Below are 49,506 nucleotides of genomic sequence, written 5' to 3'. Positions count from 1 at the left end.
AAAGTATGTACTGGAAAACTTATAAACCCGTGGCCAGTTTTACTTGACCACTACACTTCCTCAAGAAGGTTACGCTCCACGGCTACGCCAACACCCGCACTGACGAGTTTGTCGACATCGCCATCGAGAACTTCCTGAAAGAGTCTGGCGAACTGCGCCCGGAAGGCTTGCTGCCCAAACTGGCGTTCTTCGCCGCAACAGTTGAAGAGCTGACCGAAGAGCTGAAACCTGCTGTGGAGCGAGCGCTTCTCAAACACGGCATCCCGACCTCGCGTATTCTGATCAACGTGGGTGACAGCAAGATTACCACTAACGATGACATCCGCGAATTTAACCGGCTCGACACCGAAGGATCGGAAAAGCAGTTCATCCTGCTGGTCAACAAGGGCCGGGAAGGCTGGAACTGCCGCTCGCTGTTTGGCGTTGGACTATTTCGTTCGCCTAAATCGAAGGTATTCGTACTTCAAGCCACCATGCGCTGTCTAAGGGCTATCGGGCAGGCTCAGCACACTGGTAATGTCTTCCTCTCCGAGGACAACCTCAACACCCTGAACGACGAGCTGCAGCAGAACTTCCGCATCAGCGCGGACGAGCTGCAGAAAACCGGCAAGGACAAGGAGCGCGTGGAGGTGCGCGTGGTTGAGCCGCCGGTCAAGATCAAGCTAGTGCGTGTGCGAAAGCAATACGAGATACGCGAAAAGCAGTTGTTGACGGGGCAAGCGTTGATGCCCGAGCGAGCGGATGCGCAGAAGTGGGGCGAACTGGTCGAGAAATACCGTCTGATCGAAACTCAGCAGGATGGTTTGACCGCCGTCGACGCGGCACTCGCTTCCGGCAGCCGCACCTTTGATCTCACATCGCGCCGGAAGAAGCGAACCTTCTCACAACTATCGCTTGTGGCCGAGGTATCCCGCTATCTGAACCGGTGTCCGCTGGAGATCGAGGAACTGCTAGCCAAGACGAAAGAGGGTTCCGACGAGCTGGTGGCCATCACCAATGAGTTCAACGAGCTTCTCTACGACGAAATCATACCGCGCCTGTTCCGCCAGCTCTACGACTTGGACGAATCGCAGCAAACCGAGGAGCACGAGGTCGATCTGATTAAGCTGCCCCCGAACGGCTACTACGAGATGTCGGCGGCGAAGGATAAGATCGTTCGGATGCACGACGAGAAGATCAACGATGAAGAGCGCGCCAAGAGCTTCCACCTCGACACCTACTGCTTCGACTCCGGCTCGGAGAACTGGCTATTCTGGGATCTGCTACGCGAGAAGCGTGTCAAAAAGCTCTACTTCACCGGAATGCTGACACACGGCCAGTCCGATTTCTTCATACAGTACATCGACCCCGATTCACGGACTGTGCGCAGCTACTACCCTGACTTCATTTTTCAACGTGAAGAAGCAGATGGCAGCCTGAAGTACGTTATCGTCGAGGTGAAGGCCGACAACCAGATCGAGGACGCTGTTGTACAGGCCAAGAAGGACTTTGCCCAGCAAATCGCGGTGGCAAGCGGGATGGAGTACCGTATCCTGAAATCATCGGATGCCGACAAGAGGCAATTTAGAGTATTACTCTAGAAATTGAATATCAGAACTTGCGTAAACCTTTCCCTAGACTGGGGAGCCTCATAGCTCCCCCGCCAACGCAATTGCCCGAAACGTTACTATCATTACGCCTCTAGGCTTCCTTCAAGAGGCTTTCAGTATTCACCTCGTCCGCAAGATTTGTTACGGGTATCAGAGCAGGACGCTCAATATGGAGCGAGGCAAAGTCAAATAGACTAGTGTCGGCAAGCTGAGAGGGCTTAACCGTCTGAAGACTGCGGAAAATATTAACCACACGATCCGGGTCTTGTGCGTCCCACTCTTCCAACATTGTTTTGGCTGCTTGGCGCTTTAAGCCTTCTTGGGAACCACACAAATTGCAGGGTATTATCGGATAGGCTCGATCCCTAGCAACCTTTTCGATATCTTTTTCACGACAATATGCAAGAGGACGGATAATGATATTCCGCTTGTCGTCGCTCAACAATTTTGGCGGCATAGCTGATAATTTAGCCTGAAAAAACATATTGAGAAACATTGTCTCAACAATGTCGTCCATGTGATGACCCAGAGCAATTTTTGTTGCCCCGATCTCTTCCGAAAAACCGTAAAGGCTGCCCCTTCTCAGGCGACTACAGAGCGCACAAGTTGTCTTTCCCTCTGGAACTTTCGCTTTGACGATAGAATAGGTATCTTTTTCCAGAATAAAGTATGGGATATTGTTTTCTTCCAAATATCTTGGAAGCACATCCTCAGGGAAGCCTGGTTGTTTTTGATCCATATTTACAGCAACAACCTCAAATTTTACTTTTGCGACTCGCTGTAAGTGCAGCAGTGCATCTAGCATTAAAAATGAGTCTTTCCCCCCACTTATCGCCGCCATAATTTTATCGCCATCCTCTATCATTTGATAATCTGAAACGGCTCTCCCTACCAAACGATATATCTTTTTAAGGCGTTTTCCAGCGTTTGTCATACTTTCGGTCTCACATTAAGTTCTTCAGGTCTTTCCTTTACGAGATCTCGAAGGTCAAGATTCGGAATAGCGGTTGCGTTGGCAAAAATACGATCAATCATTCGTAATTGTTGGGCGTTCTTTTCTTCCAAATCGCGAACTTCCTTTTCGAGGCGTGCTATGCGCTCCTGGGCATTAATATCTGACCGAGTGATGCTAGCCACAACCTCAGGAGTAACGCCGCGAAGGTCGCTTTTTCGGTTCGAATAAGCAGTGTAAATTCCTCTATAGGTACAAAGCGTTTGGCGTGTTGTTTTGATCTCCAGTTCAAGCTCAATCGCCTTCGCAAGCAGTTTCCAAGTCAGTTTGCCTTTCCAGTTGGAAATCAGTCGCTCGATACGCCGCTGGTCTTGCGCTGAGATGCTGGGTAGCGCCATTTACTCTGTCTCCGCAAGGCTGTATTTGGCCATTAATTCCTTCAAATCTCTATTGGAGCGAGGCTCGTCTGTAGCCTTTTCTTGTCTTGCAAGAGCGTTCTGCAAATCCTTATGGGAATCCGTAAGCTTGGCCAAAACTTGTGTAAGTTTCTTGGACTTAGCATCGAGGAGATTGAACTGTCGAGCTTTTTCACTGAAAGAGATCACAGTGCCGACTGGCATATCTTTCATTAGCTGGACGAGCTGAGCTAGGACTTGTGTATTAAAGTTATGGAGAACGAACCACTCCTGCATTGCACGTGAGGCACCGAGGCGATTATCATTTTTAACCGCCTCCAGGCGCCGGTGCTGGAATTGACAGTCCTTTTCGAGTGTATCGATAGCGTCACCATCTCCAGCTACATGGCAGGCATTCGGACACATGAAGCAACTCGATACAAAATCGTTCAGGTATTCGCACGGAATCACAACCAGATTCTGAGTGCAAAGACCCGTCGAAGTAACACTTGCGGGCAAGTTAAATTCCCGCGCAATTTCGTTGCTTGAGACCCAGCGAATCGGTTGGGTGGTTTCGGTCGCCTTTTTCTGAACGCCCGCCACTCTTGAACTGCGCTCAGCATGGCTGGTATGAATGTACTCGTATGTTTGCTCGCGACTTTTGCGACCCGACCAAGCTGTCAAGACTTCGTTGGGAATACCGCTTTTGTCGGCAATGGTATTCGTATAGTGACGGAGTTGATGTAGATTCAGAAAGTAGTTAGAACTGAAACCGTGACGTAGGAAAATATCACCACTTTTACCAAGCCCCCAACTAGCCATCGTTGAAAGAGAGCGCGGGGTCAGTATATGGTAGTATCCCTGCTGGCCTGGCACGCCTCCCCTTTTTCTATTAGCGCCGTTCTTAAAGAACTGATGACCTAAAACACAGAAGAGTGCAACGTCCATTTTGACGCTATTCAAATCACCAGTAGAAAAACCTGCAGGGAAGCTGGGGAATGCCTCTCTCTGCAAATCACGCACTACTTTCTCAAGCTGTCCAATAGAAATTAAACGATTCTGATTTGGGTCAAACCTCGGAGCCTGAGAAAAACTAAAATTGACTCCCAACAAACGCTCAATACCGGGTCGTTTTGCCAATCTCATCGCGTTTGATGAAATTTCATCCTCTATCTGCAGTTCGAATATGTACTTGGACTTCCAGCAGCTCTTGCGTGTGGCTAGTTTTATCGGTCTGCTTCTTTCGTACGGTGCCCCCTGATCTTCAGCGTCATGAATAAATACATGAACTTCTGTATCAACGTCATAGAAACCTAATGCGTAACCTAAAGTGAAAAGATGAGGTTTACGATTCAGGTCTATACGCACTTTTCTTTCCGGGTCGATTGGAAACCCTTTTAGTAGCTGCCCAAGTGTTTGGTCTGGCCGAGAGTAATAGGAAGCTACGATTCGACCTGGCTGACAGGCTTTTGAGAAGTAGTTTATCCCTTTCTCAACATGACCGCTAAGTGCCGAAAGAATATGGGTTCGATTGTCTTGATAGCCTTTGCTACCCGGCCAATCAAGATAAAAAACATCTGCTCGACCATCCTCTGAATAACTTTGGAGCTTCTGATTGACAAGAAGTGGCACTTCAGCCCCGGCTCGATTCGGTGATGCGCAGCAAAGCAAAACAATAAATGTAGTCAATGCATCTCGAAAACAGCCTTGTCCGGCATTTCCTTGTTTGAGACTGGTGATTGTTTTTGCATATATGTTCCCAGCAGCTCTTATGACCTCCTCATTGGCCATTTTCTCTCTGCGGGTGGCTTCGACACTGTGACCCGTCCGATCACGTTTATCCCTGATATTACGACGAACCTGATCGGATGCACGAGGCATCAGCCCTTGTCGCTCACAGAACTCAAGGAATACCACCATCCGATCAAGCCTAGTCTCCCCGAAACATTCGATGATCGTTGATCCTGTTTGTGTATGGAGGTTACCCTGCATGTTTGTGAGTAAGTATCGCGCCGCTCCGATACGTGCCTGTATCTCCGAGGCGAAAACAGAGGCATTAAACGCCTCAATCACGAAAACCTTCAACAAGTCTCCGTATGGCTCTGGCAATGCGTATTTAGGGGCTGAACCTGCCGATCCAGATCCTCTTGTGCCGTGCCTTCCGGTTAAAATCCGAGTTCTCTTGCCATTGTTTGGATCAATGTAAAACCAGACAAGATTATCGAAAGTTGCCAATTGGCCATCTAGGTTTTGGAACTGCTTGAAGGGCGCTTCATCCTTGTACTTTTGAATTAGTGCATGAGTACGGACAAGGTACTTATTCAACGCCACGTCGTACCTCCAGCACTTGATTACACACGTCTATCGTTCGCTTGATCCACGCGACCTGTTTTGTAAGCTTCTCCACACTGAGCTTTTCGACGGGCGAAAGTAGCTTTTTGCTATTGGCTGCCAGCTTCTGTTCAGCCAGCTCAAGCACTCCGGCGTGATCAGCTTCCAGAATTGGTCGAAAGTTGTTGCACCCGTAGCAGCCAATCGGTCGCCCGGTAACAGCCGAGCAAGAGTTGCAACTTTGCTTATCTCTTATGCCGCCGACGCTGTTGAACTGATGATCGAGGACCTCCGCATCTTTGCCTGAGACTCTCTCCAGTGGATCGCTGAATACAGCAGCTAAAAACTCCGATCCATCATAGAGTTCGTCGATCATCCGACGCGATCGGTAGTCAAGGTCAATGTAATGCCGAGCCGCGGGCTCAGTAACTCCTGTGATCTTTGCTAACGTCGCTGCGGTGTAGCCCGCCTGTGCGCCCCGAGTCAGCACTGTATGCCGAATTCTGTTCGACGTCACTGTGCAATCCTTCGTCCGGCTGGATTCAGCTGCAACGTATCTCATGCTCATCGCTATTGCAGATTCGTTGACATGAAATCCACGAGACTCTTGAGTAAACAGCGACCTCAAGCTCTCAATCGAGCCAATATTTTCATTGAACAAGCCAGTTAACGGGAACATCGGCATATGAGGCAAAAAATCACGCGTCTCTTCATGGGTGACCGGACAACCGCTATTTTTCAGCCAGAGCTGGACACCATGCATATAGAGCCGTTTGTAACTGGCGATTAGCTCTGAGCTTTGCGCGTTGAGAGCAACCGGGAACCTCTCTGGTGCCGTCCTCCACGATCTGCCGCTAGCCTTTGCATGAAAAAACCTTATCTGGAGTTGGTCGATGCCAATATTTCCAACTTCCTGGGATGGGTCGATTCGTTGGTCTTCAAACCCACTGCCTACTGGAATCACATCTATCCATTTGAGCATCGACAATTGTATGGGGCGACGAACAGTGATTGCCGCTAGTTTATTACTAATGGAACGGCAAATTTGGCTGAAGGATTGTGATTGGAAAAATTCGAGCGAGCGGTCTGCATTCCAGTCAATCGACTGGAGGCGCAGGTTCAAAGCGGCGCAAAAGCTATCAAACTCTTGGTGACTTAGCGCACCTCTTTTCGAATCAAATGTGAGTGTTTTTTCCTTGTCCAAGTTGGCTTTCGTGAATCCGTGGTAATCGTTGTATTGCTTGTATCCAAGTTTGCAAAGCGTGCCAAAGAATTGGTTAAGCCCCTTCTTATGAGACACCGGAAGGCCGCTCCACAGCGACCTCAACTTAATCAACGGTGGGATTCCTGATGATAGGTATAGTTTGGTATTAGATACAATTGTTGAGGTCGTACCGGCAGCCTTCGACGTCGCGTAGTGCGAATAGACCGTTAGCATGTCGCTTCTGTCTTCATCCGAAATAGCCGTATTCCAGACCCAGCTCATATCAAACTTCCAACCTTTACTGGTCGTCGCGAGCAGCTGCCAAGAATCGGCGGTTACGTCAACTTTAAGGCCGCTTTGAGCGGTAATTGTGTTTGGCTCATGCGACCGCATTGCCTGTTGCAACAGGGCATTCATTTCGCACCATCCACACGATCTTGGTGGGACTGCATGATTTTCCGAACTTTCTGATAGGTTCTTCGATCGTTGTATATGTCCGACATTGCCGAGTTAGCGGACCACCCCATTGCGTACTTTCTGGCATCTTCAACCTGTTGTGATGTGAAGTTCTGATGATCGCTATTGTCATCAAAAAGGTCGTTCCACATGTGCCGCATCAAATGTGGGTGTACGCGGTAACCAAGCACCTTTGAAAGCGTGAAGAACACTTCATTGATTGATTTCGCAGCAAGAGGCTGTCCTTTTGTGCCCTTCGCATTGCTGTTACTTACAAAGACAAAGTCGTTCTCGGCTGATCCGCATATCAGTTTCCGGTCACTTTCTATGTAGAACAAAAGGGCATCCATGACCGTGGGGTTCAGCGCCGCGAGGTGAGCTTTGGTTTTTTGGTTCGGTCTTTCCAACCGTGGGTCCGATACGTCATCGCGCTCTGGATAAATCCAAAGCGCCGCACCGGAGCTGTCAGAGCGTAGATCCGATATCTTTAACTTTGCCAGTGCGCCTCGCCGAATACCCGTGTCGAGAAGTAATGTGACGACCAGGTAGTTCCGCAATCGGTTACGTTGGGTGAATGGGTTGTTAGGGGACGATGGTCGAATGATCTCAATTAACTTGCAAAAGACGTCTGGCGGAATCGCATCTTTAGTTGGGTGTCGATTCACATGCGCCTCAACGACATTCAATGAACGCTCATCTTGGAGCATCTTCATTGTTAATTTCTCGAAATTGCGTTCGAGCTTCTCACCGACGGAAAGTGGATCATGGAATTGCTCAAACAACCACGTTATATAGCTTCGAAGCCGGTTCAGTCGTCCACGCTGAGTCTCGCTGGAGACCTTGCTGGCGACAAAGTTGTTTGACGCCATGATATTCCTGAACGTTTTGCTCTCAGCGTGGGACAAGAGCGGAACCACCTTTGAGTCAAGGTCGATATCAGAGCTCAAGGCACACTGCGTATGAAAATCCGAATACTCAGCCATGCTAATCAGGTCGCCGGAGGCTATTCGGCCAGTCAGATCAATGCCCTTTCGATCAAAGTACTTGAGGATGAATAGCAGATCTCTGCCGTAACGGTGCTGTGTGCTATTTGCGTATGAACTGAGCGTATTGAGATATGCCGAAACGTACGGCTCGAACGGGCATGAATGTCCATTAACGATGGCGAAGAAGGTCTTCTTATTCCATTTGTAACGCTTCAAGGTCGCATCAAGCATTCTTGACAAATCGCACCGGGCAATAATTTTTATACGACTGTATGCTGAAGCTTACATTTTGTCAAAAATAATCAATCAACAGTGAGGGTCAACTACAAACGGAGAAAAGAGAAAAGAGAAAAACTAGGTAATACCAACAAGATTAGCATGTCGTGACAGATGCAATAACCCTAGCAGCACAGTTGGCAGCTCTCAGCCAATGTTTACAAGATATTTACCGGACATAATTTCCCACCTGACAGACAGACCATGACGCGATCGCCGTCTTCAATCATGCGATAGTCTTCAATCGCCTGACCGGTATGACGCCGCAGACGCTTTTGCAGCTTGTTGAATTCAAGCTTGGGCATTGCCTGATTGTCGGAAGCGGGAAACATATCGCCTAACTGCCTATCGTCGGGATTACGGAAGCGCCGCATTATATAGAGTTGACCAAATCTCAGCCAGCGACGGTAAAAAATCCGGCAAATCCTGCTGAAAGCGACGCCCTGACTGGTAATCCGGCGCCCAGCTGTCTATCATTAGCGCGCCAAAATCTGCTGGCATGAGGTGTTATCTACACGGCCAGACCCCGGCACGGGTGCATGCCGGATTGTGTAATCCACATCCGGTCGCACCCGCTCACAAAGGCTTACACCAAACAATCACCAGAAAGGGAACGCTCCATGAAACAACCCGTTCGTGTCACCGTTACCGGTGCAGCAGGCCAGATCGGCTACGCACTGCTTTTCCGCATCGCCTCAGGCGCCATGCTGGGCGACGACCAGCCCGTCATTCTGCAACTGCTGGACATTACTCCTGCTCTGGACGCGCTTGAAGGCGTCAAGATGGAACTTGAAGACTGTGCCTTCCCACTGCTGAGCGGCGTGGTATGCACTGACGACCCGAACGTCGGCTTCAAAGACGCCGATTACGCCCTGCTGGTTGGCGCGCGCCCCCGTGGTCCCGGCATGGAGCGTAAAGACTTGCTGGAAGCCAATGCGGCAATCTTCTCCGTTCAAGGTAAAGCCATTGACGAGAACGCCAGCAAAAACATCAAAGTCCTGGTCGTTGGCAACCCCGCTAACACTAACGCTCTGATCACTCAGCGCAACGCGCCGTCAATCAGCCCCCGCAACTTCACTGCGATGACTCGTCTGGACCACAACCGTGCCATGACACAAATCGCGCAGAAGACCGGCAAAACGGTTAACGACGTGACCAACATGACTATCTGGGGTAACCACTCAGCGACCCAGTACCCTGACCTGTTCAATGCCAAAGTCGACGGCAAAACAGCGTCAGACCTGGTTGACCAGGACTGGCTGGAAAATGACTTTATCCCGACCGTGCAACAGCGCGGCGCCGCCATCATTAAAGCCCGCGGCGCGTCTTCTGCCGCCTCTGCAGCCAACGCGGCGATCGACCATGTACGCAGCTGGGCGCTGGGCACTGACGGCGACGACTGGGTATCTATGGGCGTATACAGCGATGGCAGCTACGGCATTCAGGAAGGCCTGATCTACTCCTTCCCCTGCCGCTGCAAAGATGGCGAGTGGGAAATTGTGCAAGGCGTTGACGTTAACGACTTCAGCCGCTCCAAAATGGAAGCCACTGAGCAAGAACTGGCGGAAGAGCGCGACGGCGTTAAGCACCTGCTGCCGTAAGTACTATTTTTCGTACTATCTTGCTATAGCAAAAAGGCGACCTCAGGGTCGCCTTTTTTATTGCCCGTCTGTTGCGCGTGACAGCAAACCGTCAGTTGTTTTCCTCTGCAAACAAGGCCTGCGCACTCAAGCCGTTGCTTTCAAACATACCACGCAGACTTTTCAGTGCCTCGACCTGAATTTGCCTCACGCGCTCACGGGTAAGCCCGATCTCGCGCCCGACCTCTTCCAGCGTCGAGGGTTCGTGCCCGCGCAGACCAAAGCGCCGCAATACCACCTCGCACTGCTTCTCTGTCAGCTCATCCAGCCAATGGTCAATACAGTCAGAGATATCTTCGTTTTGAAGGATCTCGCTGGGATTCAGCGCCTGATTATCGGCAATGGTATCAAGCAAAACTTGATCAGAATCCTGAGCAAGGGGCACATCGACGGACCCTACCCGCTCTTTCAGGCTGCACAGACGCTTGGCCTCGGCTACAGGCCGGTCTAGCTCTCGAGCCATTTCCTCAGGAGAAGGCATGTGGTCGAGTTTCTGACTCAGCTCGCGCTCGGCGCGCAAATAACTGTTCAGCTCTTTGACCACATGTATCGGCAAACGAATGGTGCGGGTCTGATTCATAATTGCCCGCTCAATGGTCTGGCGAATCCACCACGTCGCATAGGTAGAAAAACGAAAGCCTCGCTCTGGATCAAATTTTTCAACCGCTCGAATCAGGCCGAGGTTCCCCTCTTCCACCAGATCCAACAGAGTCAGCCCGCGATTGAGATAGCGTCGGGCGATTTTCACCACCAAGCGCAAGTTGCTCTCAATCATACGCTTGCGTCCCGCCTCGTCACCCTTGCGCGCCAGACGAGCAAAGTGGACCTCTTCTTCAGCAGTTAATAGCGGAGAGTAGCCAATTTCGTTTAGGTACAGCTGGGTTACATCCAGCTCGGTTTGATGCCGACTGCGCTTCAGTCGACTGATTCCGGGTTCCACGCCTTCCTTTGCGTCGATATCTGTGCCCGCGAGAGGTTTTACGGAACGCTGTTTCTGCTTGTTCGATTGATCTAACCGCATCGTCGAATCCTTATCACTAGGTTTGTTATTTTTTTCGACTTTGGCGGGCCTGCCCTGCTTGCGCTCCGGCAATCAACGCCGAGGCAATAATTTAAGCGGGTCCACCGGTTTTCCGTTTACTCGAACTTCAAAATGTAATTTCGCCGAGTCAGTGCCGCTGTCGCCCAATTCGGCGATCGTCTGACCCGCTTTGACTTGCTCTCCCTCTTTGACCAATAAACGTCGATTATGCCCGTAGGCACTCAAGTAACGCTCGGAGTGTTTCAGTATCAGCAGATTGCCGTAGCCCACCAGCCCACTGCCTGCATACACCACCACTCCACTGCGCGATGCTTTTACAGGCTCACCCATTTTGCCTTTGATATCAATACCCTTGTGGGCCTGACCAGAGGCAACGAAACGCCTAACCAGCGGACCGTGTACTGGCCAGCGCCAGGATTCGCTACTGAAGGCGGGAGTGGTCGGCTTAGGCTTGGGTTTGGGCACAGTCGGAACGGGTGCCTTGGCAACATTGGCAGAAGGTTTTGCTGACGGAGTCGTCACAGCCTTTGCGAGCGACGCCGGTTTCGGCTTCGCAGCCACCGATGCCGAGCTCTCTTTCAGCTCAATGACCTGACCCGGAAAAATGGTATAGGGCGGTGCGATATTGTTAGCGTTCGCTAACCGCTTAACGTCGAAACCGTAGCGCCAAGCTATAGAAAACAGCGTATCGCCGCGGCTGACAACGTAGTATGGAGGCGCCTTCTCGGCAGGGTTATAACGGTCATAGACAGGCGCAGGACGATGAGGCCCGGCACAGCCAACCAAGGCAGCCAGGAGCACGAGGAGCCAGGCTCTGTGTCCGAACGGCTTCACGTGGTGCGCACCTGCACGCGTTAAAACTCCCTTTCTGGATGAATGGACGTCGCGGAGACTCCTTGCATCACGACGTAGGCCGAACTGTCACCGCTTATTGATTACTTTATGTACTTTACAGACTAACCGTTTAGATAAAAATAATCTTAAAAAATCAGCAAATATCGACTAATCACGACGGGCTACCGTCTCAATGAACAGTACCAGCACAAAGCCAACGACCATCAAGCCCAGACAAAACAGCCACTGTGGGTCAGCCTGAGCAGCGTAGTCTCCCGGCAGTACATTATGCCAATCAAGGCTGTGCTCATCGCCGAGCAACTGCCCGCTTCCGGTCAGCTTCCAAGGCCAGATAATGGACAACGACCCGAGCAGCACCCCGGTCAACACCGCCAACAAGGGGCCGCGATGTTGATGCATCAGGTAGCTGAGTAACCGAACAAAGGCCATCAGCCCTGTCGCACAACCCAGCATGAACAGCGCAATCATCCCCATATCCAGTGATTTAATCGCCTGAATGACCGGCTCGTACATGCCGAGCAGCAGCAGAATAAAACTGCCTGAAATACCCGGTAAAATCATCGCGCAAATTGCCAGCGCACCCGCGCCAAAAACGGTCAACGCATTGACGGGCATTTCACCCGGTCTGACGACGGAAATCAGCAAGGCAAAGCCCACTCCTGCGAGCAAATACAGCCAGGCCCCTCGCGCATGAGGAATCTGCCGGTAAACCAGCAGCGCCGACGCCAGAATCAAACCAAAGAAAAAGGATGCCATCAGCAGCGGATGGTGGTGCAGCGCCCAGGAAATCCCACGCGCCAGAGACAATACGCTCAAACCAATCCCCAACAAGAGGCTGAGCAGGAAACCACCGTTCACGTATTGCCAAGCGGCCGCTGGGCCGTTGCTGAACAGCAATTTCAGCGCTGCGAGGTTGCAGGCCTTCAGGCTATCGATCAGCTGATCATAGATGCCGGTGATGAATGCGATGGTGCCGCCAGACACGCCGGGGACAATATCTGCCGCCCCCATTGCCACGCCCCGCAGGAAAATACCGCCGCGCAAACCACCTGAACTCTTGTTCTGCGAATCAGGCAACGACACCACCTACCATCGGCACAAACATAACCGGCTCAATACACTGTTCGTCAAAACCGTCTTCGTGCCGGTCGTAAACATACAGACTCTGCTGCTGTCCCTGTTTGCCGACGGGGATCACCAGGCGGCCTCCCACGGCCAACTGGTCCAGCAACTCCTGAGGCACCACTTCCGGCGCCGCCGCTGACAGGATCGCATCGAACGGTCCACGTTGAGGCCAGCCCATGCCGCCATCAGCGTGACGCAGATGTACATTGTGCAATTTAAGATGACGCAGACGCTGTCGGGCTTTCTCCTGAAGTGGCCGGATACGCTCAACACTGAACACCCGGTCCACCAGCTGCGCAAGTATGGCCGTTTGGTAGCCCGACCCAGTGCCCACCTCCAACACGCGTTCACGCGGCCCAAGCGCAAGCAACAACTCCGTCATGCGAGCGACAATATAAGGTTGGGAGAGGGTTTGCTGAAAGCCGATGGGCAGCGCGCTGTCTTCGTAGGCGCGGTGAGAAAGAGCTTCGTCGAGGAAGATATGTCGGGGCGTCGCGCGAATGATGTCAAGCACCTTGCTATCGCTAATACCCTGCGAACGCAGCCGCTCAATCAGGCGGTCCCGGGTGCGCTGGGAGGTCATCCCAATGCCCTGAAGATTAATGCTACTCACCTATGCTCTTCTCTACGTTATGGCCTTCAGGCGTTAATCAATTCTCGCACAAGCGCCGTGGCGAAACAGCCCCTCGGAAGTGTGAATAACAGCCTTAGCATCTGCGGCTCTTCCCACTCCCAAATAAGGTCGCCGGGCACCACTCGCAAACTGCGGCGCTCCATTTTCATTCCGTGTCTGCGCAAGCCATCGCAAAGTTCAGGCTCTGCCGCAAATACCTGTGATTCCAATTCAGCCACGTCAGCGTCAACCCGGTGGCGCCCCTCGCTTCCGTACAACGGTCCGCTTGGATGAATATCCCCCGCCTGCATACGCCGACGAATCTCGTCGTCCACTTCAGCGGCAAAAACGCTGCCGCTGTCACGCAAGCTGAACAGTTCGCCATCCAATGGCTGCTGCCAATTCCCCTGCGCAATTCGCCGAGCCAGGACCGTATTGAACAGATAGGCCCTCGCCGACGACAGATAAATACCCCGTTGAAAACGGCCCGGCCTGAGCTCTCCTGCCAGCCAGCGGCGACAGGCGTCCACGTTGTCACCTGCTCGGCCAAAGCGCTGCTCACCGAAGTAATTAGGGAAGCCACCGCGCAACTGTTCAAGACGCTTTTCTATGTCGGCCGTATCACCACGAATATCCCGCAGACGTAATTCAAAGCGGTTAGCCCGGTGGCTGCCAATACGTAATTTCTGGCGATGCCGTCCGAATCGCAAAACCTGCCAGCCGCCTTCGTCTCCCTGTTCGGCCACTCCCGACCAATCGCGCCCCTGCTTGCCCGGCAAATGAATACAGAACCACTGCTGCGTTACCGCCTGACGGTCCTTTAAACCCGAATAGGTGACCGCTTTCGCTGGCACGCCGGCGATGGTCGCCAAGCGTTTGGCTACATATTCAGTGCTGTCACCACGCTTTTGTACCCACAGCCAATCAAACTCACCATCGTGACTGAAGTCGACCTCAAAGCACTCTTCAACGCTGAAGTCCTCGGGACTCTGCTTCAGTATGCCATCGGCGTCAACGCCACCCAGTGCGCGAGGCCAGTCAGGCAGCATGGTCGATACGCTCCAGCAGAACAACGGCATCGACGGCGATCCCTTCCTGGCGACCGACAAAACCCAATTTTTCGGTTGTTGTCGCCTTCACGCTGACCTGTGTCAGGTCGACCTGCAATATTCCCGCCAGCCGTTCACGCATCGCAACAATATAGGGAGAGAGTTTTGGCGCCTGCGCGGCGATGGTGAGGTCCGCATTCGCTAACTGATAACCCGCTTCGCGCAGCAAGTCATAACATCGCGCCAATAATACTGCGCTATCTGCCCCTTTGTAGGCCGAATCAGTATCGGGAAAGTGCTTGCCGATGTCCCCCAGCGCCAAGGCACCGAGCAGGGCGTCACACAGGGCGTGAATCGCCACATCGCCATCAGAATGGGCCAGCAACGCATGGCTATGGGGAATGCGGACACCACAGAGCACGATGCTGTCGCCCTCACCAAAACGGTGGACATCATAGCCGTGGCCGATACGCATATTGCTCATGACCTGTCCTCATTGTCCGATGCCCCGTCGCGCTGCTGCAGAAAAAACGCCGCCAGCGGCAGGTCTTCCGGGTAGGTAATTTTGATATTGCGGGCACTGCCATTCACCAACGACACTTCGCCACCGCAGTGTTCGATGGCCGACGCCTCGTCCGTGACCAGCAAGCCCTGTTGACGGCAATGCTGCAAAGCATCAAGCAATTGCCGATAGCGAAAGATCTGGGGCGTCAGAGCCCGCCAAAGGTCTCGCCGATCTACGGTGGTAATGGCGTTTTCTGCTCGATGCTTTAGCGTATCCACCACTGGCGTCGCCAACAGCCCGCCGCACCCGGTATTCAAGGTGGCATCCAACAGGCGCAGCAAATCCTCTTCACTCAGGCAGGGGCGCGCCGCATCGTGTACCAGTACCCAGTCGTCGTCGCCCGCCTGACCAGCTAATGCCAACAGCGCCTGTTCGACGGAATCCGCACGGCTGCTGCCACCTTCAACCGTCCTCACCCTGGGGAGCCTGCTGCACGATAACGCAGCAAACTCACTGTCTTCTGGGTGCAGTGCAACCAGTACCTGACGAACACGGTCGTCGCTGAGTACACGATCAATACTGTGCTCCAGCACCGTGCGATCATTGAGGGGGAGATATTGCTTGGGGCGCGACGCGCCAAACCGGCTGCCGAGGCCTGCGGCGGGGATAATGGCCCAGATGGCGGGAGAACAGCTCACGGCCTTACTCTTCAATGATCAGGTAGAAGCTTTCGCCTTCCTTGATCATGCCCATGTCATTACGCGCACGTTCCTCAATACTGTCGAGATCGTGCTTCAAACTGTAGACCTCTCCCAGCAAGCGCTCATTACGATTGCGCAGCTCGGCGTTGAGGGAAGTCTGTGTCGCGATGTCCCGGCGCAGACTGACGATCTGTTCCCAACTGCCACTACCCACCCACAGCCGGAACTGCAGAGCAACCAGCATGACAAGGAGCAAAATCAACAGGCGGCGACGGGTCATTGTGCGTCCTGAATTAACAAGGGGCAGACGATGCTGCCCCTTTATCACCTTGCTGTTCAGGCACGGAACTCGTCGCGACCGCGGTAAGCGGCGCCCAGCTCGGCCTCAATACGCAGCAGGCGGTTGTATTTGGCAACGCGGTCTGAACGACACAGCGAACCGGTTTTAATCTGACCGGCAGATGTTGCCACGGCCAGGTCGGCGATGGTGGTGTCTTCGGTCTCACCGCTACGGTGAGAAATCACCGCCGTGTAGCCAGCATCTTTGGCCATTTTGATCGCGTCCAGCGTCTCGCTCAACGAGCCGATCTGATTGAACTTGATCAGAATCGAATTGGCGATATTGTTGTCGATACCGCGCTTCAGGATTGCAGTATTGGTCACGAACAGGTCGTCGCCCACCAACTGTACACGGTCACCAACCAGTTCGGTCAGGGCCGCCCAGCCGTCCCAGTCGCTCTCGTCCATACCATCTTCAATCGAGATGATCGGGTAGCGCTGAGCCAGGCCATCCAGATAGGCGGCAAAGCCCGCCGCATCAAATTCTTTGCCTTCACCGCTGAGCTTGTATTTGCCGTCTTTGTAAAACTCTGACGACGCGCAGTCCAGCGCCAGCGTCACGTCTTCACCCAGCTTGTAACCCGCATTGGCAACCGCTTCAGCAATCACTTCCAGTGCCGCTTCATTGGAAGGCAGATTGGGCGCAAAACCGCCCTCATCCCCGACCGCCGTGTTCAGGCCGCGACCTACCAAAACCTTTTTCAGCGAGTGGAAAATCTCCGCACCGACTCGCAGCGCTTCTGCAAAGGTTTCTGCAGCAACCGGCTGAATCATGAACTCTTGGATGTCCACGTTATTGTCGGCGTGCTCACCACCGTTGAGAATATTCATCATTGGCACGGGCATGGTGTACTGGCCTTCAGTGCCGTTGATTTGTGCAATGCGCTGATACAGGGGAATACCCTTCTCATTGGCGACAGCTTTCGCCGCTGCCAGAGAAACCGCCAGAATGGCATTGGCGCCGAACTTGGCCTTGTTCTCAGTGCCGTCGGCGTCGATCATGGCCTGATCGAGGGCACGCTGGTCTTCCGCATCCATGCCGATCAACAGATCGCGGATAGATGTGTTGACGTTGGCAACCGCCTGAGTGACGCCCTTGCCCAAGTAGCGGGATTTATCGCCATCGCGCAGCTCCAGTGCTTCGCGTGAACCTGTCGATGCGCCCGAGGGTGCACAGGCGGTGCCCACAGCGCCGGAAGCCAGTACCACATCGGCCTCTACGGTTGGGTTGCCGCGTGAATCCAGCACCTCAAAGGCTTTAATATCGACGATTTCTGCCATGTCTCATCTCCTAAGTCAGTTCCCCGCAGCCTGCGGCGCCGGGGCGGCATGTCTGTTTATAGTGTTAACGAATATCCAAGGGCGGCAGCGATTTAATCAGATCGTCTACGGCCTTCATCTGCGCGAGGAACGGCTTCAAGGCTGACAGCGGCAATGCGCTGGGTCCGTCGCAAAGTGCTTTATCCGGATCGGGATGCGCCTCGAGGAACAAGCCCGCCAATCCCTGTGTCATTCCCGCGCGACCAAGCTCGGCAACCTGATGACGCCGGCCGCCTGAAGCCGCCCCCATGGGATCGCGGCATTGCAGGGCGTGGGTCACGTCGAAAATCAGAGGCGCCCCGCCGCTGACTTCACGCATGGTGCGAAAGCCCAGCATATCGACAACCAGATTGTCGTAGCCGAAATTGCTGCCGCGTTCGCAAAGCATCACCTGCTCATTACCGCACTCAGCAAATTTCTCGACAATATTTTTCATTTGCGCCGGACTGAGAAACTGGGGTTTCTTGACGTTGATCACAGCGCCGGTGGCCGCCATCGCCGCCACCAGGTCAGTCTGGCGTGCCAGAAAGGCGGGAAGCTGGATCACATCGCAAACTTCCGCTACGGGGCCTGCCTGGTGAACTTCGTGAACGTCGGTAATCACCGGAACATTAAAGGTCTGTTTGATTTCCTGAAAAATCTTCAGCCCTTCTTCCATGCCCGGGCCGCGGTAAGAATGGATTGATGAACGATTGGCCTTATCAAAAGACGCCTTGAACACGTAGGGAATACCCAGCTCGGCACACACCTCGACATAGCTTTCCGCAACCTGCATCGCCAGGTCACGCGATTCCAGTACATTCATGCCACCAAAGAGGACAAAGGGCAGATCGTTGCCTACTTTCAGGCCCGCCACGTCGAGATGTTTATTCTGCATGTTTTCCTCCACAGACACTGCACAGCAGCGCCTGATTGTTATTGTGTCGGCGCTGCCAGACGATCAGGCCTGCTGGTGTTGCAGTGCGGCCTTAATGAATCCGGTAAACAGCGGGTGGCCATCGCGCGGCGTTGACGTGAACTCCGGGTGGAACTGACAGGCGACAAACCAGGGGTGGTTTTCCACCTCAACCACCTCAACCAGGCTCTTGTCTGCCGACCAGCCGCCAATGCGCAGGCCTTTCTCTTGTAGTTCGGCCACGTAGCGATTATTCACCTCGTAACGGTGACGGTGACGCTCGGTAATCTGGTCAGCACCATAAATATCACGGGCCAGCGAGCCTTCACTCAAATGACAGAGCTGGGCACCCAGACGCATCGTGCCGCCGAGATCTGATGCGGCATCACGCTGCTCAGTGGCTCCCTCAGCGGTCACCCATTCAGTAATCAAGCCGACCACCGGGTGCTCGCTACTCTCGGTGAACTCGCTGCTGTTGGCATCGCTGAGACCCAATACATTACGGGCAAATTCGATAACCGCTACCTGCATCCCCAGGCAAATCCCCAAATAGGGAATGTTATTTTCTCGGGCATGTTGAACCGTCCGAATCTTGCCTTCCACCCCGCGGTTGCCAAAACCACCGGGCACCAGAATGCCGTCGACACCATCCAAAACGCCAACACCATCAGTCTCGATAGTTTCCGAGTCGATATAGCGCACGTGAACTTTAGTGTGAGTATGAATACCCGCGTGTTTAAGCGCTTCATTCAGCGACTTATAGGCGTCCAGCAGCTCCATGTACTTGCCGACCATGGCGATGGTCAACTCGCGATCCTGATTCAGATCGCCGTCGATAACCGGATCCCACTCAGACAGGTCAGCGGGCGGACAATCCAATCCAAAGCGCTCGACAATCAACTCGTCCAGCCCCTCTCCCGCCAGCAGCGAAGGAATGCGATAGATGGAATCCACATCGCGCAGGGGAATAACTGCGCGGGATTCCACATTGGTGAACAGCGCAATTTTCTGGCGGCTGCTCATATCAATTTCATGATCAGAGCGGCACAACAGTACATCGGGTTGCAGGCCGATAGAGCGCAGCTCTTTTACCGAGTGCTGAGTCGGTTTGGTTTTGGTTTCGCCTGCGGTGGCAATATAGGGCACTAAGGTCAGATGCATAAGCATGGCGCGCTTGGCACCCAGCTCCACCTTCAGTTGGCGAGCGGCTTCGAAGAACGGCAGCCCTTCGATGTCGCCCACAGTACCGCCAATTTCGACAATCGCGACATCGGCATCACCCGCGCCAGCAATCACCCGGCGCTTGATTTCATCAGTAACGTGGGGAATAACCTGTACGGTGCCCCCCAGATAATCACCGCGACGTTCCTTGCGCAGCACAGTCTCGTATACACGACCGGTGGTGAAGTTGTTGCGCTTATTCATTTTGGCACGCACAAAACGCTCGTAGTGCCCCAGATCCAGGTCTGTCTCAGCGCCGTCCTCGGTCACAAACACCTCACCGTGCTGGAAGGGGCTCATGGTGCCTGGGTCGACGTTGATATAGGGGTCGAGCTTGAGCAGGGTCACCTTCAGGCCACGCGCTTCGAGGATGGCCCCCAGGGAGGCCGAGGCGATGCCCTTGCCAAGAGAAGAAACAACGCCGCCAGTGACGAATATAAAACGCGCCATGTAATGCCTATATATCGAGCTGATGAGGGTGCAGGGCGGCAAAACGTCGAGTTTCACGGCCCCTGTAAGATGGGGGCTCAGTTTACCAGCATGACCGGAGCGAGACAATGAAATTAGCCCTCTGAGCCACGCGGCAGCTCTGTTATACTGCGCGCCTAATTGCTTGCACATTCAAGGTCTTAGTTCTATGCAACCCATGCTGAATATCGCCCTGCGCGCCGCGCGCAAGGCCGGTGATCTGGTCGCCCGCGCCTCGGAGCAACTGGATCGCGTTAAAATCGAGTCCAAGGGCGAAAACGATTTCGTCACGGAAATCGACCGCAAATCCGAGCAGGAAATCATCTACCACCTGCAAAAGGCCTACCCTGACCACGGCTTTCTCGGCGAGGAAACCGGCCAAAGTGGCAATGCCGACAGCGAATACCAATGGGTAATCGACCCGATCGACGGCACCACTAACTTTGTTCGCGGCATCCCTCACTTCTGCATTTCCATCGCCTGCCTTCACCAGGGCCAAATCGAGCATGCGGTCGTGCTGGACCCTATCCGTCGAGAAGAATTCACCGCCAGTCGCGGCCGGGGTGCCCAACTTAATGGCCGCCGGGTACGCGTTACCATGGCAAGCAGCCTAGAAGGCACGCTAATTGGCACGGGCATCCCCTTTAAATCCCGCAGCGAACAGCACATTTCCGCTTATATGAAGAGCCTTGAAGCCGTTGCGCGCGAGACCGCGGGGATTCGTCGCGCGGGCTCTGCCGCGCTGGATCTGGCTTATGTTGCCGCCGGTCGCCTGGACGGCTTCTGGGAAATCGGTCTGAGCAAATGGGATATCGCGGCGGGCGTGCTGCTGGTTCGCGAAGCGGGTGGCCTGATCAGCGACTTCCAGGGTGGCGGCAGCTACCTTGAAAGCGGCAATATTGTGGCGGCCAATCCCAAATGCCTGAAGAGCCTGCTGCAAGCCGTAAAACCTCAGCTGGATCATATCCGCTGACATTGGCGCTCGAACTGAAATAAAAAAAGGCGTCCAGTTCGGACGCCTTTTTTATGCCGGGAAGAAAGAGAAACAATCAGGGCAGATCGTCCATTTCTGCCGCTTCTTTCTCTGGCACAATCAAATCTTCCGCAGAAATCTTCATCGCAACCAGCAGACTTGCCACCACAAAGATGGACGAGTAGGTGCCCACACCGATACCGACCAATAGCGCGAGTGCAAAACTGTGGATCATCTCACCGCCAACCAGCGCCAGCGCCACCAGCACCATCAATGTCGTGCCTGAGGTAATCAAGGTTCGGCTCAAGGTGTCCGTCAGCGAGATATTAATGATGTCTTCAGGACTGTAACCACGCATTCCCCGCAGATTCTCACGAATACGGTCTGCAACCACAATGGAGTCGTTCAACGAGTAACCGATTACCGCCAGAATGGCAGCCAGCACCGTCAGATCAAAATCCCAGCCCACCAGGGCAAACGCGCCGAGCGTAATGATGACATCGTGGGCCAGCGCCAAAACCGACCCAAACGCAAACTTCACCTGAAAGCGCATGGCGACGTAAATCAGCACCACCACCAACGCCATCAATACAGCCAGACCGCCCTGCTCGCGAAGTTCTTCGCCGACCTGCGGCCCCACAAATTCAATGCGGCGCAATTCGACATCACCGGCACTGCCCGCGCGCAGCACCGACAGCACCTTGTCACCCAGTTCCGGGCTCAGGCCTTGGGGCAGGCGGACCAGCACATCGGTATCGGCACCAAAGTTAACGACAATGGCATTTTCGAAACCTTCATCGGCCAGCGAATCGCGCACCTCCTGAAGCACCGGCGACTCTTCGTAAATCACTTCAATCAGGGTGCCACCGGTAAAATCCAGACCGAAGTTAAGCCCCTTGACCGACAGAATCAGAATGGATGCGACCACTGCAAGGGCTGACACAACAGCCGCCAGCTTGCGCACGCTCATAAAGCGAATAAATTTCTTTTCCTCTGACATTGGCGCGCCCTCCTTATATCGACAATTTGCTGACACGGCGGCGACCGTAAATCAGATTAACCAATGCCCGCGTGCCCATAATGGCCGTGAACATTGAGGTGATAATCCCCAGCGACAGGGTAACTGCGAAGCCGCGCACCGGGCCGGTGCCCACTGCATAGAGAATCACCGCCACCAGCAAGGTGGTGATATTCGCATCCATGATCGTGACAAAGGCTCGGCCATAACCGGAGTTGATAGCGTGCTGAGGCGAGGCCCCCTCGGCGATTTCCTCTCGTATTCGCGAGAAAATCAGCACATTGGCATCAACCGCCATCCCCACTGTCAATACGATACCGGCGATACCCGGCAAGGTCAGCGTGGCACCCAACAGCGACATGGCGCCGACCAGCAAGACAATATTGAAGCCTAGCGCCATGACCGCAATCACACCGAATACGCGGTAGTAAACGAGCATGAACAAGGCCACCGCCGCCAAACCGATCTGCACCGAGAGCAAGCCTTTGGCAATGTTTTCCGCCCCCAACGAAGGCCCGACGGTGCGCTCCTCGACAAAGTCGATGGGCGCTGCCAGAGCACCGGCACGCAGCAGCAGCGCCAGCTCGTTGGACTCGCCCGGCGCATCGAGCCCGGTAATACGGAACTGCACGCCCAGCGCGTCACGAATAGTGGCCAGGCTGATAATCTTCTTCTCGTCGTAGGGAACGCGAATCACCTGCTCCTGGCCATTCTCGTCCATTTCATAGCGAGTGCGGCTCTTACGCTCGATAAACAAAACACCCAGACGACGATTGATATTGTGACGCGTCACCCGGTGCATCATGGTGCCGCCCTCGCTGTCGAGGGTGATATTCACCTGCGGACGACCGTTCTCGTCAAAACTGGCCTGGGCATTGGCAACCCGCTCACCGGTAATCACCACTTCCCGCTCCAACCAGGCCGTGGGCTCACCGCGCTGAGGGTTACGGAAGGAAAACTGTTCACGATCTCCCGCATCAGCGTCGTAGCGGGCTTCAAGACGAAATTCCAGGTTAGCGGTTTTACCCAGAATCCGCTTGGCTTCTGCGGTGTCCTGAATACCCGGCAATTCCACCACAATACGGTTGCGCCCCTGACGCTGAACCAGCGGCTCAGAAACCCCCAGCTCGTTGACCCGGTTGCGCAGTGTCGTCAGGTTCTGACCTACCGCATAGTCTTCAATTTCCTTGCGTTTGGTTTCCGACAGAATCGCCTGCAAATAAAAGGTTTCATCGTCGCTGCTCTCACTGCGCTGAGCAGTAAGCTCGGTGTAATTGCTGCGAATCACCGAAAGCGCCTCATCGCGCGCCTCTTCACTGCCGAACTTGCCACTGATCACACCGTCACTGTTCAGATTGACAAAGCCTCGTATACGCTCTTCCCGCAGCGCTTTTTTAATGCCGGTCGTGTAGTGCTCAAGACGGGTCTGGATCGCCGAATCGGTATCCACCTCCAGCAGGAAGTGCACGCCGCCACTGAGGTCAAGGCCGAGCTTCATCGCATCGGCACCCAGCGAGCTGAGCCAGTCGGGGGTGTTTGAGGCCATATTCAGGGCTACGACATAGCCATCGCCCAGCGCCCGCTGAATCACTTTCTGTGCGCGCAACTGATCGTCGCTGTGAGCCAGCCGGACGAGGCCGTTCTTGCCATCACTGCTGGCCTCGGCACCGAAGTAATCAATATTGGCCGCTGATAGTGCCTCGGAAATCGTCTCGACTTGCCGACTGCTGATTTCCGTACCGCTGCTGGCACCGGAAATCTGTACAGCCGGATCAGGGCGATACAGATTGGGCGCTGCATACAGCAGGCCTATCCCCAGTACGGCCAGAATCAGCAGGTTCTTCCATAGGGGGTATTTGTTGAGCATCAGTAACCACCAAAACCGCGCTTACGCGCGGTGTCTGTTTTTATAAATTTCGCGCCGTCGGCCTTAGCCAACCCACACCCGGGCATTTCTGAAAATTCGCATCCAACCGCTGTCCTCGCCCTGCTCTGCCGGTGACCAGCTATTGGTCACACTGCGGAACACGCGCTCGGGGTGCGGCATCATAATGGTCACACGCCCATCGGCACTGCTGAGGCCGGTAATCCCCTGAGGTGAACCGTTGGGATTCGCCGGATAATGCTCGGTTGGTGCACCGCCATTATCCACGTAGCGCAGCGCCACATTGCCGGATGACGCCAGCGCCTGAAGCTGCGCAGCATCGCGGAACTCCGCCCGCCCTTCACCGTGGGCAACCGCTACCGGCAAGCGAGAACCCGCCATGCCAGACAACAATATGGAGGGCGATTCGGGGATTTCAACCATTGAGAAGCGCGCTTCGAACTGTTCCGAGCGATTTCGTACAAATCGCGGCCAGTGTTCAGCTCCAGGAACCAGACTGTGCAGATTGGACATCATCTGACAGCCATTACAGACCCCCAGCGCAAAGCTGTCTTCGCGATGGAAGAAGGCCTCAAACGCTTCCCGAGCGCGAGGATTGAAGAGAATGCTCTTCGCCCAGCCCTCACCGGCGCCCAACACGTCCCCGTAGGAAAAGCCCCCGCAGGCAGCCAGGCCCTTGAAGTCGGCCAGATCGATACGGCCGCTCAGAATGTCGCTCATGTGGACATCGACGGTATTGAAACCGGCGCGATGGAACGCGGCCGCCATTTCCATTTGACCGTTGACGCCCTGCTCTCGCAGTACCGCCAGTTTCGGACGCACGCCGCTATTGATGAACGGCGCGGCCACATCCTGCTGGGCATCAAAGCTCAGGGCCACCGTCAAACCGGGGTCCTCCTCACGCAACGAGGCGAATTCCTGCTCGGCACACTCGGGGTTGTCACGCAGGGCCTGCATACGATAGCTCAGCTCGGTCCAGCGACGTTGCAGGCTGAGACGGTCGGCGGCCAACACCGGCTCGCCGTTGTAGCTGACGCGAACGTCACTGCCCGGCACAGCCTGCCCCAGCTCCACAAGCGCATCGCTCAAACCCTGCTCGGCAAATACGGCTTTAGCGGCGGCCAGTTCACTGCGCGGCAACTGCACCACCGCACCGGCTTCCTCGGCAAACAGCGCGGCCAGCGCCGAGGCGTCGCCGCTCAGGGAAACGTCCAGACCACAGTGGCCGGCAAAAGCCATTTCCAACAGGGCCACCAGCACACCGCCGTCGGCACAGTCGTGATAGGCGAGCAAGCTACCCTGCGCAGAAAGCTGCTGCACCGCGTTAAAGAAACCTTTCAGCAGCGCGGGGTCGTCAATATCCGGCGCACTGTCGGCCAGTTGATTACACACCTGCGCCAAACAGGACCCACCCAGACGACGCTTACCCAGGCCCAGGTCGACCCACAGCAATACGGCATCTTCACTGGCCTGCAATTGCGGCGTCAGGGTTTTACGTACATCACTGACCGGCGCAAAGGCGGAGATCACCAACGACATCGGCGCTGTTACTGCCTTGTTATCACCGTCTTGCTGCCAGGCGGTGCGCATCGACATGCTGTCTTTGCCCACCGGAATGGTAATTCCCAGCGCCGGACAGAATTCCATGCCCACCGCTTTTACCGTGTCGTACAGGCGGGCATCTTCGTCGCCGTATCCGGCCGCACACATCCAGTTGGCTGACAGTTTGATATCTGAAAGATTTTCAATACGTGCTGCGGCAATATTCGTAATGGCTTCGGCGACCGCCATGCGGCCGGAAGCGGGTGCATCCAGCAGCGCCAGTGGTGTGCGCTCGCCCATCGACATCGCTTCACCGGCCGTGCTGTCGTAGCTCACGGTGGTCACGGCGCAGTCGGCTACCGGCACCTGCCAGGGGCCGACAAACTGGTCGCGGTGCACCATGCCCGTTACCGAGCGGTCGCCGATGGTAATCAGGAAGTTCTTGGACGCGATAGCGGGTAAACACAGCAGGCGATCCAGCGCTTCTTCTACAGAGACGGTTTCACCATTAAAGGCATCGCCCTGACGCGGCTGACGCTGTGCCTCGCGGTGCATCTTCGGCGGCTTACCGAACAATACCGACATGGGCAGATCGACCGGATTGTTGTCGAAATGACGGTCACCAACGCGCAGGGTTTTCTCTTCTGTGGACTCCCCGACCACCGCGTATGGCGCACGCTCACGTTCGCAGATAGCCTCAAAGCGCGGCAGGTTCTCTGGCGCAATGGCGATAACATAGCGCTCCTGAGACTCGTTGCACCAGATTTCCAGCGGCGACATACCGGGCTCGTCATTGGGCACTTCGCGCAGTTCAAAGTCACCGCCACAACCGCCGTCTTTCACCAGCTCGGGGAAGGCATTGGACAGGCCGCCTGCCCCCACATCGTGAATAAAGGCAATGGGGTTGGCCTCGCCCAGCGCCCAGCAGCGGTCAATGACCTCCTGACAACGGCGTTCAATTTCCGGGTTCTGACGTTGTACCGAGGCAAAGTCGAGATCGGCGCTGGAAGCGCCGCTGCTCATCGATGAGGCCGCGCCGCCGCCCAGACCAATCAACATCGCCGGGCCACCCAGGGCGATCAGCTTATATCCGGCAGGAAACTCCCCCTTATCAATATGCTCAGCTTTGATGTTGCCGTAGCCGCCCGCCAGCATAATGGGCTTGTGGTAACCGCGGCGCTCACCATCGATGGTTTCTTCATAGCTGCGGAAATAACCGCAGAGATTGGGTCGACCGAACTCATTGTTGAACGCCGCGCCGCCAATCGGGCCTTCCAACATAATGTCCAAGGCCGAGACAATCCGCTCGGGTTTGCCGTAATCCTGCTCCCAGGGCTGAACAAAGCCCGGCACCTGCAGGTTAGAGACGGTAAAGCCGGTCAGCCCCACTTTGGGCTTGGAGCCGCGCCCCACTGCACCCTCGTCGCGAATCTCGCCACCCGCGCCAGTCCCCGCACCGGAAAACGGCGCTATGGCCGTGGGATGATTGTGGGTTTCCACCTTCATCAGCAGATGAATATCTTCTTCTGTATAGCCGTATTCCGACGATTCAGGATCGGGGTAAAAACGCCCGGCGCGGTGCCCCGCCACCACAGCGGCGTTGTCGGAATAGGCGCTGAGCACGTTCTCGCCACCCAGCTCATTGGTATTCTTGATCATCGCAAACAGCGATTTATCCTGATCTTCCCCGTCCAGGGTCCAGCTTGCGTTGAAGATTTTGTGGCGGCAGTGCTCCGAGTTCGCCTGGGCAAACATCATCAATTCAACATCACTGGGGTTACGCTGCAGCTCCTGAAAGCTGGCAACCAGGTAGTCGATTTCGTCTTCCGCCAGAGCCAGACCCAGCTCGGTGTTCGCCGCCACCAGAGCCTCTCGACCGCCGTTCAGCACGTCAACCCGGCTCATCGGTCGCGGTTCGTGTTGCTCGAACAGACATTCTGCAGCGTCTACGCTGTCCAGAACCGCCTCGACCATCCGGTCGTGAATGGCCGCCCGCACCGCGTTCAGCTCTTCACCGGACAGAGGAGCGGCACTCGCCACCCGATACAACACGCCACGCTCCAGGCGACGAATCTGCGTCAGGCCACTGATATGCGCGATATCACTGGCCTTGCTCGACCACGGGGAAATCGTTCCGGGACGCGGCACGACAAAAAAATGTTGCCCCTCAACCGCCGCCAGCGCCGAGCTGGGGCCATACTCCAAGAGTTTTTCCAGCACAGCCTGCTGTTCACCGCTCAGTGGCGCTGCAGTATCAGCCAGATGAACAAACTGCGCGCTCAGCGCTTGAACGCCCGGCACACGGGCTTGCAGCGTCGCCAGCAGTTTTTCAATACGGAATTCGGAAAGCGCCGCAGCGCCGGGGATGATCAGCATGCAGGTTTACAACCTCGGTCGACGGGAAGAAAAACCGGCATTGTACAGCAATCCCCCGCGAAAATTCAGACTTATGGTCGCCGTCGGGCAAGCCCGATACAATAAAGCCTAGAAACCCTGAAAGTAAGGATTGCGCATCAGCCAGCACGCCCGACATCGCCTCCCCGGCCGTCTCCTGATGGTAGCTTTGCTATGGCTTCTCAGCGCCTGTACCGAGCCACCCGACAGCCTTGATGAGATCCGTAAAGACGGCGTACTCCGCGTCGTCACCCGCAATGGTCCTACTACGTTCTACGAAAGTCAGGGCAGTCCAACCGGGTTTGAATACTATCTGGCCAGAGAATTTGCCGACTATCTTGGCGTTGATCTGGAAATAGAACCCGTCGTCGGCCTTGAAGAGCTGTTCGAGCGTCTGGAAAAGGGTCAGGCCGATATTGCCGCAGCAGGCCTGACCATCACCCCTGAACGGCAGCAAACCTTCAGTTTTGGCCCCAGCTACATGACGGTCAAACAGCTGTTTATCTACAACCGGGAGAAACTGGATAAGCCCGAGGACGAAACGGCGCTGCAAGACCTTCGTATCCGCGTACTCAGCAACAGCTACCACGCCGAAATTCTGCAACAACTCCGCGAGGAGTATCCGGACCTGCGCTGGAGCGAGAGCCGGGACCAGGAAACGATCGACCTGCTGCAAATGCTTAATGATGGTGAAATCGACATTACCATGGTCGATTCAAACGAGTTTCACGCCAACCGCGCGTTCTATCCTGAGTTTCGTATCGCCATGAGTGCCGGCACCCCCGGCAAGCTGGCCTGGGCAGTGAGTAACCGTCGGCAACATGCCCGCCTGCTCGAAGAGATGAGCCTGTTCTACAAAAAGATCGAGGAAAACGGCGAGCTGGGGCGACTTGTCGATCGCTTCTTCACATTTAATGAGCGCCAGCCCTTCCTACGCACACAGACGTTTCTGCAGATGAAAGATGAACGCCTGCCCAACTACAAGGGCCTTATTGAGCAGGTAGCCATCGAATACGATATGGACTGGCGCTTCCTGGCCGCCATCAGCTACCAGGAGTCCTACTGGAATCCCAAGGCCAAATCTCCCACCGGGGTGCGCGGCATGATGATGCTCACCTTACCCACGGCCAAGGAGCTGGGCGTTGCCAACCGGCTCGATCCACTGCAAAGCCTGCGCGGTGGTGCCCGCTACTACAAAAAGCTCTACGCCAGACTGCCCGGCGGCATCGAAGCACCGGATCGCGCCTGGTTTGCCCTCGCCGCCTATAACATCGGTCTGGGACACCTCGAAGATGCCCGGGTTATTACCGAGAAGCGAGGCGGAAACCCCAATTTGTGGAAAGACGTGAAAGAGTCTCTGCCGCTGTTGCGACAACGCAAATGGTACAAACAAACGCGCTACGGCTATGCCCGAGGCGATGAGCCGGTTCGCTACGTTGAGAACATTCGCAGCTACTATTCACTGCTGACCTGGGATGAACTCAACCGCTATCGCATCCCACCGCCGCGAATTGTATCGGATTATCTTCCCGAAGCACTGAACCGAGGTCTGAACGCGCTGTAACGCGGTATTGTCACCCTTGGCCAACGTCACCCAGCAACCAAGGTCATCGATAAACAAGGTCGCTATAAACAAAAAAGGCACAGCCTGGGCTGTGCCTTTCGCGGTTCAACAATCGCTGCGCTCAGTCAACGAGCACTTGAATAGTCCCTGTCACCTCGCCGGTCGCGGTCAACACCTGCTCCTGCACTTCCTCACCGGTAGCCGGTGGTGCCGCGTGTACAGAATCAGTGAAGTTAGCCTGAATCAACACCTTCGAACCTTGCGTCATTTCCGGCACGACCCATACCGCGCCATCGGGCTGAACGCCATTCCGGCAGGTAGTCAGTTTGGTGGGAATCACACCGAGCGGCAACACATTCACCTGTTGCCCTGAAGGGTCAAAAGTCTGTATCGACAAGATCAGATTATTGTCAGCCGGAAGCCCCGCTACCGGCTCGGCAGAACAAAGCAGATCAAGCGCTACCTCGTAACTTGTCTCCGCCTGATGCTCAAACACCCAGGCGATGAGGTAGTTGTTGATATTACTGGCGGTAACACACTCGGTCACCTGATCGCCATCATCATCCTCGTTCACGCAGTGACCTTGAGCATCGAGTCGGCTGCCAAAGGCCACCGTATTGTCGCCCTGATTTTCAACCGAGCCGACGCTGTCTGCGACCATATCTAAGGTTTGGGTCACACACTGCTCGCCCTGCTGGTCAGAAAACACCAGAAACTCTGAGTCAGATTGGTTAAAGTTGAAGGGGAAGCCTTCAGACAACGAGCCCATCTTCTGACGGATATTGCTGGGCGACAGCCCCTCGTAATCCGGATCGATAACACCAAAGTGCGTTTCTACCGCAGTGTCTTCAGGGTTGCTCGACGTACATTCCTCGTCGGGCGTTTGCGCGTTGCTGATGATTTTCGCATTCATAAAGACATTACCGGCGCAATCCAGGGTATTGATCGTCACGCTCTCGGTAATGCTGCTGTCCTCATTGCTTGTTGCGGTCAGTACAAAGGTGCCCACCTCATCGCTGGTAAAGCGCACACCGTTGTCAGCCAGCTCGGTAATGCTGCCGCCATCGACACTCCAAGTCACGCTGTCATCATCTTTGAAGCCCGTAACCACGGCGCGATTTTCTTCGGTATAGGTTTTCTCATCGCAGCTACCCGCCACGGTTTCCTCAATGCGAATTTTCAGATCTTCCAACTTCACCTGAACACGCGTTTCTCTGTCGCCCGTTGGCTCCAGGCTTTTTGACGTGGACTTGAGCGAAATCCATTGGGGATATTTCTCGGGATCCGAAGGTGTTGCCACCTCGAGGTAAAGCATTTTATCGGCGCGGGTTTTCGACACACCCAACTCTGCCGAGGTCTCCATTTCGTGCTTCTCGGGAAACACCGAGTTGCGAATAAGCACATCGACATCGGCCGTCTCCCCGGCGGTTGTCACCACAATCGGGCTGGAGGAGAAAATAAAGGCCTTTTGCAGGTTTTCCATCACAATGGTGTCGCGCTCGTTCTCGACCACCGTGGTGTAAGAGGGAAACTCATTGGTCTTCAGGCGCGCTTCCAATTCGGCCGCACCGATACGCAAGGGTTTTACCTTGCGCTGGCTGCCACCAAGAAGCTCAAAGGCATTGCCTTCAATAAACTCCGCATCCGCGTAATCAGCGCCAATCGTCACGTTAAACCAGCTGATCGGCGGCACCACCAGCTCACAATCACCGGCCTTGGCCTTGGTCGTCACGCGGGTGGCCACTTCACTCGCACCGAAAAGTGAATTCGGGTCAACGGGGCTGTTGGGAGCACCCAGCGCGGCAAATCCCGTATCCGCCACCAATTTTGAGAAATCGTATTCCTTGCTGCGTGCGTTCACCCGGAACAACCAGCTCGGGTCGGCAAATTTCTCTGTGTAATCTTCCTCAAGCCGCGCTTTCGGAATAATCGTCAACTCGGCCTTGGTAATCTCGGATGGCAGCAGTGCCGCCACCATATCGACTTCCATACTCTTGGTGATATTGCTGACCGCCCACAGCGTGGTGACCGCCGCATAGGCGCTGGCAGACGCGCCTTTCACAGCCTGCCCGGCAATCGTGATCACCGCATTTTTCATCGTATTCTTTGCCTGCTCGCTCTCGGCAAAGACTTGGGCATTTTTCTGTTTGGTTTGCGCCTCGTAAGACAGCTTCATTCCCCGAGACAGGGTTTCACCATTATAAATATCGACTTTATGCTTGCTGTTATCCGCGTAGGTGCCCGAGCACTGCGCATACGCCACTCGAGGCTCGACCATTGCTGCAACGACAGGTTTAGGCGTTGGTAACACAGGCTCCAGCAATGGAGACTGGAACTTATCGCCCAATGCATTCAACAGCGTAATGAAATCTATCTTCTCAATAATTTGTGCGAGGAAGGCTTTATCCTGCTCGGTCATCGATGCCAGCACATCGCGCTGGTAGGCAAAGCTGATTTCACTGGAAGGGTCGTTAAAGATTTCATGGATGTAGTGTGCCGTCAGTAAGAACGGATCGCTCTGCAGGTCCTCATCGCTCACGGCATCGGGATCATAGCCAAAGGCCGCTTCAAAGCGCTGCAGGGCCTGTTCAAAGGTATCCAGCACATCAGCATAGCTGTCTGTGTTTGAGGGGGCTGGCAGGGGTTCCAGCTCGACGGTCGGCAATGGACAGCGCTCGCCATCCAGCTCGACAATCAGCTCGACGTCGCCGCCATTTTCTGCCAAATCGAGCGTAATCGGCGCGCTGACAACATAGCCCATATCACTGGTGATACTGTCGAGCACCAGCTCGGTATCGTCGACAACGAGCAGGACGTTTCCAAGCGGTTGCTGGGTTTTAAATTCGATCGGGTCGCCGGGCAGTATCGCGCCGCTAGTCAGCAGACTCAGATCATTACAGGCCGCACTCGAACCGGACGAGGAGCTACCGCCACCACCTCCACCACAGGCCACAAGGAACAGTGACGCCACCAAGGCAACAGCATAGCGCGACAGTAAAGAGAAACCGCTTGCCAGTAAGCGATCGACAGTTATCATACAAAACCCATATGCAAAGCTTATATTCTGTTACGCAGGCAGGTATTAATGCTCGCAACGCAACGCTCTCGACAAGGCACCCACGGCATTATTTTTATTCGCCGATCAGTGCCGAACCCACCGTGGATTTTCCCACGGCGTCAGCGGATTTGGCGTATTTCTACCATTTTTTACCATCGCCCTCGCAGGCCCCGTCGCATCTGGGTTCGGTGAGAACCGAGCAAAGATGTGCAGGCAGTGGGTGGTGCTGGGAAAGGAACGGGAGCGCGGCTAGCCCCCTGAAAAACCTTGGAGCTGACCGCAAACAGACGGGATTACAACATCAGAAGGACAACGAGGCTCAGCGCCCCTTCCATTGTGGTGGACGCTTTTCAGCAAATGCGGTTGCCCCTTCAATCGCGTCTTCGCTGGTGAAGACCGGATTCGCAATAGCATTCTGCTTGTCAAACATCTCATCCTGACGCCAATCTTGCGATTCACGAATGATCTGTTTGCTGGCAATCAACGCCAGTGGGCCATTAGCGGCAATGGCCGTCGCCAGGGCCCGCGCGCCATCAAGCGCGTTGCCGGGCTCCACAACGCGGTTAATCATTCCCAGTTCATAGGCACGTTCGGCAGAGATAAAATCGCCGGTCAGCGCCAGCTCCATGGCAATGCGGCTGGGAATCTGTCGCGGCAGGCGCAGTAGACCGCCGGCCCCGGCCACCAAGCCGCGCTTCACCTCAGGGATACCGAATTTGGCGTCACTGGCAGCAACAACCAGATCGCAGGCAATGGCCAGCTCGCGACCGCCACCCGGCTGCCCAGTCAAAATAGCCACCGGGCGCGCCAAAGCCTGACTCAGTTAGCGTCCGGACGCACCATCAGGTATTCCGCCACCGCTTGAAATGCCGGCAAGGACGTAGGATCCACATGCGCATTACTCGCCAGCGGGTAAGAGGCAAAGCGCACAATGACCATCTCCGCGGTGGGGTCCACATAAATTGTCTGACCGTGCACCCCGCGCGCTGCAAAGGCGCCGTGTTCATTGTGCAGCACCCACCACATGCTGCGGTAACTGGCGCCCTTGAGGGTATCGTAACCCGCTTTGGCAAACGCCGATTGGCTGGCTCCGCCTCGAATACTGGCGACCACCGACTTGGGAACAATCCGCTCGCCGTTGAGCACACCGCCATTGAGCATCATTTGCCCAATGCGCCCAAGGTCGCGCAGTCCGGCACTGAGGCCGCCACCGGCAAAGGCAGTACCAATCCCGTCGACATTCACATAGCTGTCCTGCTCAGCGCCAATGCGCTGCCAGATTTTTTCCGACAGCAAGTCGGTGTATTCACGGCCACTGGCGCGGGCAATAATCCAGCCCAGGGCATCGGAGTTGATCGTGCGATAGCCAAAGGCCTGGCCGTGTTCCCCGTCGGGTTTCACCGTTTGCAGGTATTCAAAATAGCCATTGGGACCTTTGTAGTCAGCCGGTTTGGGCAGCGCATTGGCAGCCTTTGCATACACCCACACATCGGCATTGGGGTCGGCGTAGTTCTCGCTATAAGACAGCGCCGTGGTCATATCCATGACCTGGCGAACCGTCGCATTGCCAAAGGCACTGTCTTTCAGCTCGGGCACCACAGTGGCCACCTTGGCCTGCGGGTCCAGGCGCCCTTCGGCAATTAACATCTCCGCCAACAGGCCGGTCAGCGATTTGGTCATCGACATCGCCGCGTGCTTGCCCAGCTCATCGAGGCAGCCTGAGTAGTATTCATAGACGACCTTTCCCTTGTGCAAAACCAGCATGCCGTCGGTGTAGTTGGCCGACAGCGCCTCTCGCCAACTCATTGGCTCGTCGCTACCCATCGGGGTAAAGCTCACCGCGTCGATCCCCGCGTCCAGCGCCCGCTCAAAGGGCTGGGGAGCAGCCAGTCCTCGACTGACCTGCTTGGTGGGCAGCAATTCGCGCATATGGCAGACCATCCAGCGAATGCGCGGGAAGGTAAAGTAATTGGTATAGGGGTGGGTAATACGCTTGTCTTCCGGAGGTGGTGAACCCTGCATCCAACCCATTAGTTTGGGGTCGGATGCTTCGGCACTAAGCGTGTTGGCGGGCAGCGCCTGTGAATGTGGCGCCAACAACACCGCTAATAACGGCAGTAATCGCCAACACCATGAACGGTAAAAATCCGGGTACATGTGATCTCCCTTGCACCTGATAACAGACAGTCAGCACACCGCCATCGGCAGTGTGCGAGATGATCACCCGCAGAGAACGTGCTTGATATTGACCGGTCGGCCATTTCCGCGACGCCCGCCGTTTTTTTAACGGCAGTTACTTATTATGTTTTTGTCGGCATCTTACCGACTTTTGCACCGCTTGCAACGCTGTACCGCCTGCCTCATTAAAACGGATGACGGCACAGCGCAGCTGCCGAGACTAGCGCAAAGCTTCGGCCCGGCTCAGCGCCCCTTCCATTGCGGTGGACGCTTTTCAGCAAATGCGGTTGCCCCTTCAATCGCGTCTTCACTGCTGAACACGGGATTGGCAATAGTATTCTGCTTGTCGAACATCTCGGCCTGACTCCAGTCCTGCGATTCGCGCATGATCTGCTTGCTGGCAATCAACGCCAGTGGGCCATTAGCGGCGATGGCCGTCGCCAGGGCCCGCGCGCCATCAAGCGCGTTGCCGGGCTCCACAACGCGGTTAATCATTCCCAGTTCATAGGCACGTTCGGCAGAGATAAAATCGCCGGTCAGCGCCAGCTCCATGGCAATGCGACTGGGAATCTGTCGCGGCAGGCGCAGTAGACCGCCGGCCCCGGCCACCAGGCCGCGCTTCACCTCAGGGATACCGAATTTGGCGTCACTGGCAGCAACGACCAGATCGCAGGCAATGGCCAGCTCAAAACCACCGGCCAGCGCATAGCCTTCCACCGCGGCGATCAGCGGCTTGCGAGGGGGCGCTTGCGCCACACCGGCAAAGCCGCGACCGGGAATCACCGGCAACTCACCGCTCACAAAGGCTTTCAAGTCCATGCCGCTGCAAAACGTGCCTTCCGCGCCACACAGTATCGCAGCGCGAATATCGTCATTGCGATCAAGCTCGTCCATGGCCTCGGCAATGCCCGTTGCCACGGCGAGATTAATGGAGTTCTTGGCCTTGGGGCGGTTAATGGTGATCACCATCACGCCATTGTCGACCGAGACCAACACTGCTTCTGTCATTGGGTACTCCTTATCATTGTTATTCTACACGCCGAGAAGCCGGCTTACTTGCCACTGAATACCGGCTGACGCTTTTCCATGAACGCGGTAATCGCTTCAGCCGCATCGGCGCTGCCCAAACACACATTCTGCGCCTTTGCTTCTGCCTGGAAGGTTTCCACGAAGGTTTGTGCACCGGCATTGCGCAGCAGCTGTTTCACTTGTTGCAGTGCGATAGGCGCACGCTGCGAGAGCTGACCCGCCCAGGCTTGAGCGGTACTCATTACCTCTTCCGCGGGAACCAGCTTGTTGACCAGGCCCAACGCCTGACACTCCGCTGCGGGAAGCTTTCCGCCCTCAGCAATAAAAGCATAGGCGCGCTGATAACCCATATTTCGCAGCAGATTCCAGGACGCGCCCCCATCGGGCACCAGTGCCACGTTGGTAAACGCCATGATCATGTTGGCGTTGTCGGCCATTACTGACAAGTCACAATGCATACACAGCGCCGCGCCAATGCCTGCAACGACACCGGGGACCGCCGCAATCACGGTCTGTTCCATGCTGGCGATCTGGGTAAAAATCGGCAGGTACTCATCCAGCAATTGGCGCTCGACACTCTGCCCGGCCTCCGGCCCCTCGGTCAGATCAGCGCCCGAGGAAAAGCCCCGACCTTCAGCGCCGAGTACCACAACGCGGATCTCGGGCATTCTGCTAACCTCCAACAGCGCCTGATGCAAGTCGCGACGCATCTGACGGGTAAAGGCATTGAGCGACTCCGGGCGATTCAGGCGAATCGTTGCCACATGTTGCTCGGTGCTGAGCAATACCGTTTCAAATTCCTGCATGATTTCATCCTCTTGGGTCGTCCCGGCTGAGCCGGGATCATTGTCGTTATAAAGGCTGCGAGTTCAGGCGCCGTGTTCCGCCACGGCGACACCCATCGCGGCCAGGGGGTCGGTCATCGCCCCCAGAGATTTCGCGGCGGTGTTAGACGCGTTTCCATCGAGAGCGCGTTTATAAACCCCCTGCAGAATCGCCGCCAGCCGGAAGAAGGAAAAGGCCAGATAAAACTCCCAGTCGGGAATCGCGTCGATACCCCGTCGCTCGCAGTAGCGGCGAACGTACTCCGCCTCACTGGGAATGCCCAATGCCTCACGATCGACATCGCCCAATCCGGGAATGGCGGCGCTGCTGGGCAATCGCCATTGCATACACTGGTAAGCCAGGTCGGCATAGGGATGCCCGAGTGTCGACAGCTCCCAGTCCAACAGTGCAATAATCTCCTCACCGCCCTTGGCGAACATCATATTGTCCAAGCGGAAGTCGCCGTGCACGAGGCAGCTTTGCCCATCGTCCTCAGGAAGCTTTTCTTCGAGATAGGCGATCAGCTTCTCCACCGATTCCAGGCGCGAGGTTTCGCTGGCGCGGTACTGCTGGGTCCAGCGGTTAAGCTGCCGGGCAAAGTAGTTACCGGGCTTACCATAATCACTCAGGCCAACCGCCTCGACATCTACATTGTGCAGATCGGCCAGCAACTGGTTCATGCGGTCGTACATCGCCGTTCGCTGCGCGGGCTGGTGATCGGGCAAGGCCGCATTCCAGTGAATATCCCCATCGAGAAAATCCATCACGTAGAACATGGAACCGATCACACTGTCGTCTTCGCACAGCACGCGCATCGTCGGCACCGGCACAGCACTGTCTGCCAACGCAGACATCACCTTGAACTCGCGATCAACCGCATGTGCCGACTTAAGCAGCTTGCCCGGTGGCTTGCGCCGCAGCACATAACGACCGCTGGCGGCATCGAGCCGGTACGTCGGGTTAGACTGGCCGCCGGGAAATTTCTCCGCGCTGACCGGTCCCTGAAAACCCGGAACGTGATCTTGCAGATACGCACTCAGCGCATCGGTATCCAATTCAAATGCAGACATGCTCTCCCCCGTGTTACTCGCCGCTGTAGCGGTTGATTATTTGTTTACCCAGTGCCATCTGGTGCACCTGGTCCGGACCGTCGGCCTGACGGCACCAACGCGCATAGTTGAATGCTTCGGCCATCATATAGTCTTCCGTGAAGCCCCCCGCCCCGTGCAACTGCATACAGCGATCAATAACGTTTTGTACCAGCAATGGGATGGTAGTTTTGGTCGCCGCAATCATATCGGTTGTCGCCAGCGGCCCCTGCTCATCAATTAATTTGCAGGTTTTCAGAACCAACAGGCGCGCCATCTCGATTTCAGAGAAGCTCCGGGAGATTTCCTCGCGCACTGACTGATGACGGCTGAGCGGCCGACCAAAGGTTGTGCGCGATACCGCGCGCTGGCAGGCCAGCTCCAGCGAACGCTGGGCGGCGCCGATCAGGCGCATGCAGTGATGCATGCGTCCCGGTGCGAGACGACCCTGCGCAATTTCAAAGCCCCGCCCTTCACCCAGCAGTACATTTTCCAGGGGCACCCGCACATTCTCAAAGACCATTTCCGCATGTCCAATGGGCGCATCGTCGTACCCAAAGGTAGTCAGCGGCCGCAACAGTTTTACGCCGGGTGTCCCCTTGGGAACCAGTACCTGCGTTTGCTGCAGATGACGATTGGGGTTATCGGGATCGCTTTTCCCCATCACAATAAAAATCTCGGTGCGAGCATTCATCGCGCCGGTAATAAACCACTTGCGCCCATTCAACACCCAGTCATTGCCGTCTTTCTCAATACGCAACTCGATATTGGTTGCATCACTGGAAGCGACCTGCGGCTCGGTCATTGCGTAAGAGGAGCGAATATCACCACTGAGAAGCGGCGTCAGCCACTGCTCTCGCTGTGCATCGGTCGCGTACTTCATCAGCACTTCCATGTTGCCAGTATCCGGAGCGTTACAATTAAACACTTCGGGCGACCACAATACGCGGCCCATCTCCTCGCATAGCGGCGCGTAATCCAGAAAGCTCAGGCCGCCCACATCGCTGTATTGACCATACTCCTCCGGCACAAACAAATTCCACAAACCCGCCGCTTTAGCTTTGGACTTGAGTTCGTCCATCAGCGGCATAACGGCAAAGCGGTCATCGGCAGCGGCTAATTGCTCAGCATAGGCATGCTCATTGGGATATATATGCTCGTTCATGAACTGCTGCAGTCGCAGCAGGAGTTCCTGCGCCTTGGCTGAAGGGCTTAAATCCATGATGTTCTCCTCGCAATAGACTGAGATCGCCACGCGACTCAGGTGTAGGTAATCAGATGACGATCCTGGGGTTGTTCAAGGTGGGGCACGGTATTGAAACTGTTCAGCAGGTAGGCACCGCGCTTGCAGTAATACTGGCTGACCCCGGTATTTCTGGCCTGAAGATTCAGGTCGATCATGGTGTCTACAGTCAGCCCCAGAATATTGCGCAGCATCGCGCTACTGGCGCCGCCGGAGGTAATCACCAGAACGGGCCCATCGACCTCAGCGATGCGCTGCAAGGTGCCGCCGACGCGGCGCTCAAAATCCTGCCAGGTTTCCTCGGCTCCCTGCAGACCTCCTTCACTCCAGTCCTTGAGCGCCTCTCTGAGCAGGCGGTAAAACTGTTTGGCATCTTTCAGTTCTTCAGCGTGCTCCAGCGCCGGTGGATAGACTTTCAACATACTGTGAAAATCGTACTCATTCAGTCCCGGCAGTACCTCCGCATCGGGGGTGCCTGGCAGACTGTCGCGCAATCCCGCCAGCGTTTCGCGGTGGCGGCGCATATCGCCGGTAAACACTGAAGCAAAACGCATTTCACGTCCGCGGAAATACTCGCCCAACAGCCGGGATTGCTCCCAGCCTACGTCCGTCAGCCGATCGTAATCATCGGTGCCGAATGCCGCCTGACCGTGGCGCACAACATAGATTTCGCTCATGAGTCCTCCTGTTTGTGCAAGCAGTCTACGCAGGCGCTATTAATTACTTAAATTTATTTTTATTATTCATATAAATAAATATCAGTGATGATGTTGCCGTGAACCTTTCCCGCATAGACCTGAACCTCTTCGTTGTCTTTGACGCGATCTACAGCCACCAAAGCCTGACCCGGGCCGCAGGCGTCCTCCATGTCACCCAGCCCGCGGTCAGCAATGCGCTGGCCAGATTGCGCAATACCCTCGACGACCCGCTGTTTGTCCGCGGCCCGTCAGGGATGAGCCCGACGCCACTGGCACGCCAACTCATCACACCGGTTCGCGAAGCACTGCGCGAGCTGGATCAATGCGTGCGCACACGCATGGAATTTAACGCCGCCGAGGCCCGTCAGACCTTTCGCATTCATGCCACCGAGCACGCCGAGATATTTCTGCTGCCGTCGCTGTTGAAACATCTCCAGGACCACGCACCGGGCATTGATCTGGAGGTGGTGTTCATGCGCCGCAAGGAAATCCCCCTGGCGCTGGCCAGCGGTGAACTGCAACTGGCCATCGACGCACCACTGATAAACAGCAGTGAACTGCTGTATCGCTCGCTGCGCAGCGATCACTATGTTTGTGTTATGCGCAACGGGCACCCGCTCATCGAAGGAGAGCTGACGCTGGAGCGCTTTCTCAGCGCACGACACATCCACATTTCCAGTCGCAGCCGAGGTTCGGGCCATGTTGATCTGGCGCTTCGCAGCATTGGACAACAACGCCGCATCGCCCTGCGCCTGCAACATCATTCCGGTCTTCCCGGCCTGCTGCACAACAGCGACTATATTGCCGCCGTCCCTAAAACCCAGGCACTGCGCATGGGCTGGCAGCAACGCCCCCTGCCCTTCGACTGTCCACCGCTCGAATTAAATATCTACTGGCATAAAAATGCCGATCACGAACCCAGCATTCACTGGTTGCGTGATCGGCTTGAGGCATGCGTAGACGCAGATAGTCAGTAAAGCCGGGGAGCCCCCGGCTCAACAGCTCAGGCGAACAGCTCGCCTTTCTCGGCTTTGTCCTTCAGCACCTGCGGTACGGCAAAACGCTCACCATAGCGGTCCTCAAGCTCAGCCAGACGCTGGGCGAAGGCCTTCACACCATATGTGTTTACGTACTGCAGCACACCGCCAGTGTGGGGCGGGAAGCCAATGCCCATAATGGAGCCGATATTTGCGTCAGCCACATTATTCAACACACCTTCTTCGTAACAGCGCAGCGACTCAACGACCTGACGGAACAACAGGCGGTCTTTTACATCCTCCACCGGCAGATTCACTTCCGGGTTATAGAACCAGTTGTAAATTTCCGGCCACAGCGCTTTTTCGCCGCCCGCAGGGTAATCGTAGTAACCACCGCCGTGGAAACGACCACCACGACCATGCTCGTCGATCAAGCGTTTGGACAAACGGTAGCTGGCGGTTTCCCGTGAGAAGTTATCCCCCAGACGCGCATCCAGCGCCATATTGGTTTCGGTGGCTTTTACGCCCAGTTGCTGACTGACCTCATCCTGCACGGCCAGCGGTCCAACCGGCATACCAATGGCTCGACCGAGGTTTTCAACCAGTACCGGATCGACGCCCTCTTCCAGCAGCAAGGCACCTTCATCCAGATAAGTGGCAAATACGCGAGAGGTAAAGAAACCGCGTGAGTCGTTAACCACGATCGGGGTTTTGCGGATTTGCTGGGAATAGTCAAACGCCTTGGCCAGTGTCTCATCGGATGTTTGCTCACCGACAATGATTTCCACCAGCGGCATCTTATCGACGGGTGAGAAGAAGTGGATACCAATGAAGTTCTCGGGCTTCTTAGACGGCTCAGCCAGCAGGGTGATCGGCAGGGTCGAGGTGTTTGAGCCCCATACGCCGTTCTCGGCCAGCTTGCCTTCCAGTTCTTGCGTAATCTGGTGTTTCAGGTCGACATTCTCAAACACGGCTTCGATAATCAGATCGCAGCCCTGCAGATCATCAGCATCGGCGGTAGCCTTGATAAGCCCCAGCACCTGCGCTTTTTTCTCTTCTGTCATACGGCCTTTGGCAACGCGCTTATCAAGCAGACCTTCGCTGTAGGCCTTGCCCTTGTCTGCCGCATCCTGGCTGATGTCTTTCAGGACGACTTCAATGCCAGCCATCGCCGAGACGTAGGCGATGCCCTGGCCCATCATACCTGCGCCGAGTACGCCTACTTTTTTAGTTTGATACTTATCGAAGCCTTTCGGACGGCTGCCGCCACCGTTCACCTGATTCATCTGCAGGAAGAAGTTCATCAGATTTTTGGCAACAGGTGTTGTCACCAGGCTGACGAAGACACGCGCTTCAATTTCCAGAGCGGTGTCGAAATCCACTCGCAAGGTATCGGCGATGACATCCAGGATTTTCACCGGCGCAGGAACCAGACCACGTGTCTTTTTGTACAGCATGGGGTTGCCGCCCTGGAGCATCTGGGCAATCTTGGGGTTTTTCGCATCGCCACCAGGGATTTTAAAGCCTTTCACATCCCAGGGGTTTTGGGCTTCAGGATTTGCTTTCACCCAGGCTTTGGCCTTGGCAATCATGTCTTCCGGACTGTCGGCCAGCTCTTCAACCAGACCGGCGGCATGGGCCTTGTCGGCAGAGAAGCGCGTACCTTCCAGCAGTGGCATGATCGCGCGCTCGGCGCCAAATTTATTCACCATGCGAACAATACCGCCACCGCCAGGCAGCAGGCCGAGACTCACTTCAGGGAGACCAATTTGTACCGCTTTGCTGTTCAGGGCCACACGGTGGTGACAGCACAAACAGATTTCGTAGCCACCGCCCAGCGCGGCACCATTAATGGCCGCAACAACCGGCTTGCCCAGCTTTTCCAGGCGGCGCAACACAGACTTGATTTCCATGTTCATTTTGAACATTTCGGCTTCGCCTTTACCGGGTTCGAGCGTCAACATGCTCTTGATATCGCCGCCGGCAAAGAAGGTCTTCTTGGCTGAGGTCAGAACCACGCCCGCAATACTGTCGCGTTCGGCCTCAAGGCGCTCCACAGTGGAGCCCATCAGCGCCATGTACTCATCGTTCATCGCATTTACCGGGCCACTCATATCCATAGTGACGGTTACGATATTGTCGCTGTCTTTTTCGTAGTTAAATGTTCCAGTCATTGGACTTACCTATATTCTGTTATGTCGTTGTGGACATCGCGTGTTGCGACGGCTTACAGGCGTTCGATAATCGTGGCGATACCCATGCCACCGCCCACACAGAGCGTGATCAGGCCAAAGCGCTGGTCGCGACGCTCAAGCTCGTCAAGAATGGTGCCGACGAGCATGCCACCAGTTGCGCCGAGAGGGTGCCCCATCGCAATGGCGCCGCCATTGACGTTAATTTTTTCCCAGGGTGCCTGGGTATCTTTCTGGAAGCGCATCGCCACCGACGCAAAAGCTTCGTTAATCTCGAACAGGTCAATGTCTTCGATTTTCATGCCGGCCTTTTCGAGGACTTTCCAGGTCGCCGGTGCCGGCCCTGTCAGCATGATGGTGGGCTCGGTACCCGTCACCGCGGTCGCGACTACACGGCCACGTGCTTTCAGGCCGATTTTCTCGCCAGCAGCTTTGCTGCCAATCAATACGGCAGATGCGCCATCGACAATACCCGATGAGTTACCGGCGTGATGGACGTGATTGATCTTGGCAACCTGGGGGTATTTGCTCAGAGCGATATCATCGAAACCGAGCCCTCCCAGCATTTCAAAGGACGGACGCAGCTTGCTCAGGCTTTCTACCGTTGTACCCGGCTTGATGAAGTCATCCTTTTCAAGGATGGTCATGCCGTTGACGTCTTTCACCGGCAATACAGAACGGTCGAAGTATCCCGCTTCTCTGGCACGAGCCGCATATTCCTGCGAGCGCGCAGCGAAGCCGTCGAGATCTGCCCGTGAGAAACCTTCCATCGTGGCAATCAGGTCAGCACCGATACCCTGAGGAACAAAAGCGGTGTCGAAGGCCGTTTGCGGATCTTCGCCCCAGGCGCCGCCATTTGAGCCCATGGGGACGCGAGACATGCTTTCTACACCGCCCGCAACCACCAGCTCTTCCCAGCCGGAGGCGATCTTCATCGCGGCCAGGTTGACGGCCTCAAGGCCCGAGGCACAGAAGCGATCCAACTGAACGCCAGCTACTGACTCATCCCAGCCTGCCTTCATGGCCGCCGTTTTCGCGACGCACGCGCCTTGCTCTCCGACCGGCATGACGCAGCCCATGACGACGTCGTCGACCAGTGCGGTATCCAGATTATGACGGTCGCGCAGACCATTCAGCAGACCGGCAAGCAGGTCCACCGGCTTCACCTGGCTCAGTGGCGAGCCCATTTTGCCCTTGGCCCGGGGGGTCCGGACGGCATCATAGATAAAAGCGCTGTTGCTCATGGTTTGTTTCACCCTTGCTTGGATTTTATGTGCAGCAAAGAGTGGCGCTCAGCGAAAGCACAGACAATGATCGACCGTGACATACAATAGACATTTTCTTACAGCCCGGCGTAGACTGCTGAGCTTCTCACCCTCTCAGCGAAGGACCGGCAAACCGTGAGCAGCAGCCACAACCGCACCATTTCATCATCGTTTGTGCAGGCCGTTGTCGCAAAACTGGCGCTGCCGCATCGGCAATTGAGCGACTTGCTGCAGCACTGTGATATCAGTGAATCGGTACTCAACAGCAATCGTGCAAGGGTGCGCCCCGCACAATTTGCCCGCCTGCTGGACGCCGCCACCCAGCTGTCGAATGATGAATCGCTCGGTTACAACAAAACACCGCAGCGCATTGGCACCATGGCTGCGCTGGTTCGCTACTGTCACCACAGTGACGATCTGGGGCAGGCACTGAGTCGGCACAGGGAGCTATTCAACCTGTTTGACAGCGGCTATCGCGTCAGCCTCATTGAACGCGATGCCTATGCTTTTTTTCGCCTCGAGGCCGACCCCGAATATGAACTGACGCCCTGGGTGTGTGAGCAGCATATGATGATGTTTCACCGCCTGTTCTGCTGGCTGTGCGGGACACCATTACCGCTGCTGCGGGTGAATCTTCACTACCCCGTTCCGGCGCATCGCGACGAATACCACTACCTCTTTCACAGCGAAACCCGCTTCAAGCAGCCCCATACCGAGTTTGTGATCGAGCGCCGCCTGCTGTCACTGCCCATCGTCCGCAGCGAGGCTGAACTCGATGATTACCTACAGCGTGTCCCTTTTGAGTTTCTCCATGTGCCAGGCCAGGACGGCACCTACACAGAACAGATTCGCCGTTACCTGAAAAAATCTCTCCCCAAATTGCCGAACTACGAGCACATTGCCGACGCGCTGGGCCTTGGCACGCAGACACTGCGGCGCCGACTGGCACAAGAGGGATGTGATTACCGACAGATCAAACACGAACTGCTGCGAGACCTGGCCATTGAATTACTGGCCGAGCCGGAGCTGGATATCAAGCAGATTGCCTATCAGCTGGGCTTTTCTGAACCCAGCGCCTTCATCCGCTCATTCAAGAAATGGACAGGCAACAGCCCCGGCGAATACCGTCGGCACAATACCGTGAACACCGACACAGCCCGACGCACCTGACGACAGCAACTGGCACCTGCCGACTTGGCAAGCAGGCATAGCTCGTTCTAAAGTGAAACCGGCCGCATTCAATAATACCCATAATATGCCAAGGAGCCGTGATGAAAATTCATCAGTTCGTCGACTACCATGCTCGGATAACCCCAGAGAATGCCTGCCTGATCTTCGCTGATCAGCCCATAAGCTATGCGGAAATCCAGCGCCAATCCGAGTCGATTGCCGCTGGTCTGCTGGAACGGGGGATAGAGGCCGGCGATCGCATCGCCTGCCTGTGTCAGAACTGCCCAGAATTTCTTACGCTCCTGGTCGCCTGCAGTCGCGTCGAAGCCGTGCTCTGCGCCGTGAACTACCGACTCGCACCGGAAGAAGTGCAATATGTACTAGACGACAGCAATGCGCGGATGCTGGCGGCGCCCGATACCGATATGGCGCCCCTCATTGCTTCACTGAAGACGAGCGTACCCATCCTCTCCTCCCACGATGGCAGCTGGGAAGCCTGGTGTCGCAGCTTACCCGACGCAGCCGGTATCGACCGCAGCCGCGGCAGCGATGCCGCAATCATGCAGTTGTACACCAGCGGCACTACGGGCCGTCCCAAAGGGGTCGTACTCAGCCAGCGAAACATATTTTCTCTCTATGCCTCGGCAGCCGCGTCATGGTCTGTAAAAGCCTGTCCGGGCAGTCGCGATCTCGTCAGCGCACCTAACTTCCATATCGGCGGCGCTGGCACGCTGATTCTCCCGATTCTGTCTGGGGGGACGGTTGTACTTCACAAGACTTTCGACCCCTTCAAGGTGGCCGAAGACCTGGAGCGCTACCAAATAGAAAACACCTTTGTCGTTCCCGCGATGATTATGGCAATGATCCACATGGTGCCTGATCTTGCCGAGCGGAATTTCAGCCATCTCAGACAGATCGTCTACGGCGCTTCGCCAATCAACAGTGCCCTGCTGCAAAGTGCGCTGAAAGTATTCGACTGCGATTTCTATCAGGTCTACGGCATGACAGAAACCTGCGGCGCAGTGGTCTCACTGTCTGCAGAAGATCATCGCCGGGCGGGTCAAGATCGTCCGGAACTGCTCGCCTCCTGCGGCCGCCCTCAGGCCGGTATCGATGTAAAAGTCGTTAACGACCAGGGAGAGCAACTCGGCGTCGGAGAAACTGGCGAGCTACTGGTTCGCTGTGACGCCAACATGATGGGCTACTATCGACGCACAGAGGCAACCGAGGAAACCCTGCGCGACGGCTGGATACACACAGGCGACTCTGCGTTTATTGACGATGAGGGCTATATTTTCCTTCGCGATCGTATCAAAGACATGATTATCAGCGGCGGCGAGAATATTTATCCCATAGAAATCGAAAACGCCTTGAGCCAACACCCGGCCGTTGCGGATGTGGCCGTTGTCGGAATTCCCTGCGAGAACTACGGCGAAGCCCCGCTCGCCTGTGTGGTTTTAAAAGAAGGCCAATCGCTGGATGCGGATGAAATGGTCGCATTTTTGCGAGACAGCCTCGCGGGCTACAAAATTCCAAGACAGATTGCCCACCATGCCGAGCTGCCGCGTAACCCCTCCGGAAAAATTCTCAAAAAGCACCTTCGCGAGCCCTATTGGCAAGGCCATGAGCGAGCGATCGGTTAAGATACTGAAAGGCGTTGCGCTGGCACCATCAGCGCAACGCTTGGATGTACACCGAAACACGACGCCCCCGGTCACTTTGAGTCAGCGACGCCCTGACATCCCCCCTTCCACGCACCAACCGGACTACCATTACGCGATACCAGCGCGAGCCGAACTAGGCACGATAGTCTCTGTCACGATCTCGTCGCGGGGTAATGTGAATGCTCTCGGGTGCACCACAATGTGGGCACTCCCAGTGGGTATGGCCCTCTCGATTGAGCTTTGGCTGGGGATATTCCTTTCCGCAACGCCGACAACGGTAGTCACTGATTTCCATCGACATGTTGATCACTCCCTCTGCTTACGCGTTTAAAATGGGGCTTTGTCATTGCTGAGCCCCGAATTTACGGATACTCCGGCGTATGCGCCATCACGAGCATTCCGGAAAACGGCACTTCATGTTCACACTTTTATTCACAGCTGTGCACCAGGCATCATATTCAGGAATTTGCCCGGTGCGAATCCAAATCCGGCTTTCTCCCGTAGAAGTCCTTTGCTATACCCATTATGGGTGCTCCCTTACGCGGATGAACGATTGCTCAACGACTTGGCCACCGCGCATCTCTTTGCAAACAAGCCCCCCGTAAACGAGATTCAAGAAGAAGTGATCCAGACATGAATTTTTGGCGATTTGATGCTGATTCAGCGGTATTGGGACATCCGCTGGTGGGAAGCTACGATCCACTGCTGGTAGGCCTCTCTTTTGTCATCTCCTGCTTTGCAGGCATTACAGCGCTGGCGCTGGCAGACAGGATGACGGCAAGCCCCTCCAGGTCAGCCAAGGCCTGGTGGCAGCTTGGCGGTGCTGCCGCGCTGGGCTTTGGCATCTGGTCTATGCATTTCACCGGCATGCTTGCCTTCAAGCTGCCTGAGCATGCTGACATGCAGTATGACGCAGGTTTGACCCTGATTTCCCTGCTACCTGCAATGGCTGGCAGTGTTGCCGCGCTCTACTTCATATCCCAAGCTAATTTCAGCGGTCTGCATCTGCAGCTATGCTCTATCGCGCTGGCCGGTGGCATTGGCGTGATGCACTACACCGGCATGGAGGCCATGCAAATGCCGGGGCTGCGGTATGACCTGCCCCTGTTTATTGCCTCATTCGGTATCGCCTATCTGCTGGCGCTGACCGCCCTCAGCATCAGGCGCTATCTTCGCGCCCAGAAACAACTGCCGGAAAATGCGGTGAGTTACATCTCGGGCACGATTATCGGGATTTCCGTATCCGGCATGCATTACACCGCCATGGAAGCATCGCGTTTCTATGCCATTGGCGACGGACATGCCATTCAATCTATTGTCTCCAGCGCGAATCTGGCATCTGGAATTGGTCTGTTTGCCGCACTGATTCTAGGGTTGAGTATTGTTGCCGCCTGGATTGACCGTCAGGTGGGCTTCCAACGCCTGCTCAACCTGGAAAAAATGGCACACACCGATGCACTCACGGGGCTTCCCAATCGGGTGCTCTACGAAAGCCAGTTGGAAGACGCCTTGGAAAAGAATCAGCGCCAGGGAGACAATCTGGCACTGATGTATTTTGACCTCAATAAATTCAAGCCGATCAATGACACCTATGGCCACGCTGCGGGAGATCTGCTGCTTCGGGAATTTGCTTCGCGCTTAAAACACAGTCTGCGCGAACACGACCTCGCCGCGAGGCTCGGGGGTGACGAGTTTGCCGCCCTGCTGCGGGGGTTTTCAAAAGTGGAAGACGTGGCAATGATTGCCGAGCGAATTCTCGACTCACTTGCCACGCCCGTGCGCCTGGACCGTCTGGAGTTGTACCTGAGCACCAGTATCGGCATCAGCATTTGCCCCGACGATGCACAAAGTAAAGATGAGCTGATACAGCTGGCTGACGAGGCAATGTATCGCGCCAAAGCGGGAAAACTGGGTTACTGCTTTGCCGGATACCAGCTCGGCAGACTATCCGAGGAGTATCAACTGGCTACCGATGCCATCACCCGGGCGCTTGATCGCTCTGAAATCAGCCTTCTGTACCAACCAATTATTGACCTGCAGACCCGACAGATTATCGCCGTGGAAGCCTTCGCCCGCTTTCCGAATCAAAACTCGCAATCACCACTGGAGTTTTTTGAGCTGGCAGAACGGCGCGGCAAAACCCGAGAGCTGAGCGATTTGGTCCTGCGGGCGGTCTGTCGTCAAGCCAGTCAGTGGCTGAAAGACGGTATTGAATTTGGCCGAATCGCTGTGAATATCAGCGACATGCAAACCCGTCATCCGGACTTCTCCAAATGCCTGCTGGGGATTATGCAGCAGTTCTCAGTTCCCGGTGAGCGCTTGGAATTGGAGCTGAGTGCCTCCTGCTTTAAATCTCCCAACGACGGAATCAAGTCACAAATCATCGCCGCGAAAGCCCGAGGCGTTACCATCACCCTCGACGACGCCGATGCTAACGCCTTACAGGCGATTAGCGAATGCCCGGTTCAGAAGGTAAAAATCTCCCGTAACCTGGTCGCCGACAGCGTTCACTCCACGAAAGCCCGAGCGCTGATCAAAACCATTGCCACGCTCAGTCTCGAACTGGGTTACGAATTGAGCTGCGGGGGAATAGAAACTGAAGAACAACTGAAGCGCGTCACCGATGCCGGCTGCCGCAGTGGTCAGGGCTACCTCTTCTACCACCCGATGACCGCGGATCTCTTCGCCTCCAAAATCGCCTCACTGACCGGCGCCCAATAAACTCCGTGTCCCGTCCTGACATAGGTTGTCAGGTTTCAAGGAGCCGCTTCCGTATAGGAG

General features: G+C 55.5%; 37 protein-coding genes and 1 pseudogene. 8 read left to right on the top strand and 30 right to left on the bottom strand.

The window, feature by feature from the left end; all coding sequences use genetic code 11:
• Positions 1-167: 167 nt before the first annotated feature.
• A complete protein-coding gene (locus AC5DB9_RS11480) occupies positions 168-1,580 on the top strand; it encodes a TnsA endonuclease N-terminal domain-containing protein (RefSeq protein WP_205618954.1) in 1,413 nt (470 codons plus the stop codon).
• A 100-nt stretch (positions 1,581-1,680) separates the two neighbouring features.
• On the opposite strand, the gene ttcA is transcribed toward AC5DB9_RS11480, so the two are convergent.
• The 6 genes and pseudogenes from ttcA to AC5DB9_RS11450 all read right to left on the bottom strand — a co-directional run.
• Entirely contained in the window at positions 1,681-2,523 is an 843-nt protein-coding gene (gene ttcA / locus AC5DB9_RS11475; protein WP_027875038.1) for a tRNA 2-thiocytidine(32) synthetase TtcA, read from the bottom strand.
• Positions 2,520-2,939, bottom strand: coding sequence for a hypothetical protein (locus tag AC5DB9_RS11470; protein WP_051171364.1), 420 nt, complete (start codon positions 2,937-2,939; stop codon positions 2,520-2,522). The genes ttcA and AC5DB9_RS11470 overlap by 4 nt, the downstream gene beginning before the upstream one ends.
• On the bottom strand, positions 2,940-5,267 hold the full coding sequence (locus tag AC5DB9_RS11465) for a hypothetical protein (protein WP_036257006.1): 2,328 nt from the start codon (positions 5,265-5,267) through the stop codon (positions 2,940-2,942).
• Positions 5,254-6,888, bottom strand: a complete 1,635-nt coding sequence (locus AC5DB9_RS11460; protein WP_051171363.1) for a hypothetical protein — start codon at positions 6,886-6,888, stop codon at positions 5,254-5,256. The genes AC5DB9_RS11465 and AC5DB9_RS11460 overlap by 14 nt, the downstream gene beginning before the upstream one ends.
• Positions 6,885-8,144 carry a tyrosine-type recombinase/integrase gene (locus tag AC5DB9_RS11455; RefSeq protein ID WP_036257005.1) on the bottom strand — a complete coding sequence of 420 codons (1,260 nt, stop codon included), beginning with the start codon at positions 8,142-8,144 and terminating at the stop codon, positions 6,885-6,887. The genes AC5DB9_RS11460 and AC5DB9_RS11455 overlap by 4 nt, the downstream gene beginning before the upstream one ends.
• 227 nt (positions 8,145-8,371) lie before the next feature.
• A pseudogene (locus AC5DB9_RS11450) lies at positions 8,372-8,494 on the bottom strand (tRNA 2-thiocytidine(32) synthetase TtcA); the annotation flags it as partial.
• Positions 8,495-8,809: 315 nt separating this feature from the next.
• Here AC5DB9_RS11450 and AC5DB9_RS11445 point away from each other — a divergent pair.
• On the top strand, positions 8,810-9,790 hold the full coding sequence (locus AC5DB9_RS11445) for a malate dehydrogenase (RefSeq protein ID WP_272993941.1): 981 nt from the start codon (positions 8,810-8,812) through the stop codon (positions 9,788-9,790).
• A gap of 91 nt (positions 9,791-9,881) precedes the next feature.
• On the opposite strand, the gene rpoS is transcribed toward AC5DB9_RS11445, so the two are convergent.
• The 11 genes from rpoS to pyrG all read right to left on the bottom strand — a co-directional run bounded on the left by rpoS (position 9,882) and on the right by pyrG (position 19,944).
• Positions 9,882-10,850 carry an RNA polymerase sigma factor RpoS gene (gene rpoS, locus AC5DB9_RS11440; RefSeq protein ID WP_022957489.1) on the bottom strand — a complete coding sequence of 323 codons (969 nt, stop codon included), beginning with the start codon at positions 10,848-10,850 and terminating at the stop codon, positions 9,882-9,884.
• 72 nt (positions 10,851-10,922) lie between these two features.
• Positions 10,923-11,705, bottom strand: coding sequence for a peptidoglycan DD-metalloendopeptidase family protein (locus AC5DB9_RS11435; RefSeq protein ID WP_272993940.1), 783 nt, complete (start codon positions 11,703-11,705; stop codon positions 10,923-10,925).
• Positions 11,706-11,873: 168 nt separating this feature from the next.
• Complete coding sequence (locus AC5DB9_RS11430; protein WP_272993938.1) at positions 11,874-12,803, bottom strand: DUF368 domain-containing protein; 930 nt, start codon at positions 12,801-12,803, stop codon at positions 11,874-11,876.
• Positions 12,796-13,434, bottom strand: coding sequence for a protein-L-isoaspartate(D-aspartate) O-methyltransferase (locus tag AC5DB9_RS11425; protein WP_414711329.1), 639 nt, complete (start codon positions 13,432-13,434; stop codon positions 12,796-12,798). Before AC5DB9_RS11425 ends, AC5DB9_RS11430 begins: the two co-directional genes overlap by 8 nt.
• 56 nt (positions 13,435-13,490) lie before the next feature.
• Complete coding sequence (gene truD / locus AC5DB9_RS11420) at positions 13,491-14,543, bottom strand: tRNA pseudouridine(13) synthase TruD (RefSeq protein WP_273034181.1); 1,053 nt, start codon at positions 14,541-14,543, stop codon at positions 13,491-13,493.
• Positions 14,503-14,988, bottom strand: coding sequence for a 2-C-methyl-D-erythritol 2,4-cyclodiphosphate synthase (gene ispF / locus AC5DB9_RS11415; protein ID WP_272993942.1), 486 nt, complete (start codon positions 14,986-14,988; stop codon positions 14,503-14,505). The genes truD and ispF overlap by 41 nt, the downstream gene beginning before the upstream one ends.
• A gap of 5 nt (positions 14,989-14,993) precedes the next feature.
• The gene (ispD, locus tag AC5DB9_RS11410) at positions 14,994-15,716 is read right to left on the bottom strand and encodes a 2-C-methyl-D-erythritol 4-phosphate cytidylyltransferase (RefSeq protein ID WP_272993933.1); all 723 of its coding nucleotides are present in this window, start codon (positions 15,714-15,716) and stop codon (positions 14,994-14,996) included.
• 4 nt (positions 15,717-15,720) lie between these two features.
• Complete coding sequence (ftsB, locus tag AC5DB9_RS11405; protein WP_272993930.1) at positions 15,721-15,999, bottom strand: cell division protein FtsB; 279 nt, start codon at positions 15,997-15,999, stop codon at positions 15,721-15,723.
• A 56-nt stretch (positions 16,000-16,055) separates the two neighbouring features.
• Positions 16,056-17,339: a phosphopyruvate hydratase gene (gene eno, locus AC5DB9_RS11400; protein ID WP_022957497.1), complete on the bottom strand. Its 1,284-nt coding sequence runs from the start codon at positions 17,337-17,339 to the stop codon at positions 16,056-16,058.
• Positions 17,340-17,403: 64 nt separating this feature from the next.
• Positions 17,404-18,255: a 3-deoxy-8-phosphooctulonate synthase gene (kdsA, locus tag AC5DB9_RS11395; protein ID WP_022957498.1), complete on the bottom strand. Its 852-nt coding sequence runs from the start codon at positions 18,253-18,255 to the stop codon at positions 17,404-17,406.
• A gap of 63 nt (positions 18,256-18,318) precedes the next feature.
• A complete protein-coding gene (pyrG, locus tag AC5DB9_RS11390) occupies positions 18,319-19,944 on the bottom strand; it encodes a CTP synthase (protein WP_272993929.1) in 1,626 nt (541 codons plus the stop codon).
• A 187-nt stretch (positions 19,945-20,131) separates the two neighbouring features.
• Between pyrG and suhB the strand changes: the two genes are divergently transcribed.
• Positions 20,132-20,935 (top strand): inositol-1-monophosphatase, encoded by an 804-nt coding sequence (gene suhB / locus AC5DB9_RS11385; protein WP_022957500.1) that lies wholly within the window; start codon positions 20,132-20,134, stop codon positions 20,933-20,935.
• Positions 20,936-21,011: 76 nt separating this feature from the next.
• On the opposite strand, the gene secF is transcribed toward suhB, so the two are convergent.
• From secF to purL, 3 genes are all read right to left on the bottom strand, one after another.
• Complete coding sequence (gene secF / locus AC5DB9_RS11380; protein WP_022957501.1) at positions 21,012-21,935, bottom strand: protein translocase subunit SecF; 924 nt, start codon at positions 21,933-21,935, stop codon at positions 21,012-21,014.
• Positions 21,936-21,948: 13 nt separating this feature from the next.
• Entirely contained in the window at positions 21,949-23,820 is a 1,872-nt protein-coding gene (gene secD / locus AC5DB9_RS11375; RefSeq protein ID WP_273009621.1) for a protein translocase subunit SecD, read from the bottom strand.
• A gap of 63 nt (positions 23,821-23,883) precedes the next feature.
• The gene (purL, locus tag AC5DB9_RS11370; protein WP_273009623.1) at positions 23,884-27,756 is read right to left on the bottom strand and encodes a phosphoribosylformylglycinamidine synthase; all 3,873 of its coding nucleotides are present in this window, start codon (positions 27,754-27,756) and stop codon (positions 23,884-23,886) included.
• 178 nt (positions 27,757-27,934) lie between these two features.
• Between purL and mltF the strand changes: the two genes are divergently transcribed.
• Complete coding sequence (gene mltF / locus AC5DB9_RS11365) at positions 27,935-29,338, top strand: membrane-bound lytic murein transglycosylase MltF (RefSeq protein ID WP_272991049.1); 1,404 nt, start codon at positions 27,935-27,937, stop codon at positions 29,336-29,338.
• Positions 29,339-29,459: 121 nt separating this feature from the next.
• Here mltF and AC5DB9_RS11360 read toward each other — a convergent pair whose 3' ends face one another.
• The 8 genes from AC5DB9_RS11360 to AC5DB9_RS11325 all read right to left on the bottom strand — a co-directional run bounded on the left by AC5DB9_RS11360 (position 29,460) and on the right by AC5DB9_RS11325 (position 39,436).
• Complete coding sequence (locus tag AC5DB9_RS11360; protein ID WP_272991052.1) at positions 29,460-32,375, bottom strand: hypothetical protein; 2,916 nt, start codon at positions 32,373-32,375, stop codon at positions 29,460-29,462.
• Between the two features lie 340 nt (positions 32,376-32,715).
• Positions 32,716-33,195 carry an enoyl-CoA hydratase-related protein gene (locus tag AC5DB9_RS11355; protein WP_272991054.1) on the bottom strand — a complete coding sequence of 160 codons (480 nt, stop codon included), beginning with the start codon at positions 33,193-33,195 and terminating at the stop codon, positions 32,716-32,718.
• 20 nt (positions 33,196-33,215) lie between these two features.
• Positions 33,216-34,553: a serine hydrolase domain-containing protein gene (locus AC5DB9_RS11350; protein WP_272991055.1), complete on the bottom strand. Its 1,338-nt coding sequence runs from the start codon at positions 34,551-34,553 to the stop codon at positions 33,216-33,218.
• 264 nt (positions 34,554-34,817) lie between these two features.
• Positions 34,818-35,582: a crotonase/enoyl-CoA hydratase family protein gene (locus AC5DB9_RS11345; RefSeq protein WP_272991057.1), complete on the bottom strand. Its 765-nt coding sequence runs from the start codon at positions 35,580-35,582 to the stop codon at positions 34,818-34,820.
• 44 nt (positions 35,583-35,626) lie between these two features.
• Complete coding sequence (locus AC5DB9_RS11340; RefSeq protein WP_272991059.1) at positions 35,627-36,409, bottom strand: enoyl-CoA hydratase/isomerase family protein; 783 nt, start codon at positions 36,407-36,409, stop codon at positions 35,627-35,629.
• A gap of 63 nt (positions 36,410-36,472) precedes the next feature.
• Positions 36,473-37,498 carry a phosphotransferase family protein gene (locus tag AC5DB9_RS11335; RefSeq protein WP_272991060.1) on the bottom strand — a complete coding sequence of 342 codons (1,026 nt, stop codon included), beginning with the start codon at positions 37,496-37,498 and terminating at the stop codon, positions 36,473-36,475.
• 13 nt (positions 37,499-37,511) lie between these two features.
• A complete protein-coding gene (locus tag AC5DB9_RS11330) occupies positions 37,512-38,738 on the bottom strand; it encodes an acyl-CoA dehydrogenase family protein (RefSeq protein WP_272991061.1) in 1,227 nt (408 codons plus the stop codon).
• 38 nt (positions 38,739-38,776) lie between these two features.
• The gene (locus tag AC5DB9_RS11325) at positions 38,777-39,436 is read right to left on the bottom strand and encodes a histidine phosphatase family protein (protein WP_272991064.1); all 660 of its coding nucleotides are present in this window, start codon (positions 39,434-39,436) and stop codon (positions 38,777-38,779) included.
• A 98-nt stretch (positions 39,437-39,534) separates the two neighbouring features.
• Here AC5DB9_RS11325 and AC5DB9_RS11320 point away from each other — a divergent pair, with 98 nt between their 5' ends.
• Positions 39,535-40,434, top strand: coding sequence for a LysR family transcriptional regulator (locus AC5DB9_RS11320; protein WP_272991067.1), 900 nt, complete (start codon positions 39,535-39,537; stop codon positions 40,432-40,434).
• 26 nt (positions 40,435-40,460) lie between these two features.
• Here the strand turns inward: AC5DB9_RS11320 and AC5DB9_RS11315 are convergent, their stop codons facing one another.
• A complete protein-coding gene (locus tag AC5DB9_RS11315; RefSeq protein WP_022957512.1) occupies positions 40,461-42,608 on the bottom strand; it encodes a 3-hydroxyacyl-CoA dehydrogenase NAD-binding domain-containing protein in 2,148 nt (715 codons plus the stop codon).
• 53 nt (positions 42,609-42,661) lie between these two features.
• Complete coding sequence (locus AC5DB9_RS11310) at positions 42,662-43,870, bottom strand: acetyl-CoA C-acetyltransferase (RefSeq protein ID WP_022957513.1); 1,209 nt, start codon at positions 43,868-43,870, stop codon at positions 42,662-42,664.
• 156 nt (positions 43,871-44,026) lie between these two features.
• Between AC5DB9_RS11310 and AC5DB9_RS11305 the strand changes: the two genes are divergently transcribed.
• From AC5DB9_RS11305 to AC5DB9_RS11295, 3 genes are all read left to right on the top strand, one after another.
• On the top strand, positions 44,027-45,061 hold the full coding sequence (locus AC5DB9_RS11305) for an AraC family transcriptional regulator (RefSeq protein ID WP_272991071.1): 1,035 nt from the start codon (positions 44,027-44,029) through the stop codon (positions 45,059-45,061).
• Between the two features lie 101 nt (positions 45,062-45,162).
• Positions 45,163-46,704 (top strand): long-chain-fatty-acid--CoA ligase, encoded by a 1,542-nt coding sequence (locus AC5DB9_RS11300; protein ID WP_272991074.1) that lies wholly within the window; start codon positions 45,163-45,165, stop codon positions 46,702-46,704.
• 654 nt (positions 46,705-47,358) lie between these two features.
• Entirely contained in the window at positions 47,359-49,446 is a 2,088-nt protein-coding gene (locus AC5DB9_RS11295; protein ID WP_272991077.1) for a putative bifunctional diguanylate cyclase/phosphodiesterase, read from the top strand.
• The last annotated feature ends 60 nt before the right edge of the window (positions 49,447-49,506 follow it).

Source organism: Spongiibacter sp., from assembly GCF_984394615.1.
Note: the sequence above shows the minus strand (reverse complement) of the source record. Positions and strands in the feature narration are given on the sequence as shown.

Excerpts from the sequence above, each read along its gene's own strand:
- ttcA (WP_027875038.1), bottom strand. The coding sequence starts at position 2,523 with ATGACAAACGCTGGAAAACGCCTTAAAAAGATATATCGTTTGGTAGGG.
- AC5DB9_RS11470 (WP_051171364.1), bottom strand. The coding sequence starts at position 2,939 with ATGGCGCTACCCAGCATCTCAGCGCAAGACCAGCGGCGTATCGAGCGA.
- AC5DB9_RS11460 (WP_051171363.1), bottom strand. The coding sequence starts at position 6,888 with ATGAATGCCCTGTTGCAACAGGCAATGCGGTCGCATGAGCCAAACACA.
- AC5DB9_RS11455 (WP_036257005.1), bottom strand. The coding sequence starts at position 8,144 with ATGCTTGATGCGACCTTGAAGCGTTACAAATGGAATAAGAAGACCTTC.
- AC5DB9_RS11445 (WP_272993941.1), top strand. The coding sequence starts at position 8,810 with ATGAAACAACCCGTTCGTGTCACCGTTACCGGTGCAGCAGGCCAGATC.
- rpoS (WP_022957489.1), bottom strand. The coding sequence starts at position 10,850 with ATGCGGTTAGATCAATCGAACAAGCAGAAACAGCGTTCCGTAAAACCT.
- AC5DB9_RS11425 (WP_414711329.1), bottom strand. The coding sequence starts at position 13,434 with ATGACCTCCCAGCGCACCCGGGACCGCCTGATTGAGCGGCTGCGTTCG.
- truD (WP_273034181.1), bottom strand. The coding sequence starts at position 14,543 with ATGCCGTTGTTCTGCTGGAGCGTATCGACCATGCTGCCTGACTGGCCT.
- ispF (WP_272993942.1), bottom strand. The coding sequence starts at position 14,988 with ATGCGTATCGGCCACGGCTATGATGTCCACCGTTTTGGTGAGGGCGAC.
- ftsB (WP_272993930.1), bottom strand. The coding sequence starts at position 15,999 with ATGACCCGTCGCCGCCTGTTGATTTTGCTCCTTGTCATGCTGGTTGCT.
- eno (WP_022957497.1), bottom strand. The coding sequence starts at position 17,339 with ATGGCAGAAATCGTCGATATTAAAGCCTTTGAGGTGCTGGATTCACGC.
- kdsA (WP_022957498.1), bottom strand. The coding sequence starts at position 18,255 with ATGCAGAATAAACATCTCGACGTGGCGGGCCTGAAAGTAGGCAACGAT.
- pyrG (WP_272993929.1), bottom strand. The coding sequence starts at position 19,944 with ATGGCGCGTTTTATATTCGTCACTGGCGGCGTTGTTTCTTCTCTTGGC.
- suhB (WP_022957500.1), top strand. The coding sequence starts at position 20,132 with ATGCAACCCATGCTGAATATCGCCCTGCGCGCCGCGCGCAAGGCCGGT.
- secF (WP_022957501.1), bottom strand. The coding sequence starts at position 21,935 with ATGTCAGAGGAAAAGAAATTTATTCGCTTTATGAGCGTGCGCAAGCTG.
- secD (WP_273009621.1), bottom strand. The coding sequence starts at position 23,820 with ATGCTCAACAAATACCCCCTATGGAAGAACCTGCTGATTCTGGCCGTA.
- purL (WP_273009623.1), bottom strand. The coding sequence starts at position 27,756 with ATGCTGATCATCCCCGGCGCTGCGGCGCTTTCCGAATTCCGTATTGAA.
- mltF (WP_272991049.1), top strand. The coding sequence starts at position 27,935 with ATGGTAGCTTTGCTATGGCTTCTCAGCGCCTGTACCGAGCCACCCGAC.
- AC5DB9_RS11360 (WP_272991052.1), bottom strand. The coding sequence starts at position 32,375 with ATGATAACTGTCGATCGCTTACTGGCAAGCGGTTTCTCTTTACTGTCG.
- AC5DB9_RS11350 (WP_272991055.1), bottom strand. The coding sequence starts at position 34,553 with ATGTACCCGGATTTTTACCGTTCATGGTGTTGGCGATTACTGCCGTTA.
- AC5DB9_RS11345 (WP_272991057.1), bottom strand. The coding sequence starts at position 35,582 with ATGACAGAAGCAGTGTTGGTCTCGGTCGACAATGGCGTGATGGTGATC.
- AC5DB9_RS11340 (WP_272991059.1), bottom strand. The coding sequence starts at position 36,409 with ATGCAGGAATTTGAAACGGTATTGCTCAGCACCGAGCAACATGTGGCA.
- AC5DB9_RS11335 (WP_272991060.1), bottom strand. The coding sequence starts at position 37,498 with ATGTCTGCATTTGAATTGGATACCGATGCGCTGAGTGCGTATCTGCAA.
- AC5DB9_RS11330 (WP_272991061.1), bottom strand. The coding sequence starts at position 38,738 with ATGGATTTAAGCCCTTCAGCCAAGGCGCAGGAACTCCTGCTGCGACTG.
- AC5DB9_RS11325 (WP_272991064.1), bottom strand. The coding sequence starts at position 39,436 with ATGAGCGAAATCTATGTTGTGCGCCACGGTCAGGCGGCATTCGGCACC.
- AC5DB9_RS11315 (WP_022957512.1), bottom strand. The coding sequence starts at position 42,608 with ATGACTGGAACATTTAACTACGAAAAAGACAGCGACAATATCGTAACC.
- AC5DB9_RS11310 (WP_022957513.1), bottom strand. The coding sequence starts at position 43,870 with ATGAGCAACAGCGCTTTTATCTATGATGCCGTCCGGACCCCCCGGGCC.
- AC5DB9_RS11300 (WP_272991074.1), top strand. The coding sequence starts at position 45,163 with ATGAAAATTCATCAGTTCGTCGACTACCATGCTCGGATAACCCCAGAG.
- AC5DB9_RS11295 (WP_272991077.1), top strand. The coding sequence starts at position 47,359 with ATGAATTTTTGGCGATTTGATGCTGATTCAGCGGTATTGGGACATCCG.